Source organism: Pseudomonas sp. MF09150 (assembly GCF_059862355.1).
Genome location: NZ_JCBCUS010000003.1, coordinates 228,132 through 283,882 on the forward strand (window position 1 = coordinate 228,132; position 55,751 = coordinate 283,882).

The following is a 55,751-nucleotide window of genomic DNA, read 5'->3' on the forward strand; positions in this document are numbered from 1 at the left end:
GCACAACGACCGCCTGGTGGCCTACCTGCGCCTGCTCGACCCGACGTCCCAGGGCGGCGATGTGGTGATCGGCCGCGTGGTCATCGCGCCCGAGGCCCGCAGCCAGGGCCTGGGCCACACGCTGATGGAGCACGCCCTGATGCAGGCCGAGAAGTACTGGCCCGACACGCCGATCTACCTCTCGGCCCAGGCACATTTGCAGGGCTACTACGGCCGCTACGGCTTCAGCGTGGCGGGCGAGGAGTACGTCGAGGACGGCATCCCCCACATCGGCATGCGCAAGGCTTGAGCCGACGCGGCTTCGGCGGTGTTCAGGGGTAGCCCAGCACCGCCTTGATCTGCGGCAGGTGGCTGGCGATCCAGCCCTTGTCGATCGCGCCCCAGTCCTGGACCTGGTAGCGCCCGGCGTGGTTGCGCGCGCCATCCTGCTGCTCGAACTCGCAGACGATGTCCAGGTCCGCCAGGGCGGCGATGGTGTCCTGGGCGGTGCGCCGGGGCATGCCCGTGGCCTCGGTCAGCGCCGGTACACTGCTGGCCAGCCCGCTGTCGATCAGGTACGCCACGTACAAGCGCCGGTAAAAGCTGCTTTTGGTCTTGCTCACATCCATCGCCTACTCCTTGTTGCTTGGGTTATCCCACCACGTCCGCCTTGCCCTGCAGATCACGCCAGGTGAGGTAGACCCGCAGGTCGAATTCCAGCTGGTGATAGCCCGGCAGCATGTGCTCGCAGAGCTTGTAGAACGCTTTGTTATGGTCCGATTCCTTGAAGTGCGCCAGTTCGTGGACCACGATCATGCGCAGAAACTCCGGGGCGGCCTCCTTGAACAGCGAAGCAATGCGGATTTCCTTCTTGGCCTTGAGCTTGCCGCCCTGTACCCGGGAAATCGCCGTGTGCAGGCCCAGGGCGCGGTGGGTCAGGTCCAGGCGATTATCGAACAGCACCTTGTCCACGGCCGGCGCGTTGCGCAGGTATTCCTGCTTGAGTTCCAGCACATAGCCGTACAGCGCCTTGTCGCTCTGCACCCCATGCTTTTGCGGATAACGCTGGCTCAGGTAGTCGCCCAAGCGCCCCTGGGCGATCAATTGGCGGATTTGTTCCTGAAGAGCGGCCGGGTAGGCCTGGAGGTATTTCAAGGCGGTCATGGGGCGGCAACAGAGTCACGAAAGGTCGCCAGTGTAGCGAATTCAGCCCGGTAACGCGCTCCAGTCGAAGGGCTGGGCAAAGCGCCGGGCGTCACTGGCCATCAGCGGCCGCGCCACCAGGAAGCCCTGCACGTACTGGCAGCCATTGGCTTGCAGCCATTGATATTGCTCGAGGGTTTCCACGCCCTCGGCAATCACCAGCAGCCCGAATTGCTTGCACAAATCGATGGTGCTGCGGGCTATCGCCGCGTCGCGCGGCGAATCCGGCAAGCGCGCGATCAGGTGCCGGTCGAGCTTGAGGGTATCGAGTTCCAGGTCGCGCAGATGGGCCAGGGAACAGACGCCCGAGCCAAAGTCATCCAGCGCCACCCGCACCCCAAGGTGACGCAGCAGACGCAACTGTTTGCGCGTCTCGTCAGGGTTTTGGAGCAGGGCCTCCTCGGTGACTTCGACCTCCAGCTGCCGGGGCTGCAGGCCGTGACGCTCAAGGACCCGGCGCAATTCGGTGACCAGGTTGGGCAAGCCGAACTGCGTGTTGCTCAAGCTGATGGCCAGCACCATGTCCTCGCTGAACAGGCCCTGCCAGCGCCGGCGCTGAGCGGCGCCGCGGTGGTAGATCCAGCTGCCCAGGCGACTGATCAGCCGCGCCTCTTCCAGCAACGGCAGAAACAGCCCCGGCGGGACGTCGCCGACACTCGGGTGCTGCCAGCGCAACAACGCCTCGAACCCACGCAGGCGGCCATCGGCAATCGCCACCTGGGGTTGATACACCAGGTTGAATTCCTTGTGCTTGATGGCGTTGCGCACGCTGTCCTCAAGCATCAGCCGCGAGCGCGCCCGGCCGTTCATTTCATGATCGTAGTAGCGATACTGCTGGCGTCCGGCGCGCTTGGCTTCGTACATGGCGATGTCGGAGGCACGCAGCAGGCCATCGAGATCGGCACCGCAATCGGGGTACGTAGCAATGCCGATGCTGACGCCGAGGACGATATCCAGGCCATCGATCTGCTGACAGATCGACACCCGTTCGATGAGTTTTTCCGCGATCTTTGCTGCCTGCTCTGGCTGCTCCAGGTCCAGCAACGCGGTGAATTCATCCCCCCCCATGCGCGCCAGGATATCGAAAGAGCGCAAGCAGGCTCGCAACTGCTCCGAGACCCAGCGCAGGACCCGGTCACCGGCATCGTGCCCCAGGGAATCGTTGACTCGCTTGAAGCCGTCCAGGTCCAGGTACAGCAGCACCAGGGACTTTTCCGGGCGCTCCTGGCGCAGCAGCAGGTTCTCCACCGTCTGGTAAAACCCCCGGCGGTTGAGCAGGCCAGTCAAGGGATCGGTCACGGCCTGGTATTCCAGTTGCTGGTGCAGATGGCGCACCTCGGACATGTCCAGCACCGTGACCACCATGGCCTTCTGCTCAGTGGACAGCGGCGCGCAGGACAGGGCCACCGAGACCTGCTGCCCCGTGCGGGTACAGAGCGTGGCGTCATGCAGGCGGTAGGTTTCGCCCCGGGCATAGCTGGCGTAGAACTCGGAGTCGCGCCAGACCGGCATCTGCGGCTTTTGCACAAAACTGAGCAGCGCATTGCCTTCCAGGCTGTTGTCCTGGAACTCGAGCAAACGCGAAATCGCCGGGTTGGCAAACTCGATAAGCCCGCCCTCGCCCACCACCAGGATGCCTTCGGCGGCATTGGCCAGCACCGAGGCGTTGAACGCCCGGGCGGCTTCCAGCTCGTGGCTCAGGCGCTGCAAGGCACGGCGATTGCGCTGCTGTTCCAGCAGAGTCTGCACCTTGGGCTTGAGGATTTGCGGATCGAAAGGCTTGAACAGGTAATCCACGGCGCCGCTGGCGTAGCCCTTGATCACCGCGTCCTGGGATTGTTCGTTGGCGGTCAGGAAGATGATCGGAGTCAGACGTGTCCGCTGGCTGCCACGCATCAGTCGCGCAACTTCGAAGCCGTCCATCCCGGGCATCTGCACATCCAGCAGCACCAGGTCGACTTCGTGTTCAAGCAGCAGGTTGAGGGCCTCGATACCGGATGCGGCCGTCATGACCTGCCAGTCCTGGCGCTGCAGCAGCGCCCGCATGCTGATCAGATTCTCGGGGTAGTCATCAACGATCAAAAGGACTGAGCTGCCGTCACCTGGCTTGGGTTGCGCGCATTCCATGCTGCTTCTCTTGTGTGCGTAAGGCCGGAAACCGAAGAAAACCGGACAAAAACTGAGTCTTCACTCTAGACCCGGATCCGGCAAAGCAGAAGCTGTCAAAAGGACATCACCGTGCCAAAGCAGCGGGCACCCGACTAACGGTCACCCGCGAAAGCCCCGTATCAAGGGAAAAAACGCCCCAGGACAAAGGCTTGACGTCAAGCATCCGCCAGACGGGCGTTAACCGCGATGCCTTCTACGCTATAAAGACCACCCCTGAAAAACCGCAGGCTAAAGCCTTGCGTGCCTGCCCCTGCCTCAACCGTGGAAACCCCCGACCATGATCGACCTGGCAACCTGGAACCTCAGCGTTCCCGTCGGCAACCCGCCGGCCACCATCGACACACCACGACTGGTGAGTGGTTTCAAGGATCAGTACTTCCACTCCAACACCGGCACCCTGTTCTTCTGGTCCCCCGTGACCGGCTCCAAGACCGAGAACGCCATCTACCCGCGCACCGAACTGCGCGAGACCTACTCCAACGGCACCCTGCGTAACTGGACCTACCCCGACGCCGACAACCTGCTGTACGCGACCCTGGCGGTGAACCAGGTGCCTTCCTCGGGCAAGATCGTCATCGGCCAGATCCACGCCTACAACAGCACCAAGCCGCTGGTGAAGGTCGAGTACCAGTACAAGACCAGCAAGCTGAGCGGCAATATCGTGGCCAAGGTGCGCATGCGTCCGGACGACAAGGAAGGCCGGGTCATCACCATCGCCGAGAACGTCAAGCTGGACCGCGAGTTCTCCTACCTGATCCACCTCAGTCGCAGCGGCACGCTGAGCATCAGCGCCGCCGGCTACCAGTGGGACAACAAGATCAGCGCCACCTGGCGCGACAAGCCGCTGTACTTCAAGGCCGGGGTCTATGTGCAGGACAACACCGGCTACACCAGCGAAGGCGGCAAGGTGACCTTCTACAAGCTGGACATCGACCACAACAAAGGCTGAAACCGACCCACAAAAAAGCCCGCATCGCTGCGGGCTTTTTCAGTACAACGCCGGGGCTTAGTTGACCTTGGCGTTCAGCTCACCCTTGAGGTAACGCTGGAACATGGCTTCCAGGGAAACCGGCTTGATCTTCGAAGCATTGCCGGCGGTGCCGAAGGCTTCGTAACGGGCGATGCACACGTCGCGCATGGCGGTCACGGTAGCGCCGAAGAATTTGCGCGGGTCGAACTCGCTCGGGTTGGTGGCCATCAGGCGACGCATCGCACCGGTGGACGCCAGGCGCAGGTCGGTGTCGATGTTGACCTTGCGCACGCCGTGCTTGATGCCTTCAACGATTTCTTCAACCGGCACGCCGTAGGTTTCTTTGATGTCGCCGCCGTACTGGTTGATGATTGCCAGCCACTCTTGCGGTACCGAAGACGAACCGTGCATCACCAGGTGAGTGTTGGGAATGCGCTTGTGGATCTCTTTGATGCGGTCGATGGCCAGCACGTCGCCGGTAGGCGGCTTGGTGAACTTGTAGGCGCCGTGGCTGGTGCCGATGGCGATGGCCAGGGCATCGACCTGGGTGCGCTTGACGAAGTCGGCGGCTTCTTCCGGGTCGGTCAGCATCTGGCTGTGATCCAGCACGCCTTCAGCGCCGATACCGTCTTCTTCACCGGCCATGCCGGTTTCCAGGGAACCCAGGCAGCCCAGCTCGCCTTCTACCGACACGCCGCAGGCGTGAGCCATGGCCACGGTTTGCTGGGTCACGCGCACGTTGTAGTCGTAGTCGGTCGGGGTCTTGCCGTCTTCGCCCAGGGAGCCGTCCATCATGACCGAGCTGAAGCCCAGCTGGATGGAGCGCTGGCAGACGTCAGGGCTGGTGCCGTGGTCCTGGTGCATGCACACCGGGATGTGCGGGAATTCTTCGATCGCGGCGAGGATCAGGTGGCGCAGGAAAGGCGCACCGGCGTATTTGCGGGCACCGGCCGAAGCCTGGACGATCACCGGGGAGTCAGTCTTGTCAGCGGCTTCCATGATGGCGCGCATCTGCTCAAGGTTGTTGACGTTGAAAGCTGGAACGCCGTAGCCGAATTCGGCTGCGTGGTCCAGCATCTGGCGCATGCTGATGAGTGCCATTGTGTGTGTCTCTCCCGATCGAGGGTCGTTAATCGTGCAAGCCTGCCGTAGCGGCGGCTGCTATTCAAGTTATTGCAGATCGGGGGTCAGCCCGCCCTGCCTGATTCAAGTAAAACGCTGTTTCGTGTCCTGCCAACCCCTGTAGCGAGCGAGCCTGTCGGCTCGGCCGTCGCCACCGGGGCCGGTTTTATTGAGCCTTGCAGCCGCGGCCGATCAGATCGTTGGTGGCGACCCAGTAAACCAGGCCTTCCTCACCTTTTTCGTGAAACGCCAGCATCTCATTGCTGTACAGCGCGCCCGAGGCGCCCGGTTCCAGCTTCAGGCGGTAGACCTGATCGGCCCCGCCCAGGCGCACATCGACTTCCTTGCGGCTGCTGTCGGTGTAGCGCCAGACCACTTGTGCCTGGCTGTCGCAGACCCAGGTGGTCCAGGTGTCGGCGGGTGGCGACTTGAACAGATCCAGGTTGGCGCAACCTGCCAGCAATGCCAGCGCCGCCACGGCGATAAAGCCTTTCATCGGTGTTCCTCGGCAGGCGGCAGCAGGCCGCCAGCACAGCGCGTAATCAATGAGACCCGTCAAGGACAACCATGTTCCTTGGTCCGGGACGGGGTTTCGTATTTGTCCAGGCCATCAGGGCCCAGACGCTTGTTAATCACCGGCGCCGTCTCGGCCTGCCAATCGGCCTGGTAGCAGCCGTTGTCCGGCGCCCCTGGCTCGACCGCAGGTTTGGCCTCGGGGGTGCTGGAACACCCCACCAGCAACCCGACGCCGATCAACAGCATTAACGTCTTGACCATGTGAACACTCCTTTGCCTGGCCAATGGGGCTTCAGCCCTTGGCCCGTGCTTCCAGGACTTCCACGGCTGGCAGCACCTTGCCTTCGACGAACTCGAGGAACGCGCCGCCGCCGGTAGAAATGTAGGAGATTTGTTCGGCCACACCATATTTATCGATGGCCGCCAGGGTGTCGCCACCACCGGCAATGGAGAATGCCGAGCTGTCGGCGATGGCCTGGGCCAGCACCTTGGTGCCGTTACCGAACTGGTCGAACTCGAACACGCCGACCGGACCGTTCCAGAGGATGGTCTTGGACGACTTCAGCAGCTCGGCGAAATGCGCGGCGGTTTGCGGGCCAATGTCGAGGATCATGTCGTCGGCCGCCACATCGGCGATCAGCTTGACCGTGGCTTCGGCGCTTTCGGCGAATTCCTTGGCCACCACCACGTCGACCGGCAGCGGGACGCTGACCTTGGCCGCGATGTCACGGGCGGTGTCCAACAGGTCCGGCTCGTACAGCGACTTGCCGACCGGGTGACCGGCAGCCGCGAGGAAAGTGTTGGCAATACCGCCGCCGACGATCAGTTGATTGCAGATCTGGCTCAGGCTGTTGAGCACGTCAAGCTTGGTCGACACCTTGGAACCGGCAACGATGGCCGCCATCGGTTGTGCCGGGGCGCCCAGGGCCTTGCCCAGTGCATCCAGCTCAGCGGCCAGCAACGGACCGGCCGCAGCGACCTTGGCGAACTTGGCCACGCCATGGGTCGAGCCCTCGGCACGGTGGGCAGTGCCGAAAGCGTCCATCACGAACACGTCGCACAGCGCAGCGTATTGCTGGGCCAGTTCGTCGGCGTTCTTTTTCTCGCCCTTGTTGAAGCGCACGTTTTCGAACAACACGATGTCACCGGCCTTGACCTCGACACCGTTCAGGTAATCGGCCACCAGCGGCACCTCACGGCCCAGGGCCTTGCTCAGGTAGTCGGCGACGGGCTTGAGGCTGTTCTCGGCCGAGAACTCGCCTTCGGTCGGACGGCCCAGGTGCGAGCAGACCATCACTGCCGCGCCTTTTTCCAGGGCCAGCTTGATGGTCGGCAGCGAGGCCAGGATTCGCGCATCGCTGGTGACAACACCGTCCTTGACTGGGACGTTGAGGTCTTCACGGATCAGTACGCGCTTACCTTGCAGATCGAGGTCGGTCATCTTCAACACGGTCATGGGTCGCAATTCCTGGGTTACTGCTGTTGAGAAGCAGGGAGTAGAGGGGCAGAAAGTGGAGCAGCTGTTTGCAGATAATGTCCTGCAACGTCCAGCATTCGGTTGGCAAACCCCCATTCGTTGTCGAACCAGGCCAGGATGTTCACCAGCCGGGGGCCGGAAACACGGGTCTGACTGGCGTCGACGATCGCCGAATGCGGGTCGTGGTTGAAATCACAGCTGGCGTGCGGCAGCTCGGTGTAGGCCAGCAAACCCTTGAGCGGGCCGCTGGTGGCGGCCTCGCGCAGGATCCGGTTGACCTCGCCGGCATCGGTATCACTCACGGTTTGCAGGGTGATATCGAGGCACGACACGTTCACCGTCGGCACGCGCACTGCTTTGGCCTGAATTCGCCCGGCAAGTTCCGGCAGCAGCCGCTCGATGCCTCGGGCCAGACCGGTGGACACCGGGATCACCGACTGGAACGCCGAACGGGTACGGCGCAGGTCTTCGTGGTGATAGGCGTCGATCACCGGCTGATCGTTCATCGCCGAGTGAATGGTGGTGATCGATACGTACTCCAGGCCGATCGCCTGATCCAGCAGGCGCAACAGCGGAACGCCGCAGTTGGTGGTGCAGGAGGCGTTGGATACCAGCAGCTCGCGGCCGGTCAGGCAATCCTGGTTGACGCCGTAGACGATGGTGGCGTCGACATCCGACTCACTGGCCATCGGCTGGGAAAACAGCACCCGCGGCGCACCGGCATCGAGGAAGCGCTGGCCATCGGCCCGGGTGTGGTAAGCGCCGGAGCACTCCAGCACCAGATCGACGCCCAGGGACGCCCAATCGATGCCTTCGGGGGTAGCACTGCGCAAGACTTTCACGCAGTTGCCATTAATATGCAGACAATCGCCATCGATCTTCACCTCGCCGGGGAACCGGCCATGGGTGGAGTCGAAGCGTGTCAGGTATTCGATGCTGGCCATGTCGGCCAGGTCGTTGATTGCAACAATTTCGAACCCGGCCGCGGCCCCTCGCTCGAACAGAGCACGCAAGACGCAACGACCAATCCGGCCGTAGCCGTTGAGTGCAACTTTGTAGGGACGCGGTTGAGGCATGGGGTTCTCAATCAGGTACAGGTAGACACACGGGTTATGCGCAACCCCTTGTAGGAGCACGCTTGCGTGGCGAGGGAGCTTGCTCCCGCTGGAGCGCGCAGCGCTCCCAGACCGGTTGCCGAGGTGTATCTGATACCTCTCGACAGGTCGGTTTGGGGCCGCTTCGTAGCTCAGCGGGAGCAAGCTCCCTCGCCACTACAAGCTCGCTCCTACACAGAGGAGCGGTGCGTTTTAGTCTTCCAGCAGTTCTTCAGCCTGACCCAGGATGTTTTCCAGGGTGAAGCCGAACTCTTCGAACAAGGCTGGCGCAGGCGCCGACTCGCCGTAGGTGGTCATGCCGATCACGCGGCCTTCCAGGCCCACGTACTTGTACCAGTAGTCCGCGTGAGCGGCCTCGATGGCGATACGGGCACTGACCTGCAACGGCAGGACCGATTGCTTGTAGCCGGCGTCCTGGGCATCGAACACGCTGGTGCATGGCATGGAAACCACACGCACCTTGCGGCCCTGCTCGGTCAGCTTGTCGAACGCCTGAACCGCCAGGCCCACTTCCGAACCGGTGGAGATCAGGATCAGCTCAGGCTCGCCTGCGCAGTCCTTCAACACGTAGCCGCCACGGGCGATATCAGCGATCTGGCCGGCATCGCGGGTTTGGTGCTGCAGGTTCTGACGGGAGAAGATCAGCGCCGAAGGGCCGTCCTTGCGCTCGATGGCCAGCTTCCAGCAGACGGCCGATTCCACGGCATCGGCTGGACGCCAGGTGTCGAGGTTCGGGGTGCTGCGCAGGCTGGTCAGTTGCTCGACCGGCTGGTGAGTCGGGCCGTCTTCGCCCAGGCCGATGGAGTCGTGGGTGTAGACGAACACCACGCGCTTCTTCATCAAGGACGCCATGCGCACCGCGTTGCGGGCGTATTCCATGAACATCAGGAAGGTCGCGCCGTAAGGCACCAGGCCGCCGTGCAGGGACACGCCGTTCATGATCGCGCTCATGCCGAACTCGCGAACGCCGTAGTACATGTAGTTGCCGCTGGCATCTTCCGCCGACACGCCTTTGCAGCCTTTCCACAGGGTCAGGTTGGAACCGGCCAGGTCAGCGGAGCCGCCCAGCAGTTCAGGCAGCAGTGGGCCGTAGGCATTCAGGGCGTTCTGGCTGGCCTTGCGGCTGGCAATGGTTTCGCCCTTGGCCGCGACTTCGGCGATATAGGCCGAGGCCTTTTCGGCGAAATCGGCAGGCAATTCACCGGCCAGGCGACGGACCAGCTCGTTGGCCAGCTCAGGGAAGGCGGCGGAGTAGGCCGCGAAGCGCTGATCCCACTCGGCTTCCACCGCGCGGCCGGCTTCCTTGGCGTCCCACTCGGCGTAGATATCGGCCGGGATTTCGAACGGAGCGTAGTTCCAGTTCAGCGCCTTGCGGGTCAGGGCGATTTCCGCGTCACCCAATGGGGCGCCGTGGCAGTCTTCCTTGCCTTGCTTGTTCGGCGAGCCGAAACCGATGGTGGTCTTGCAGCAGATCAGGGTCGGCTGCTCGCTTTTGCGCGCGGTCTCGATGGCGATCTTCAGTTCTTCAGGATCATGACCGTCGACGTTGCGGATCACCTGCCAGTTGTAGGCTTCGAAACGCTTCGGGGTGTCATCGGTAAACCAGCCTTCGACTTCGCCGTCGATGGAGATGCCGTTGTCATCGTAGAAGGCAATCAGCTTGCCCAGGCCCAAGGTACCGGCCAGGGAGCCCACTTCGTGGGAAATGCCTTCCATCATGCAGCCATCACCCAGGAACACGTAGGTGTGGTGATCAACAACGTTGTGCCCCGGACGGTTGAACTGCGCCGCCAGGACTTTCTCTGCGAGGGCGAAACCCACGGCGTTGGCCAGGCCCTGGCCCAACGGACCGGTGGTTGTTTCAACACCCGGGGTGTAGCCGAATTCCGGGTGACCCGGGGTGCGGCTGTGCAGTTGGCGGAAGTTTTTCAGATCTTCGATCGACAGGTCATAGCCGGTCAGGTGCAGCAGCGAGTAGATCAACATCGAGCCGTGGCCGTTGGACAGCACGAAGCGGTCACGGTCGGCGAAAGCCGGATTACTCGGGTTGTGCTTCAGGTAGTCACGCCAGAGTACCTCGGCGATATCCGCCATACCCATCGGGGCACCGGGATGGCCGCTGTTGGCTTTTTGCACGGCATCCATGCTGAGGGCACGAATGGCGTTGGCACGCTCACGACGGCTGGGCATCGCTGATCTCCTAGGGTTTGAATAAAACGAAACGGAAAAAAGACGCGCATTTTCCCTCAGCCCGTAGGCGGGGGCAATGACAGATAGTCGTTCTGGCACGTTTTTCCTGTGGATAAAGCGCTTATCGCCTGATGAAACCTTTCTGCATTTCGTCTTTAGAGAGCAAAGGCTGCTTCAAGTGCCATTTATCTACCAATATCAAAACTTTTTGATATTGGTCTTGCGGGGTTTTATGGGCGTCACTAGACTGCGCCACTATGAATTTACGTGTGCCTTCCATTCGCCATGACGACTGCGATGAACTGGCGGCCTTGTGCAAGGCCGGCGGCGATCCGCTGCGATTGAATGTATTGCGCGCGCTGACCAACGACTCGTTCGGTGTACTGGAGCTGGCGCAGATCTTTGCCATCGGCCAGTCCGGCATGAGCCACCACCTCAAGGTTCTGGCCCAGGCCGACCTGGTGGCGACCCGCCGCGAGGGCAATGCGATTTTCTATCGCCGTGCCCTGCCCAACACCGAGCAACTGGGTGGCAGATTGCATGCAGCCCTGCTCGATGAAGTCGACCAACTGGCCCTGCCCTTTGACGTACAGGCGCGGATCGGCCTGGTGCATCGACAACGGGCGACGGCTAGCCAGGACTTTTTTTCCCGGGTCGCGGAGAAGTTTCGCGCCCAGCAGGACCTGATCGCAGGACTGCCCCAGTACCGCGAGAGCTTGCTTTCGTTGCTGGATCAGCTGAATTTCGGCAGCACCGCCACGGCCATAGAAGTCGGCCCGGGCGACGGTGGCTTTCTGCCGGATCTGGCCCGCCGTTTTCATCAGGTCACCGCGCTGGACAACAGCCCGGCGATGCTGGATCTGGCGCGTCAGCTGTGTGAACGCGAAGCGCTGGCTAACGTCAGCCTGCAGTTGGCCGATGCACTGAATGGCGTAGGCCTGAGCGCCAACTGCGTCGTGTTGAACATGGTCTTGCACCATTTCGCAGCGCCCGCCGAAGCCATGAAACACATGGCCGGCCTGCTGCAACCAGGCGGTAGCCTGTTAGTGACAGAGTTGTGCAGCCACAACCAGAGTTGGGCCAGGGAGGCCTGCGGTGATCTCTGGCTGGGCTTTGAACAGGAAGATCTGGCCCGTTGGGCCACCGCTGCGGGACTGGTTCCCGGGGAAAGCCTGTATGTAGGCTTACGTAATGGTTTCCAGATTCAGGTCCGCCATTTTCAGCGACCGGCTGGCGACACTCACCATCGGTAAATTTAGGAAACCGTCGAGATGAGCGAATACTCCCTTTTCACCTCCGAGTCCGTGTCTGAAGGGCATCCGGACAAAATCGCCGACCAGATTTCTGACGCGGTGCTGGACGCCATCATTACCCAAGACAAGTTCGCCCGCGTGGCTTGCGAGACTCTGGTGAAAACCGGCGTGGCGATCATCGCCGGCGAAGTCACCACATCGGCCTGGGTCGATCTGGAAGAAATCGTCCGTAACGTCATCCTGGACATCGGCTACAACAGCTCCGACGTCGGCTTCGACGGCGCGACCTGCGGCGTGATGAACATCATCGGCAAGCAGTCCCCCGACATCAACCAGGGTGTCGACCGTGCCAAGCCTGAAGATCAGGGCGCCGGCGACCAGGGCCTGATGTTCGGCTACGCCAGCAACGAAACCGACGTGCTGATGCCGGCACCGATCACCTTCTCGCACCAACTGGTGCAGCGCCAGGCCGAGGCCCGCAAATCCGGCCTGCTGCCTTGGTTGCGTCCCGACGCCAAGTCGCAAGTGACCTGCCGTTACGAAGGCGGCAAGGTGGTGGCGATCGACGCCGTCGTATTGTCGACCCAGCACAACCCTGACGTGTCGTACAAAGACCTGCGCGAAGGCGTGATGGAGCTGATCGTCAAGCACGTGCTGCCGGCCGACCTGCTGACCAAGGACACCCAGTTCCACATCAACCCGACTGGCCAGTTCATCATTGGCGGCCCGGTGGGCGACTGCGGCCTGACCGGTCGCAAGATCATCGTCGACAGCTACGGCGGCATGGCCCGTCACGGCGGCGGCGCGTTCTCCGGCAAGGATCCATCCAAGGTTGACCGTTCGGCCGCCTACGCCGGTCGCTATGTGGCCAAGAACATCGTCGCTGCCGGCCTGGCCGAGCGCTGCGAGATTCAGGTTTCCTACGCTATCGGCGTCGCTCAACCGACTTCGATCTCGTTGAACACCTTCGGCACCGGCAAGATCAGCGACGACAAGATCGTCAAGCTGGTACGTGACGTGTTCGACCTGCGTCCATACGCCATCACCACCATGCTCGACCTGCTGCACCCGATGTACCAGGAAACCGCTGCTTACGGCCACTTCGGTCGTACCCCGCAAACCAAGACCGTGGGCGAAGACACCTTCACCACCTTCACCTGGGAAAAAACCGACCGCGCCGAGGCCCTGCGCGCCGCTGCCGGTCTGTAAGCTTCACCTGGCAACATCCAAAGCCCCGCACGGTTCGCCCTGCGGGGCTTTTTTGTAGCCGAAGGTTTCCCTGCCGGCCTCTGGCCCGGGGCTTACCGGCTGCCCCCCGTGCCCCGAAACAACCGGCAACCAGCCGAGTGCCCCGCGCCTCGCGGAGCGGCCTAACCTTGGTCGACATCACGCCCGAGCAAGGACGCTCCCCATGTTGCCCAGACTGCAATGGTTGATCAGTTTCGCCCTGGCACTTCTCGTCCTGCCGGCCATGGCCGCCTGCCCGGATTGGCCCACCGCCCGTGCCACTGAAGAAATCAGCGCCCTGCATCGGCAACTGCAGGCCTGGGACGAGGGCTATCACCGTCAGGGCCAGTCCGCAGTGGCCGACGAGCTGTATGACCAGGCACGGCAACGCCTGAATACCTGGCGCCAGTGCTTCGGCGTCGCGTCCACTGCTGACCAGCCGCTGCGCAGCGCTGCCGGCGACGTGGCCCACCCGATCCCCCATACCGGCCTCGAGAAACTCGCCGACGACCAGGCCGTACAGTCCTGGCTGCAAGGCCGCCGCCAGGTCTGGGTGCAGCCGAAGGTCGACGGCGTGGCGGTGACCCTGATCTACCGTCGCGGCCTGTTCCAGCAGGCCATCAGCCGTGGCGACGGCCTGCGTGGCCAGGACTGGAGCGCCGCTGCGCAGTTGATCGAGGCCATTCCAAAGCGATTGCCCCAGCCGGTGGACCTGCTGCTGCAAGGCGAGCTGTACTGGCGCCTGGAAGCCCACGTTCAGGCCGAAGCCGGCAGCCGCAATGCCCGCAGCCAGATCGCCGGGCTGATGGCACGCAAACAACTGGGGGCGCAAGAGGCACGGCAGATCGGCCTGTTTGTCTGGGACTGGCCACAGGGCCCGAACACCCTGCCCGAGCGCCTGGCGCAGTTGAGCAGCCTGGGGTTCCCTGAAAGCCGCGAGTACAGCCACCCCGTCACCGACCTCGACGGCGCACGGCGCTGGCGCGACCACTGGTATCGCGCGCCCCTGCCCTTTGCCAGCGACGGCATTGTGTTGCGCCAAAGCCTGCGCCCGCCCGCACAGCGCTGGCAGGTCAAGGCGCCGTACTGGCTGGTGGCCTGGAAGTACCCCTACCGGCAGGCCCTGGCCACGGTACGCAAGGTGCAATTCAAGATCGGCCGCACCGGGCGCATCACCCCACTGCTGGAACTGGAGCCGGTGCGCCTGGATGACCGACAGATCCGCCGGGTCAGCAGCGGCTCGCTACAGCGCTGGCAAGCGCTGGATATCCGCCCAGGCGACCAGGTGGCCATCAGCCTGGCCGGGCTGACGGTGCCACGCCTGGACAGCGTGGTGCTGCGTGCGGCGCAACGGGCACCAATCACGGTGCCCGACCCCGGGGCCTTTGATTACCTGAGCTGCTGGCAGCCGCTGCCCGGTTGCGAAAGCCAGTTCCTGGCACGCCTGACCTGGCTCAGCGGCAAGCAGGGGCTGGACCTGCCCCATGTCGCTAGCGGCACCTGGGAGAAACTGATTGAAACAGGTCGCATCACAGGCTTGGTCGATTGGTTGACCCTCGACCACGCAGAGCTTGCTAACATTGCCGGCTTTGGCGAACGCAGCAGCGCACGCCTGCTCGACAGCCTGCAAGGCGCCCGGCAACGACCTTTCGCACGCTGGCTGAAGGCCCTGGGCTTGCCGCCCAGTGGCACGGCCAGCCTGCAAGGCCCGTGGCAGGTCCTGGCGAGCAAAAGTACCGAACAATGGCAGGCCGAGGGCAACATCGGCCCCAAGCGCGCCGCACAGTTGAGCGCGTTTTTGCAGAGCCCGCAGATGCGGGCTGTCACAGAGGAATTGAGAGCCGCCGGGGTCGAAGGGTTTTGAAGACTGATCGATCCGTGGTGTTGAACCCCAAGGGCACGACTACGCTCCAAGAGCCCAACCGTCTGCCCACCTGATAGCGACCTTACGGAGCCTTTATGAAACTGTTTTCACCGCTCGCGCTTTTGACCCTTTGCAGCCTGGTGGCCGCCCCGGTGCTGGCCACAGAGCAGGCCCCGGAACTCACCGGCTGCGCCGCCAAGCGCCAGGCCATCAGCGTCCAGATCGAGCAAGCCAAGGCTCACGGCAACAGCGAACAGCAGGCTGGCCTGGAAAAAGCCCTGAGCGAAGTCACTGCCAACTGCACCGACGCCTCGCTGAAGAAGGAACGGGAAAACAAGGTGCTGGATGCCAAGCACGAAGTCAGCCGCCGTCAGGCCGACCTGGATAAAGCCATGAAAAAAGGCGATTCAGAGAAGATCAACAAGCGCAAGGACAAGCTCGCCGAATCCCGCAAGGAACTGCAGCAAGCCCTGGACGAGCTGGATAAATAAGCCGCTGATGGGCTTTCACGCCAAACCTTGACTCAGGACTGTCTGTGGCGAGGGAGCTTGCTCCCGCTTGCCTGCGCAGCAGGCACCGCCTCAAGCCCCGGGTCTGGCCGCTGCCGTCGCGACAGATGCCCCGGTCCTGCCCAGGTCGCCCGATTTAAAGCAGGATCAGTGATCACGAAACTCTTTATGGCAAGCACTGCACGCATCTTCGACCTTCTGCACCGCCGGGCCGAGATTGGCGGCCTTGTAGGGCTGGACCTGACTCGCGATCACCAATTCACCGGTGGCCGCCTCAAGGTTGCGCGCCAGCTCCTGGAAGCGCGCCTGCTTGCGCCAGACATCGTCGGTGGCGCTGGTATGTTCCTCTTCCTTGACCTGGGGAAAGTGCTTCCACGGCTCATGGGACAGGCTGTCGAGTTTGACCGCGCCCTCGGCGAAACGCGCACCGTCGAAGGCGATCCGCCCGCGAAGCATGCCGCCCAGGTCTTCACCGGTCTTGAGCATCTGTTTGAAGATCGCCTTGCGCTGCCCCAGGGGCGAGTTCGGATCGACTCCACCGCAGGCAGAAAGCGTCAGGCAGGCCAGCAATACAACAGCAAGTCTTTTAAGAATCATGGTGGCTCAAGGTTCGGGAAAACGGCGGCCAGTATCCTCGCCTGCCCGGCAAAGACCAATAGCCCTATTAAAAACAAGGGTTGCCCGAGCGCCTGCACGGCTCGCGCAATCGTCAAAGGAAGTACCGCATGAATCTCAGTTTCAGCGCCTGGCGCCGTCACCTGGCCTGGACCCTGCCGACCCTGGCCCTGCTGGCCGGGTGCAATGGCAGCGACACCGAAACGCCCCAGACCCACGCCATCGCCACCTACGTCAGCGCACCCTGGGAAGCCCTGCCGCAGGTCGCCGACAATGACCTGCTGGCAGGCTTCGGCTCCTGGCGCAGTGCCTGCACCCGACTCAAGGCCGATACGATCTGGGGACCAACCTGCGCCGCGGCGGCCACTGTGCCGCAGACGCCCGCCGCCATTCGCGGCTTTCTTGAAGAACACCTTCAGGTCTTCGGCCTGCGCTCGGCCAATGGCAGCAGCAATGGCCTGATCACCGGTTACTACGAACCGGTCTACCCCGGCAGCCTGACCGCGACCAAGGCCGCCAATGTGCCGGTGTACGGCGTGCCGGATGACATGATCATCGTCGCCCTGGACAGCCTCTACCCCGAACTCAAGGGCAAGCGCCTGCGCGGCCGGCTTGAAGGCCGGGTGCTCAAGCCCTACGACGACGCTGCCAGCATCGAGACCAAGGGCGTCAAGGCGCCGGTGATTGCCTGGCTGACCGACCCGATGGACCTGCAATTCCTGCAGATCCAGGGCTCGGGACGGATCCAGCTGGCCGATGGTCGCCAACTGCGCATCGGTTATGCCGACCAGAACGGCCATCCTTATCGGCCGATTGGGCGCTGGCTGGTGGATCAGGGCGAGCTGAAAAAGGAAGAAGTCACCATGGGTGCCATCGCGGCATGGGCCAAGGCCCACCCGGCACGTATTCCCGAGCTGCTGGGGAGCAACCCCAGTTATGTGTTCTTCAACCGCAACCCGGACAGTAACGAAGGTCCGCGTGGGTCGCTGAATGTGCCCCTGACCTCAGGCTACAGCGTGGCGGTGGATCGCAAAGTGATTCCCCTGGGCAGCCTGTTGTGGCTGTCCACCACCCGCCCGGATGGCAGCAGTCTGGTGCGCCCGGTGGCTGCCCAGGACACCGGCGGCGCCATTACCGGCGAGGTCCGTGCGGATCTGTTCTGGGGTACGGGGGATGCAGCCGGGCAACTGGCCGGCGACATGAAACAGCAAGGACAGATCTGGATGCTCTGGCCCAAGGGCGCGGCGCTGCCGGCCGTTCCGGAAGTGGCCGACAGCAAATAACCTCGCCACTCAGCTCCACGCCGCCCGCAACTTCGCAGGCGGCGACCCTCGGGGAAAGCAGCCCAGGGTCGCGGAACAGCGATCAGATCGAAACGAAAAAGAAGCTGGCAATCAGTGCCATGCCCACGAACCACACCACCGAGCGCAGCATGGCCCAGTCCGCCAGGTAGCAGATGATGTACAGCAGGCGACTGGTGATAAACAGCACCGCCAGCACGTCGATGGTCACCAGCTGCGCCACATTGGCGACATGGGCAATGATCACCGCCGCCGCAAAGGCCGGGGTCACTTCGAAGCTGTTGAGCTGGGCGGAATGGGCACGCTTGGCGAAGCCTTCAAGGGTCGCCAGGAACGCACGCGGGTCGTGGTTCTGCCGTGGCCCGAACTTGCCACCACTGAACTTGGCGATACCGGTGCACAGGTACGGCAGGAGGATGGCGATAAATACACACCAGAAGGCAACGGTCATGGCAGGGTCCTTTTTTAAAGTTAGGGGGGACGGATCAGAACTTCATCACCAGCATGCCGATCAGGACCAGCCCACAGGCTAAGAGCCGTGGCCGCCCGAAAGGTTCTTTCAAGTAGCGCATGCCGAACAACACCACCAGGATCACGCTGATCTCGCGCAACGCCGCGGCTTCGGCAATCGAGCCAAGCTGCATGGCCCAAAGCACCAAAGCGTAGCTGAACAATACGCAAAATCCGACGCACAGCCCCAACCGCCACTGTTCACGCCAGAACAGGGCGAATGCCGGGCGCCTGCGGACCAGCGCCAGCAAGGGAAAGGGCCAGGCACTGAGCAGCGTGACCCAGACCAGGTAATCCAGAGGGTGCGACCAGCGCCGCAGGGCCTGGCCATCGATAAAGGTGTAGCAGCCGATGCACAGGCCAATCAGTGCCACCACCGGCAGCATCGACCACGGCAGGCGCTCGCCACCACCGCCCTGCCACAACAGACAAAGCATGCCGAAGGGGATCAGCAGAATGCCGAGGATCTGCTGGGTGCTGAGCACTTCTCCGGCAAACACCAGGGTCAGGGCCAGCACCACCAGGGGTGACAGCCCGCGCATCAAGGGGTAAACCAGCCCCAGGTCGCCCACCCGGTAGGCCTGGATCAACAGGTAGCGATACAGCAGTTCAAAGGCGGCGGAGGCCAGGATCCATGGCCAGATCGCGGCAGGCGGCAGCTCGACGAAGCCCAGCATCAAGGCCACGAACAGCAGCGCCACACTGTCCATGCACGCCACCACCAACAACCGCTCGGCACTGAATTTGATCAGGGTGTTCCAGGCCGCGTGCAGCAGTGCCGCCACCAGAACCAGACTTGTCGCCAGCACTTCAGACTCCCTGTTTGATAGAGGAGAAACGTTTCACCTAGCCCTTTCGGCTGTTTATACTGGCGCCGACCACGCCGCACTCAGTTGCGCAGATACCTATTCCAATAATTCCTGCCGCCGCTCGACCCTCCGAGGACGGGAACCGGCATGCGCATGCCTGATCAGCGCGTCAAGACTACAGACTAATAGCAGCTGCAAGTGGCAAGCGGTGAGCCTCAAGCTTGAAACTTGCAGCTTGAGGCCCGAAGCTTGCTGCCGCCCCCTGTCACCCTCGCTGTTCATCCAAAGGAGTCCGGATGCTTGAACTTGTCGCTGCATTTATTTGCCTGACCACCCTGCTCACCTACGTTAATTTCCGCTTTATCGGCCTGCCGCCGACCATCGGCGTGATGGTGACCGCACTGCTGTTTTCCCTGCTGCTGCAAGGCCTGAGCTTTCTTGGCTACCCCGGGCTCGAAGAGCACGTGCAGCAACTGATCGGCCAGATCGACTTCGGCGACCTGCTGATGAACTGGATGCTGTCGTTCCTGCTGTTCGCCGGCGCCCTGCACGTCAACCTCGGCGACCTGCGCAGTTACCGCTGGCCCATCGGCCTGCTGGCCACGGTCGGCGTTCTGGTCGCCACAGTGGTGATCGGCAGCCTGGCCTACTGGATCTTCGGCCTGTTCGGCTGGCATGTGAGCTTCCTCTACTGCCTGCTGTTCGGCGCGCTGATTTCACCCACCGACCCGATTGCCGTGCTCGGCGTGCTGCGTACCGCCAACGCGTCCAAACCGCTGAAGACCACCATCGTCGGCGAGTCGCTGTTCAACGACGGCACCGCCGTGGTGGTGTTCACCGTGCTGCTCGGCATCGCCCAGCTGGGTGAAACCCCGACGATTGGCGCGACGGCCATGCTGTTCGCCCACGAGGCCATTGGCGGCGTGGTGTTCGGCGGGCTGATCGGCTACCTGGTGTACCTGATGATCAAGAGCATCGAGCAGCACCAGATCGAAGTCATGCTGACCCTGGCTCTGGTCATCGGTGGCTCGGCGATGGCCGCCGAACTGCACGTATCGGCACCGATCGCGATGGTGGTGGCGGGGCTGATCATCGGCAACCTGGGGCGCAACCTGGCGATGAACGACATGACCCGGCGCTACCTCGACGGTTTCTGGGAATTGCTCGATGACATGCTCAACGCCCTGCTGTTCGCCCTGATCGGCATGGAGCTGCTGCTGTTGCCGTTCTCCTGGCTGCACCTGCTGGCGGCGAGCCTGCTGGCGCTGGCGATCCTGCTCTCGCGCCTGCTTACCGTGGCCCCGGCCATCCTCCTGCTGCGCCGCTGGCGCACAGTACCGCGCGGCACCATCCGGGTCCTGACCTGGGGCGGCCTGCGCGGCGGGGTTTCGGTGGCACTGGCGCTGGCCCTGCCCCTGGGCCCGGAACGCGACCTGTTGCTGAGCATCACCTACATCGTGGTGCTGTCGTCGATCCTGTTGCAGGGCCTGAGCATCGGCAAACTGGTACGCCACGTGACCAACGATGCACCGGCGCCCGCCAGCAAGGCTGACGTTCACTGATCATTTTTTGATCTCTCGCGGATCGGGCGCTGGCGCCTGGTCCGCGGTTTTATTGGGCTTGCCACTCTCGCTGCGCACCTGGGCATGGCTGATCAGGGCAAAGATGCAACTGCCGCCGATGATATTGCCCGCCAGGGTCGGCCCGGCGAACACCAGCCAGAAATCCTTCCACGGCAACTCGCCGGCAAACACCAGGTACGAGACCTCGGCCGAACCGACCACGATATGGGTGAAGTCACCCAGGGCCATCAGGTAGGTGATCAGGACGATGATCCAGATCTTGGCGCTCTCCATGGACGGGATCATCCAGACCATGGTGGCAATCATCCAGCCGGAAATAATGCCTTTGGCGAACATCTGGCTGCTGTCGTTTTCCATGACCTTGCGCCCGATATCGAGGAAGGCCATATCGGTCTTGCTGTCAAAAATCGGCAGGTGCAGCATCACGTAGGCCACCAGCAGGGTGCCGCACAGGTTACCCACCAGCACCACACTCCACAGCCGCAGCAGGCGCCCGAAGTTGTTCAGGGTCGGCTTGCTCATCACCGGCAGCACCGCGGTCAGGGTGTTTTCGGTAAACAGTTGCTGGCGCGCCAGGATCACCGCAAGAAAGCCCGCGCAGTAACCGAAGCTGGCGATCACCTTGAAGCCCTCGGTGTCGGGCAGGCGCGAATTGAGCAGGCCCATGCCCATCAATGACAGGCCCATGGTCAAGCCGGCAGCCAGGGCCGACCACCAAAGCGCAGCGACGCTGCGCTCCAGTTCCTGGTCGCCCTGGGTGCGGATGATTTCATGCAGGACCGCCGCGCGAGGCGGTTGGTTGCGGTCGACGTCGTGCTGCTCTTCGGCCGACAGGCCGGGGGTCTTGCCGTCTTTTTGGGTGTCCATAAGGCTCCTGAACCAGGCGGGTCATTTAGCTACGACCTGCGCGGTTCAGGGCTGTTCAGTGGCACAAGGTGTTTTGTCGCAAAGGCTTCACTCGACGGCGGCGTCGTCCTGGAACTGGTCTTTCACGTACTTGATTTCGGTGCGCCCGTGGGGGGCCGGCAAGCCGTCTTCGCCGAGGTTGACGAACACCATCTTCTCGACCGTGAGAATGCTCTTGCGGGTGATCTTGTTGCGCACTTCGCAGGTCAGGGTAATCGAGGTGCGACCGAACTCGGTGGCGGTAATCCCCAGCTCGATGATGTCGCCCTGGCGCGAGGCGCTGACAAAGTTGATTTCCGAGATGTACTTGGTGACCACGCGCTGATTGCCCAGCTGGACGATGGCGTAGATGGCCGCCTCTTCGTCGATCCAGCGCAACAGGCTGCCGCCGAACAGCGTGCCGTTGGGGTTGAGGTCTTCAGGCTTTACCCATTTGCGGGTGTGGAAGTTCATGGGGGGGCTCCGGGGTTGGGAGGGGGGGGGTTAGTGATGACTGTGGATGGGCCCCAGCTTCTAGCTTCAAGCTCAAAGCTGCAAGTTAAAAGCCGGTCCGCGCTGACTTGCAGCTTGCCACTTGGCGCTCAAACCCAGCTATAATCGCCACCGTTTCAAAACGGTCATCTGTATCGGATACCGTTTTCCCGCCACCTGTCCGAGGGGCGCTGCAGCAGGTTTACCTGTCAGGCTCGGATGGGGCGTTGCTGGCCACAGTCGGCCAGATACCAAACGCACAACGGCGCCCATTCGCATAACTACGAATGGAGGCTCTTCATGAGCGCTGTTATCACGCCTGCAGATTTTAACGATTACAAAGTCGCCGACATGTCCCTGGCTGCCTGGGGCCGTCGCGAAACCATCATCGCCGAATCGGAAATGCCGGCCCTGATGGGTCTGCGCCGCAAGTACTCCGCCGAGCAGCCGCTCAAGGGCGCGAAGATTCTTGGCTGCATCCACATGACCATTCAGACCGCCGTGCTGATCGAAACCCTGGTTGCCCTGGGTGCCGAAGTGCGTTGGTCGTCCTGCAACATTTTCTCGACTCAGGACCAGGCCGCTGCTGCCATCGCCGCTGCCGGCATCCCGGTTTTCGCCTGGAAAGGCGAGACTGAAGAAGAGTACGAGTGGTGCCTGGAGCAGACCATCCTCAAGGATGGCGCGCCGTGGGATGCCAACATGATCCTCGACGACGGCGGCGACCTGACCGAGCTGCTGCACAAGAAATACCCGGCGATCCTGGACCGCGTCCACGGCGTCACCGAAGAAACCACCACCGGCGTGCACCGCCTGCTGGACATGCTGGCCAAGGGCGAGCTGAAAATCCCGGCCATCAACGTCAACGACTCGGTGACCAAGAGCAAGAACGACAACAAGTACGGCTGCCGTCACAGCCTGAACGATGCGATCAAGCGCGGTACCGACCACCTGCTGTCCGGCAAGCAAGCGCTGGTCATCGGCTACGGTGACGTGGGCAAGGGCTCGGCCCAGTCCCTGCGTCAGGAAGGCATGATCGTCAAGGTTTCCGAAGTTGACCCGATCTGCGCCATGCAAGCCTGCATGGACGGTTTCGAACTGGTTTCGCCGTTCATCGACGGTATCAACACCGGCACCTCCGCCTGCATCGACGCAGCACTGCTGGGCAAGATCGACCTGATCGTGACCACCACCGGCAACGTCAATGTTTGCGACTCGAACATGCTCAAAGCCCTGAAGAAGCGCGCTGTTGTCTGCAACATCGGCCACTTCGACAACGAAATCGACACCGCTTTCATGCGCAAGAACTGGGCATGGGAAGAAGTGAAGCCTCAGGTACACAAGATCCACCGTACCGGCCCTGGCGCGTTCGACGCCCAGAACGACGACTACCTGATCCTGCTGGCCGAAGGCCGCCTGGTGAACCTGGGTAACGCTACCGGTCACCCAAGCCGCATCATGGATGGCTCGTTCGCCAACCAGGTTCTGGCGCAGATCTTCCTGTTCGGCCAGAAGTACGCCGACCTGTCGCCAGCCCAGAAAGCCGAGCGCCTGACCGTTGAAGTACTGCCGAAGAAACTCGACGAAGAAGTGGCCCTGGAAATGGTTCGCGGCTTCGGCGGCGTCGTGACTCAACTGACCAAGACCCAGGCCGACTACATCGGCGTGACCGTCGAAGGTCCGTTCAAGCCGCACGCTTACCGGTACTAAGCAGCGCCGAGCTTCGAGCTGCAAGCAGCAAGTTAGAGCGGTTGGCTGACTTGCGGCTTGTGGTGAGGGGCTTGCTCCTTCATTGCTCTCTTTAAGCAGTTGTGAGCTTCAAGCTGCAAGCTACAAGAACAGGCACACCGCCTGCTTGCAGTTTGCAGCTTGAGGCTTGCGGCTGGAGGCCCCCTCCATGTCCCAAGACCGTCGCTACAGCTTCGAGTTCTTCCCGACCAAGACCGATGCTGGGCATGAAAAACTGCTCGCCACTGCCCGTCAGCTGGCCACGTACAACCCCGATTTCTTCTCCTGCACCTACGGTGCCGGTGGCTCGACTCGCGATCGCACGATCAACACCGTGCTGCAGCTTGAGAGCGAAGTAAAAGTCCCCGCTGCACCGCACCTGTCCTGCGTCGGCGACAGCAAGGACGATCTGCGCGGCCTGCTCAACCAGTACCAGGCTGCCGGGATCAAGCGCATCGTCGCCCTGCGCGGCGACCTGCCTTCCGGCATGGGCATGGCCAGCGGTGAGCTGCGCCACGCCAACGACCTGGTGGAGTTCATTCGCCAGGAAACCGGTGACCACTTCCATATCGAAGTCGCTGCCTACCCGGAAATGCACCCGCAAGCGCGCAATTTCGAAGACGATCTCAACAACTTCGTGCGCAAGGCCAACGCCGGTGCCGACAGTGCGATCACCCAATACTTCTTCAACGCCGACAGCTACTTCTACTTCGTTGAGCGCGTGCGCAAGCTGGGTGTGAACATTCCGATCGTGCCGGGCATCATGCCGATCACCAACTACAGCAAGCTGGCGCGCTTCTCCGACGCCTGCGGCGCCGAGATCCCACGCTGGATCCGCAAGCAGCTGGAAGCGTACGGCGACGACACCCAGAGCATTCAGGGTTTCGGCGAGCAGGTGATCAGCGAAATGTGCGAACGCCTGCTGCAAGGCGACGCGCCAGGGTTGCACTTCTATACCCTGAACCAGGCCGAGCCGAGCCTGGCAGTGTGGAACAACCTGAAGCTACCACGCTGATCGACGCAGGTTGAACACCCAAGGGCCCTGGCGAAACCAGGGCCCTTTTTCATGCCGGGTCCTTGAGCTAGAGCGGTCTGCACTGCCTCTAGCTATTTCAGCGGGTCACGGCGTAATCTCGCGCCATGTTCGTCATCTTCCGGTTGCTGACCGCCCTTCTCTGTACTTGCCTGAGCCTTGCGGCCCATGGCGAGAAGCTGCGCATTGTCACTGATCCCTGGCCGCCCTACGCCTACGAGGAAAACGGCAAGGCCATGGGGCTGGACTACGAGGCCACGGCCATTGTCTTCCAGCGCCTGGGGATCGAAGTGCAATGGCAGTTCCTGCCGTGGAAACGCTGCCTGGCCATGCTGGAGCAGGGCCAGGCCGACGCGGTGCTGGATATCTTTCATCGCGAAGAACGGGAAAAAAGCCTGCTCTACCCCAGCGAACCGCTGTCGGAAGTGGAGTTCGTGATGTTCTACGCCAACCAGCGCCCGCACCCGTTCAGCCGCCTGGAGACCTTGAGCGGCCTGACCATCGGCACCTCCCCCGGGTACCTGTACACCGACGAATTCAACGACTCGCCGCTGTTCACGCGCGAGCCCGCGCCCACCCAGGAAGCCAACTTCGGCAAGCTGCTGCTGGGACGGATCGACCTGGTGATCACCGATCGCCGGGTCGGCCAGTACCTGCTCGACACCTTGAAGGTGCGCGACCAGATCACCGAAAACCCCTTGGTGCTGGTGCGCCAGGGGCAGTTCCTGGCCGTGCGCCGCAACGCCGGCATGGACTTGCTGGTGCAGCGCTTCGCCGCCGAACTCAAACGCTTCAAGCAGGAACCGGCCTACGCCGAGCTCAATGCCCGCTACGGCGGCGCTCGCGCCCCGGGACCTTCGAAGGCGACCCTGCACTCCACCTCCGATAAAACCGTTGAGCAGCAGGAAAGCAGCGCACAGTGATTGCTCTGTTATACTCCGGCCTTTCCGCCAGGCTCACGCCCGGACGCTCGTTCCTGTTCAAGGCATCTCGATACCGCTACAGCGCAGCCAATACGGCCCGCGCGGGCTTTTTCGGGCACGTCTTCAGGACTGAAGCTGGACCGGACGGGATTGCGTCCTCTTAAACGCCATTCGCGCCAGGCAAGACTATCCCTCTGGGCCAAGCCCTAACTAAAACAGGATTACTCATGTCCTTTGCTTCCCTCGGTCTCTCCGAGGCTTTAGTCGGCGCGATCGAAGCCGCCGGCTATACCCAGCCTACTCCGGTGCAACAGCGGGCCATTCCCGCCGTGTTGCAAGGTCGCGACTTGATGGTTGCGGCGCAGACAGGTACTGGTAAAACCGGCGGTTTCGCCCTTCCGATCCTGGAACGGTTGTTTCCCAACGGTCACCCGGACAAATCCCAGCGTCACGGCCCGCGCCAACCGCGCGTCCTGGTCCTGACCCCAACCCGCGAACTGGCCGCCCAGGTGCATGAGAGCTTCAAGCTCTACGCCCGCGACCTGAAGTTCGTCAGCGCCTGCATCTTCGGCGGCGTCGGCATGAATCCACAGGTGCAAGCCATGGCCCGTGGGGTTGATGTGCTGGTTGCCTGCCCGGGCCGCCTGCTCGACCTGTGCGGTCAAGGCAGCGTCGACTTGTCCCACGTGGAAATCCTCGTGCTGGACGAAGCCGACCGCATGCTCGACATGGGCTTTGTGCACGACGTGAAGAAAGTCCTCGCGCGCCTGCCAGCCAAACGCCAGAACCTGCTGTTCTCCGCGACCTTCTCCAAGGACATCACGGACCTCGCCGGCAAGCTGCTGCACAACCCCGAGCGCATCGAAGTCACGCCGCCGAACACCACGGTCGAGCGCATCGAGCAACGGGTATTCCGCCTCGCCGCCAGCCACAAGCGTGCCCTGCTGGCGCACCTGATTACCGCCGGTGCCTGGGAACAGGTCCTGGTCTTCACCCGTACCAAGCATGGCGCCAACCGCCTGGCCGAGTACCTGGACAAACACGGCCTGAGCGCTGTCGCGATCCACGGTAACAAGAGCCAGAACGCCCGCACCAAAGCCCTGGCCGACTTCAAGGCCGGCGAAGTGCGGATCCTGGTTGCCACCGATATCGCCGCGCGCGGCCTGGATATCGACCAACTGCCACACGTGGTCAACTTCGAGCTGCCGAACGTCGACGAAGACTACGTGCACCGCATCGGCCGTACTGGCCGTGCCGGTCGTTCGGGCGAAGCGATTTCCCTGGTCGCCCCGGACGAAGAGAAACTGCTGAAAAGCATCGAGCGCATGACCAAGCAGAAAATCGCCGACGGCGACCTGATGGGTTTTGACGCCAGTGCCGTTGAAGCCGAAAAGCCTGAAGTGCGTGAACGTCCGGACGTGCGCAACCCGCGCAATGCCCGTGGCCCGCGTGGCGATGGCCCGAACGGCGGTGGCGGCGGCGGTGGCCGTAAAGACAAGGGCAAGGACAAGGGCGGCAAGGACAAACCTGCCGCTCGTGGCGACCGCCCGGCTCGCGAGCAGAAACCTCGCGAAGGCACCCCGGCCCGCGAACAGCGCCAGCCAACCCCACGTGCAGCCGCTGACCGCGCACCGGACGAGTTCCTGGACGACGATATCGATAACTTCGGTAACCGCGTCGACTACGTCCCGCAGCAGAAGCCGGCTCAAGGTCGCGGCCGCCGTCCAGGCGCCCCGGCACAAGGTGCAGGCGCCGGTGCAGCACCGCGCGGCGGCCAGCCGCAAGGTCGCCAGAACGGTCCGCGCAGCAGCAACGGCGCGACCACCGGCACCCCACCGGCCAAGCGCAACGGCCCACGCAACGGCGCTCCTCGTGATGGCCAGGCCCGTCGCGAAGAGTCGTCGCGCAATCGCCGCCCGGCTCGCTCCGATGACCAGCCGCGTCAGGAACCGGCCGTGCAGAACCCACGTGGCACTCAGCCGAAGATCATGCACAAGGAGTCGAAAAGCGATCGCTTCCCGACACCTGAGCAGCTCGATCAACTGCCGAGCCGCCCACGGGGTGAAAAACCGGCCCTGCTGACGCGTAATCGCTAAGCCGAGCCTGTAAAAAAAACGCCCCCGATCGCAAGATCGGGGGCGTTTTGCATGGGGCGCCGGTTACCGGCCAGGACCGCTAGGGTCACGGCCGACAATCGAAGATCGCCACACAGCAAAACGCCGACTCAAGGTCGGCGTTTTGTGGCACGCGGCGAAAATTACTTCGCTTTCACACCTTCAAAGGTGATGTACAGCTCGACGTTGTTCGACGCCGGGCCCAGGTCCATCATCTTGCCGAAGTCCTGGCGGTTGAAGCTGGTGGTGCCTTCAAAGCCAGCACGGTAGCCGCCCCATGGATCCTTGCCTTCGCCCAGGAAAGTGGCCTTGACCACGACTGGCTTGGTCACGCCGTGCAGGGTCAGGTCGCCCGCGACGTCTGCGGTCAGCTTGCCGTCGGCGTTCTTGCCGGTTGGCTTGACGCTGGTGGAGACGAACTTGGCGTCGGCAAACTTGCCCACGTCCAGGAAGTCTTTGCTGGCGATGTGCTTGTCGCGCTCGGCGTGGTTGGTGAACACGCTGGCGGTACGCACATTGACTTCAATCTTGGCGTCTTCCGGCTTGGCGGCATCGAAGCTGAACTTGCCGTCCAGGTCCTTGAAGGTACCGGTGATGTAGCTGTAGCCCAGGTGGCTGATCTTGAAGTCGATGAAAGCGTGCTGGCCTTCCTTGTCGATCACGTAGTCAGCAGCCATCACCTGACCGGCCGACAGCAGGGCGGAACCGATGGCCAGAGCGGCGAGAGTCTTTTTCAACATGCTTCTATTCCTTTTGAGTCGAGGTTGAACATCAGGCTTTGCGCCCCAGCATACGAACCAGGGTCGCATCACGATCGATAAAGTGGTGTTTCAGAGCGGCCAGGCCATGCAGCCCGGCGAAAATCACGACCATCCAGGCCAGGTACAGATGCACCTCGCCTGCCACATCTGCCTGGTCCGGTAGCCCGGAAAGCAGTGCGGGTACTTCAAACAGGCCGAATACCGGGATCCCGACACCGTCTGCGGTGGAAATCAGGTAACCGGCAATCATCACAGCGAACAGACTGAGATAAAGGAATGCATGACCGAACTTGGCCCCCAGGCGAGTCAGGCGCCCGTGGTTGGCCGGCGCCGGCGGCGGTGGGCTGATAAAGCGCCAGAGCACCCGCAGCAGCATGATGGCGAAGAGGCTCAGGCCAATGCTTTTGTGCAGGTCCGGTGCGTCTTTGCGCCAGGTGCTGTAGTAGTCGAGGCCGACCATCCACAGGCCCAGGGCGAACAAGCCGAACACCACCAGGGCCACGCCCCAGTGCAGAACAATGCTTACCCAACCGTAGCGCGAAGAGGAATTACGTAGCTGCATGACTTGAATCCTGTAAGAACTGCTGCCCAAGACTATCGATTTACCTATCGAATTAAAGCGGAAAATTTCGCTTTGAAATATCGAGAAATATGATCTGAAGGGTATGCACAGTACGTTAACGATGGATTAAGGACTATCCCCAAAAAACGTGACAGACCGTCCTGCGTTTACTGCCAATTTGCCCTTCAGAACCTCAATGGGTTGTGACACAGCCCGGCATTGCATAGGCTTGCGCGACTGTTTTGCCTGCGCCCGCCGCAGGACCGCTTCGAGGAGATAAACGATGGGCCTGAACAACCAGTGGATGCAACGCGACCTCGCGGTCCTGTGGCACCCCTGCACCCAGATGAAAGACCACGAGCAGCTGCCGTTGATTCCCATCAAGCGCGGCGAAGGCGTCTGGCTCGAAGACTTCGAAGGCAAGCGTTACCTGGACGCGGTCAGTTCCTGGTGGGTCAACGTGTTCGGCCACGCCAACCCGCGCATCAACCAGCGCATCAAGGATCAGGTCGATCAACTGGAACACGTGATTCTCGCCGGGTTCAGCCATCAGCCGGTGATCGAGCTGTCCGAGCGCCTGATCAAGCTCACCCCCGAAGGCCTGACCCGCTGTTTCTATGCCGACAACGGTTCGTCGTGCATCGAAGTGGCGCTGAAGATGAGCTTTCACTACTGGCTCAACCGCGGCGCACCGGCCAAGAAGCGCTTCGTCACCCTGACCAACAGCTACCACGGCGAAACCATGGCCGCGATGTCGGTGGGCGATGTGCCGCTGTTCACCGAAACCTACAAGGCCCTGCTGCTGGACACCCTCAAGGTGCCGAGCCCCGATTGCTACCTGCGCCCCGAAGGCGTGAGCTGGGAGGAGCACTCGCGCACGATGTTCGCCGCCATGGAGCAAACCCTGGCCGAGCATCACGCCAGCGTTGCCGCGGTGATCGTCGAGCCGCTGATCCAGGGCGCCGGCGGCATGCGCATGTACCACCCGGTGTACCTGAGCCTGTTGCGCGAGGCCTGCGACCGCTACGGGGTGCACCTGATCCTCGATGAAATCGCCGTCGGCTTCGGCCGCACCGGGACCATGTTCGCCTGCGAACAAGCCGGGATCCGCCCGGACTTCCTGTGCCTGTCCAAGGCCCTGACTGGCGGCTACCTGCCACTGGCGGCCTGCGTGACCACCGACGAGGTCTACAGCGCTTTCTACGACGACTACCCGACCCTGCGCGCCTTCCTGCATTCCCACAGTTACACCGGCAACCCGCTGGCGTGCGCGGCGGCCCTGGCGACCCTGGATATCTTCGAAGAAGACAACGTCATCGAAAACAACCAGGCCCTGGCCCAGCGCATGGCCAGTGCCACCGCGCACCTGGTGGATCACCCCCATGTGGCGGAGGTGCGCCAGACCGGCATGGTGCTGGCTATCGAGATGGTCCAGGACAAGGCCAGCAAGACCGCCTACCCGTGGCAGGAACGCCGTGGCCTGAAGGTGTTCCAGCACGCCCTGGAGCGCGGCGCGCTGCTGCGGCCCCTGGGCAGCGTGGTGTATTTCCTGCCGCCCTATGTGATCACCCCCGAGCAGATCGACTTCCTCGCCGAAGTGGCCAGCGAAGGCATCGATATCGCCACCCGCGACACCTTGAGCGTCGCGGTGCCGGAAAACTTCCATCCGGGCTTTCGCGATCCGGGCTAGCAGGTCACTCAGCGAAACGCCGTTCACCGATTCATCTTCAACAGAGACCCCCCATGAGATTGTCCCGCTTCTTTATCGACGCCCCCCTGAGCCTCGGCGAACACCCACTGCCCGAGGCCCAGGCCCATTACATCGGGCGCGTGCTGCGCATGGCCGAGGGCGATGCGCTGCAAGTGTTCGACGGTTCGGGGATGGAGTTTCGTGGCACCTTGCTGGAAGTCGGCAAGAAGCGCGTGACAGTGCGTCTCGATGAAAGCTTCGCCGGGCAGGTTGAATCACCGTTGCAGATCCACCTCGGCCAGGGCCTGTCCCGGGGCGAGCGCATGGACTGGGCGATCCAGAAAGCCACCGAGCTTGGGGTCAGTGAAATCACCCCGATCTTCAGTGAGCGCTGCGAAGTGCGGCTCAAGGACGAACGCGCCGATAAACGCCTGATGCATTGGCGCCAGGTGGCAATCAGCGCCTGCGAGCAATGCGGCCGTTCCCGGGTGCCGGTGATTCACCCGCCGCTGCTGCTGGCGGACTGGATCAAGCAGACCCAGGCCGAGCTGAAGCTGGTGCTGCACCCGGTGGCCGAGCCGCTGGTAAGCCATGCCAAGCCGGCCAGCCTGGCATTCCTGATCGGCCCTGAAGGCGGCCTGTCCGACGCCGAGGTCGAGCAGGCCCACGGCGCGGGCTTTCTGCCGGCACGCCTGGGGCCACGGGTCCTGCGCACCGAAACCGCACCGGTGGTGGCCCTGGCCGTGGCCCAGCAGCTGTGGGGCGATTTCTAGAACCCTGGCCGGCCCGTCCTGGCGCTACTCCACTGGATCGCTGATCGGCTTGGCGATGATCGCCTTGAGTTCGCTGGTCATGGGGAACTCCAGGTTCAGGCCCTTGGGCGGAATCGGCTGCTGGAACCAGCGCTGGTAGATGCCGTTGATTTCCCCCGAGCGGTACAGGTCGCCCAGGGCGGCATTGACCAGCGCCAGGAACTGCGGATCGTCCTTGCGCACCATGCAGCTGTAGATCTCCCGCGACTGCTCCTCGCCCACCACCACCCATTTGTGCGGATCGTGGGCCTTGGCCCGTTCCCCGTAGAGCAAGGCGTCATCCATGTAGAAAGCGGCGGCGCGGCCGGTCTGCAACATCTGGAAGGCCTCGCCGTGGTCCTTGGCGCTGATCACGAACATGTCGATCTTGTGCTCGACGTTATAGCTCTTGAGAAAGCGCTCATTGGTGGTACCGGCGGTGGTCACCACGTTCTTGCCCCGCAGGTCGGCGAAGCGCTGGATGCCGCTGTCCCGGGCCGTCAGCAACTGGCCTTTGACGTAGATGAACCCATAGGAAAACGCCACCTGCTTCTGCCTCTCGGCGGTGACCCCGGTGGAACCGCACTCCAGGTCCACAGTGCCGTTCTGCACCAGGGGGATGCGCGTCTGCGACGTCACCAGGTTGTACTTGACCGCCAGGTTCGGCAGGGCCAATTGCTGCTGGATGCGCTCGACGATCTTGCTCGCCAGGTCCACCGAATAGCCCATCGGCTTGCCGCTGTTATCCCCCACATAGGAGAACGGCACCGACGCATCGCGATAGCCCAGGGTGATGCTGGCGCTGTTGGCGATCTTGCCCAGGGTCCCGCCGGGCGGCGCTTCGCCGGCCTGGAGCTGGGTGCTGAGGAGCAGGCCCAGGGTGCAGCCGAGCAACGTGATTTTTTGCATTGTTATTCTCCGTTGTGGGTCATGGGGTCAGCGCCGGGCGGCGATGACGGTGATTTCCACCCGCACCTGGGGCCGTGCCAGTTCGGCCTGGACGGTGGTGCGGGTCGGCGCCTGGCCCGGCGTCAGCCAGGCCGACCAGGCCTCGTTCATGGCGGCAAAATCCTCGCCGATGTCCTTGAGGTAGATGGTCGCGCTGAGCAGGTGATCCTTGTCGCTACTCGCCTCGGCCAGCAAGACGTCGATCTTCTCCAGCACTTCGCGGGTCTGAGCGCCGACCTCGGTCGCCGCGCCCGGCACCTGGCCGGACAGAAACACCAGGTCGGCGAAGGTCACGGCGCCGCTGAGGCGCGGGTTGCTGCTGATGCGGTTGATGCTCATGGGGCATTCCTTGTGCGGGGTCTTCGGTCAGGGGTCAAGCAGCGCGGGGCGCAAGGCCCTGCATATCGATAGCGGTAGGTCGCTGGCCCAGCAGCTCGCCCAACAGGCGCCCGCTGCCACAGGCCAGGGTAAAACCAAGCGCGCCATGGCCGAGGTTGAGCCACAGGTTGCGGTAGGCCGTGGCCCCAATCAGCGGCACCCCGCTGGGGGTGGCCGGGCGCATGCCCGCCCATTCAATGGCCGCGGCGTAATCGCCGGCGTCGGCAAAGGTTTCCCCTGCCTGGCGGCGCATCAGGGCCAAGCGCTTGGGGTCGAGCGCCGGGTCGAAGCCGACAATGTCGACCATCGCCGCCACCCGCAACTGCTGGCCGATCCGTGCATAGACGATCTTGCGGTTGTAATCGGTGATGCTGATCTGCGGCGCCTGGTGCTGCTCGCCAATCGGCACGCTGAGGCTGTAGCCCTTGAGCGGGTACAGCGGCAGTTTCAGGCCCGGCAGCGCCAGCTCGGCACTGCGGTGGCCGGCGGCGAGCACCAGTTGCTCGACCGCCAGGGTCTCGTGCCCCAGCTCGATGGCCTGCACCGTGCCGGCACTGTGACGGATCCCGGTCACGCTGCGCCCCAGCAGGAACTCGCAGCGCCCCGAGGCCTGGAGCCGCGCCACCAGTTGCTGGCAGAAGGCGTGGCAGTCAGCCACTTCTTCATTCGGGGTGAAGATACCGCCGACAAAGGGTGCGTCCTGCAGCGTCGGCTCAAGCTGTGCGCACTCGGCGTGGGACAACACCTGCTGTTGGCGGCTGTCTGCCAGATGGCGCCGGGCGTGCTCGAAGCTGCCCGGCTGGCGAAAGGTCACCAACTTGCCATTGCGCCGCCAGTCGAAGCCGTCCAGCCCATCCTCGTCGCGCCAGGCCTGCAAGGTGGCCTGGCTGAGCAATGCCAGGCGCAGCAGGTGGCCGGCGTTGCGCTGGTTGACCGAGCTGCGGCAAGCGCCGAGGAACCCCAGCAACCAGCGCCATTGCGCCGGGTCCAGGCGTGGACGCAGCTTCAATGGCGAGTCGCCGCGCAGCATCCAGCCCAGGGCTTGCCAGGGCACCCCGGCATCGGCCAGCGGCGCCACATAGCGGTAGGACAACTGGCCGCCATTGGCGAAGCTGGTCTGACTGGCGAACAACTGCTGCGCCTCCACCAGGGTCACTTCAAAGCCCTCGCGGACCAGGGCATAGGCACTGGCCAGGCCGATCACGCCACCGCCGACGATGCAAACCCGCTGCGTCATATCAGTCCTTACCTGTGTATTGAACGGCCTTCAGGTTAGGAGCAGGTGACAGGCGCCGAACAATGAATAAAGATCGACCACCCATAAACAAAGGTTATGGACTTGCCATGCGACTGCGACACATCGAAATCTTCCAGGCCATCCGCCAGACCGGCTCGGTCAGCGGCGCCGCGCAACTGCTCCACGTCTCGCAACCTGCGGTGACCAAGGTCCTGCAACACGCCGAGTTGCAACTGGGTTTCCCACTGTTTCTGCGGGTACGCGGCAAGCTCCAGGCCACGCCGGAGGCCCTGGAACTGGAGCGTGAAGTGGACAAGGTCAGCGAGAGCCTGCAAGGTGTGCGGCGCCTGGCCCAGAGCCTGCGCCGCAAGCCGGGCCATAGCCTGCGGATCGGCGCGACCCCGGCCCTGGCCCTGTCGTTGCTGCCGCCGGCGATCAGCGAATGGACCCGGCGCTACCCGGAGTTGGTCTGCGAGCTGTCCAGCGCCCACAGCCGCGAGTTGGTGCAGAACCTGTTGATGCGCGAGATCGACGTCGCCCTGACCCTGCAACGCCCGGATCACCCGGGGCTGGCGGCCCAGGCCCTGGCCCAGGGGGTGCTGGTGGCCCTGGCGCCGCGGGACTATTGGCCGGCTGCCGCCAGGGGTACGCCATTGGCGCTGATGGAACTGGCGGGGGCGCCGTTGATTGGCCTGTCCAGCGCCGACCCGTTGTCGGCCCGGCTCGACAGCTACCTGGAGGCGGTGCAGCCGGCGCCACGGGTGAGCATTGCGGTGCAGACCTATTCCCTGGCCCGGGCCATGGTCGAATCCGGCGCCGGGCTGGCGGTGATCGACCCCTTCACCGCCCTCGGCGCCTCGACCGCCAGCACCGAGATCCGCCCCCTGACGCCCCCGCTGCCGATCACCCTGTATGCCGTGACCCGCACCAGCGAACCGCAACCTCATACCCTGGGCAGCCTGCTGGACATTTTCAGCCACCGCGCCCAGGAGCAATTGAACCGGCTGTTGCAGCACGCCTAGGCGCGTTAACGGCCAATGAAGCCCTAGAGCACGTAGAACAGAATCGCCACGAAATGCAGCAGGCTGCCGCCGATCACGAACAGGTGCCAGATGCCATGGGCGTGGCGCAGGCGGCTGTCGAGGGCGAAGAAGATGATGCCCACGGTGTACAGCACCCCGCCCGAGGCCAGCCAGGCGAAGCCGGTCGAGCCTAGGGCCGCCAGCAACGGCTTCACCGCCACCAGCACGATCCAGCCCATCACGGCGTAGATCACGATCGACAGGATCCGCGCCTCGGAGCGCGGCTTGATCTCTTGCAGGATGCCGATCAGCGCCAGCCCCCAGACAATCCCGAACAGGGTCCAGCCCCAGGGCCCGCGCAGGGTCACCAGGCAGAACGGCGTGTAGCTGCCGGCGATCAGCAGGTAGATCGAAAAGTGATCGAGCTTCTGCATGATGCTTTTCTTCGGCCCGCGCACGCTGTGGTACACGGTGGAGACGCTGTACAGCACCAGCAAGGTGAACCCGTAGATCGCCACGCTGACGATCTTCCAGGGGTTGCCGTCGAGGCTGGCCAGCACCACCAGCCACACGCCCCCGATACACGCCGCGACCGCACCCAGCAAATGGGTCCAGGCGTTGAATTTTTCCCCGTGATACATGTGTCACTTTCCCTCAAGCGGTTACAACAGGATGCAAGGCTCAGGCCTGGAGCCTGAAAGCGCAACATTACCCACACTAGATGGGGCAAAAAAAGCTCCAGCCAAGGCCCTGTTCGTCGGGCACAATCCTGCCCATCGAACAAGAGTGGCCGCCATGCTGATCGACGAAGAGTTGACCCTGAAAAAGCTCGAAGTGTTTCTCGCCTTCATGCGCACCGGCAACCTGACCCGGGCTGCGGCCGAGTTGCACACCAGCAATGTCAGCGTGCATCGGGCCATCCATTCCCTGGAAAGTGCCCTGCGCTGCCCGCTGTTCAAGCACGAGGGGCGTAACCTGACGCCGCTGGAAAGCGCCTATGTCCTCGAGGAACGGGCGCAAAAGCTGATTGGCGACGTGGTCGAAAGCGTGCGCCTGACCCGTGAAGCCGCCGGGTTCTCCGCCGAACGCTTCAAGCTCGGCTCGCTGTATTCGCTGACGGTGAAGACCGTGCCGCAGTTGATCATGGGCCTGAAGATCCGCCGCAGCGAACTCAATATCGACCTGATCCTGGGGTCCAATATCGACCTGCTGTACAAGCTCAAGAACATGGAAGTCGACGCGATCCTGGTGTCCCTGGATGACAGCATCAGCGACCCGGACTGCGAGCAGATCCCGCTGTTTTCCGACGATATCTTTCTCGCCACCCCCGCCGATTCGCCCTTCGCGCAGCAGGCGGAAGTCGACCTCAGCGATGTGCGCGACGCTACCTTCATTACCCTGACCCAGGGCTTCGCCACGCACCAGGACGGGGTCCGGGTGTTCAAGCAGGCGGGGTTCGAACCGAAGGTGGCGATGCAGGTCAACGACATCTTCACCCTGCTGAGCATGGTCAGTTCAGGGGTGGGTTATGCCTTGCTGCCGGGAAGAATTGCCGCGGTGTATGAGAACCGGGTCAAGCTGATCCCGCTGCAAGCGCGTTATCGCCTGCAACAGCATATCGGCGTGGTGTTTCTCAAGGCCAAGGAGCGTGATCCGAACCTGCTGGCGCTGCTGGCCGAGTGCCGGATGTACGCCAATCGCCAGGCCGCGTCCTGACGCCCGTGGCCGGCCGCCCCTCGCGGGAGTCGGCCGGCCATGGCCGCAAGCGTCAGTCGGGAGTTAACCCACCAGGCCGCGCACGATGAAGTACAGCAGCGACGGTCCCAGCAGGCAGCCGAGCCCGGTGTGGAAGGTTGCGGTCAGGGCACCGTAGGGCACCAGCCGCCGATCGGTCGCCGCCAGCCCGGCCGTCACGCCGCTGACGGTGCCGGCCAGGCCACCGAAAACCATTGCCGAGCGCGGGTTGTCCAGGCCCATCCAGCGTGCGGCCATCGGCGTGCCGACCATCACCAGGATGGCCTTGATCAGGCCGGTGGCAATCGACAGCGCCATCACATCGGAGGTTGCGCCGATCGCCGCCCCGGTCACCGGGCCGACAATGTAGGTCACCGCCCCGGCACCGATGGTGGTCATGCTCACCGCATCGCGATAACCGAAGACCCAGGCCATGCCCGCGCCGACGATAAACGGCAGGACCGTGCCCAGCAGCAGGGCGATGACCCCAATCAAGCCGGCTTTGCGCGCCTCGGTGGCCTGGACCTCGAAGGCCGTGGCGACAATGGCGAAATCCCGCAGCATGGCGCCGCCCATCAGGCCGATGCCGGAGAACAGCGCCAGGTCCGCCAGGCCCTTCTGCCCACCGGTGATAGTGCCGCCGACCCAGGCCAGTACCAGGCCGATGACAATCGCAATCGCCGAACCGTGGATGCGGCCGAACGTCAGACGCTTGGACAGCAGCACCGACAGCCACATGATCACGCCGACAAAGGCGAAGGCTGTGATCAGCCCGTTGTGTTCCAGGCCCTTTTCAATGAGATCCCACATATCAGCGCCCCCCTGCCGCAGCGGCACCGGGCGCCAGCTCGACCGGTTCATCCGGCAGCGGCTCGCCCTTGTTGGTGCGACTGATCAAGGCAATGGTGCACCCGCAGAGCACCACCGAACCGATGGCCGCCAGCACTGCCACCGGACCGCCGTGCAAGGCGGTCACCACGTTTTGCTGGGCCGCCATGGCCACCACCACCGGAATGTACATGGCGCCCCAGAAGCCGACGCCCATCTCGCAGTCCTTGGTCATGCCGCCGCGCTTGTGCATCCACAAACGCGCGCAGATCAGCAGGATCATGGCAATCCCGACCCCGCCCACATTGGACTTCACACCCAACAGCACACCGAGCATGTCACCGATAATCACCCCGGCCAGGATACAGATCGCCAACAGCGCCACACCGTAAATAATCATTGTTGTAGTCCTCAAAGTGCATCGTCGAAGTTGTTGTTTTTGTGCTTCGCCAGCTTGAGTCGGGACTCTATCGGTCGCGGCGTACCTCCTCATGCAACAGCGCCTGCAGGGTGTCCAGGCGCGCACCGTCGTAGGCGATCACGCTGCCCTGTTCGAACACCCGGCGCGCCAGCCCGGTCAACACCGCACCAGGCGGCAGTTCGATCTGTAGCCGCACGCCGCGCTCATACGCGCCTTGCACGGTGCCGCGCCAATCCACCACCCGGCACATGTTGAACGCCAGGTCGTCGCGCAGTTGTTCCACCTGGCGCAGCGGCCGCGCCCGGCTGCTGCTCAGGTAACCCAGGCGTGGCGCCTGCATCGGCACCTGGGCAAAGGCCTCGGCCAGCGCCTGGGCCGGTTGCGCCAGCAACGGGCAGTGGGACGGCACGCTGACCGCCAGGCGCTTGGCCACGCCCACCCCGCAACCGCGGGCCAGCTCGGCCACCCGCAGCATCGCGGCGTCGCTGCCGGCGATCACCAGTTGACTGTCGGCGTTGATATTGGCCAGGTACACCGGTGCCTGCTCGCTGTGGACCTGGGCCAGCAAGGCCTCCACCGTGGCCAGTTGCAGACCGATGATCGCCGTCATCCCATAACCCTCGGGGTAGGCACGCTGCATCAGCTCGCCCCGCAGGCTCACCAGGCGCAACGCATCGGCAAATTCCAGGGCCCCGGCCACCACCGCCGCCGGATAGGCGCCGATGGACAGCCCAGCCACGTACTCCGGCGCCGGTGCCTGCTCCAGCAGCAGTCGGGCACTGGCAACGCCGGCGATCAGCAAACACAGTTGCACGGCCCGGGTATTGGCCAGGGCGGCGGGGGAGTCCAGGGTCAGCGGATCCTCGCCCAGCACCTGCGCCGCCTCTTGCAGGCAGGCCTGCACCAGCGGGTTGGGCGGCAGGCGCTGCAACATGCCCGGCTGCTGCGCGCCCTGGCCCGGAAACACCAGCAGGCTGCTCACGCCACCTGCTCCAGGGCCTGCCACGGGTTCTCGACCAGCCGTGCACCCGCCGCGCATTTGAGCAATACACGCCGGGCGCCGGCAGCCCATTCGCGCAGGGCCAGTGCGCCGTTGGGGGTCTGTAATTGCAGGTCCACCGGGCATGGCGCGCTGTCCAGCAACGCCAGCAGGTGCCGGGCCTGGGCCCGGGGCAGAGGTTCGACGCTGCGCGCAATCAGGTCCAGGTCACTGCCCTGGTGCAGCGCTGCCACACCGCTGGCCAGTTCAAACCCGGCGCTGCCGCTGACGCCCCACACCAGGCCGCACGCGTTCAACTGCGGGCGCAACAGGGCCAGGGCCCGCAACGCCGGCCAGGGCTGATCCGACTCCACTGTGCACAGGGCTTCGGGCGTGACGCAACGGCTGATGGAGGCCAGCGCCATCAGGGTCGGATAACGCTGCTCGCGCAGGCGCCCGCGCACGCCCACCGCCACCTGCCCCGGCGCGGTCAACGCCCGGCGCACCACCACCGGCTGGGCGTCGGCCATGGCCGCCACCACCCAGGCTGGCGCATCGCCCGGCAATTGCTCAGGCGTCAGGCCCCAGAGCAGGTCATGGGGCTGGGGTGGCAAGCGGCTCACCACTGTTCTCGCAACAGCTGGCGCACCCGGCTCGACGCTGCCCGATTGCTCGCGCCCAACCGCCCGCTCAGGTCATGCCCGGTGGCGCGCACATCGGCTATCGCCTGCACCAGGCACTCGTTGACCCGCGCCAGGTCATGGGCCGTGGGTTGTTCGATCTGAGTCACCGACAGGGTTTCCCAGAGCAGGCCCAGGCTGGCAAAGCTGTCGATGTCATAGGCCATCGGCGGCACGCTGGCGGCCAGGGCTTCCAGTTCCTCGACGCTGCGCAGGGTCACCCGCGCCGCCGAAGCCTTGCCCATGGCATGCACCATCACCCCCGGGTCACGCAGGGCGATCAGGCGGTTGGCCTGGTAGCCGTGGGCCAGAAACGCCCCGGACATGGCCTTGCCCACCAGCAGGGCAATCACCGGGTGCCCGGCCAGCCGCGCCCGGGCATAACTGTCGGCCGCCCCGGCCAGCGCCTGGTGAATACCCAGTGCTTCTTCACGCCGACCGTAGGCCTGGCTCGGCACATCGACGATGGCGATCAGGGGGCGTTTTTCGGTGTGCGCGGCATCGGCCGCGATCACGTCATCCACCACCCGAGCCAGGCCCCAACCTTCCAGCAACCCGACTTCGCCGTTGCGGGCCCGGGGGAAACGGTTGTCCGGGTCGGCCACCACGGCGATAAAACGCACCGCTTGCCCGGCCAGGTGGCCGTCCGCGACATTCAGCGATGCCGGCACATCAGTGACGGGCGTGGCGCCGGCACTCAGGGCCTGAAACCAGTGCCAGCCGCGCAGGGAATAAGCACTCATGAGCGGTCTCCTTGATACAGGTCGCGAACCGTTGCCGGTTCGATTTGCGGCGCGGTATCCAGCCGCGCCAGGCAGCCCAGGTAGTGTTCGGCCTGGCGGCTGCGCTGCTGCGCCGGCAACCCCAGGGCCAACAGTTCACCGACCTGCTGCTGGATCTGCGCCACATCGTCGGCCACATACCGATCCACCAGGCCACTGGCAAAGCGCTGTTCGCCGCCGGTCAGGCTCCAGATAAACGGCCGGTCGCGGGAGTCGTACTCCTCAAGGCCGGCTTCCTGCTCGATCACTTGCGGGCCATTGAGCCCGAGCCGCGCTTCCTGGGTCACCAGCAGGTAACTGCACAGGCCGGCGGCAATCGACATCCCGCCAAAACAGCCAACGCTGCCGGCCACCACGCCGATCACCGGCTGGTACTGACGCAGATCGACAATCGCCGCGTGGATATCGGCAATCGCCGCCAGCCCCAGGTTGGCTTCCTGCAGGCGCACGCCGCCGGTTTCCAGGAGCAAGACGGCGCGAGTGGCGATGCCGTTGCGGTTGTCCTCGGCGGCCAGTTCCAGGGCGCCGGCGATCTTCGCCCCGCCCACTTCACCCAGGCTGCCGCCCTGGAATGCGCCTTCGATGGCGGCAATCACCACCGGCAGGCCATTGATCTTGCCCTTGGCGATCACCACCCCGTCGTCGGCCTGGGGCACCACGCCCTGGCGGACGAGCCAGGGCGACATGACCCGCTGGAAAGGGTCGAGCAACTCGCGAAAGCTGCCGGCATCGAGCAAGGCCCTGGCCCGCTGGCGAGCGCCGAGTTCGACGAAGCTGTGCTTGTGCAACAGGCGGTCGCTGTCAGTCATGGCCGATCTCCTCGAAGCCCTGTTCCAGGCGCAGGCGCACCACGCCCGGCGTGGCGCCGAAATCATGAATATCGATGGCCAGCGCCGGCGGCACCTGGCCGTCGAAGAGGCGCTCGAACAGATGCTGCCAGCGCGCCCCGCTGCCATTCACCGAGGTCTGCACCTGGATCGTCAGCTTGCCGGCCGGGCCGGGTTCGAGCAGCACTTCCAGGTCGCCCGAGCCGACACAGCCCACCAGCGCCCGACCGCGAGCCGGTGGCCCGGCGGGAAATTCAAAAGACAAGGTTTCCATCACACTGCTCCCTGGATAAAGGCGTCGCCGGACTCGATCCGGTCGAGCAACAGGCAGGCTGCGAGGAGGTCCGCAGCGCCGCCGGGCGAGGCATTCAAGGCCAATAACTGTTGGTCCAGCTCATGCAGGCGGCGACGCCCGGCCAGGCTCGCACTGCCACCGGCCTCGAGCACCGCCCGCGCGCCCCGCTGCATGGCCTGCAAGCCCTGCTCGCCGGCGCGGTACAGCACGCAGGTGTCGACCAGGGTGGTCATGATGGCGAGCAAGGCATCGAGCCGGGCGTTCTGCTCGCCATGGCCCTGGGCGCGACTGCGCTGAAGCTGCGGCAAGCCATGTTGCAGCACCGCTGGGAACCCCAACTGCGCCTGTTCGCGGGCACCGAGTGCACCGTAGCGCTGCGCCACCTGGGCGCCATGGCTGAGGGCACGCGGGGCATGGCGATCATCGAGCAACGCCAGGCGTGCGGCGCGAACGGCCAGGCTGCCGGCGCGGTTGGCCTGAGGCTCCAGCGCCGCAGCCGCCACCAGCAGGCCCAGAGCCCAGATCGCCCCACGATGGGTATTGACCCCGCCGGTGGTGACCAGCATCGCCGCTTCGCCTTCACGGCCGATGCGGCCCAGGGCTTCGCGCAATGGCAAACCGATCGCGCCGAGTTCAATGGCGGCGTCGGCCATGGCCTTGAACGCCGGCCACAGGGACAGGGCCGAGGCGTGCATCAGCCCCAGGTGCAGGTCGCTGTGGGCACCGTTGCCACGACGATCCACCAGCGCCGGCTTGGGCGACAGGTCGGCCTCGTCGATCAGTGCGTCGACCGCCAGGTCCGCCAGGCGCTCGGCCAGGCTCAAGGGTTTCGCGTGCAGATTGAATGCGTGCATTACCAGCTCCTGAACTTGGCGGGCGGGTGGTACAGGCCACCCGACCACTCCACCAGATCGGCGACGCTTTTCGCCGCGAGCAACTCGCGACTGGCATCGGTACGGCGAATGCCGAGGTCTTCGGGCAAGGCGATCAAGCCTTCACGGCGCATGCGCGCGGTGTCTTTGGGGTTGTGTCGCAGGCCGATGACGGTGACCCCGGCCACGGCGGCGATCATGGCCTGGCGCTCTTCCAGAGAGCGGGCCTTGTACAGGTAGGCGATGCCTTCCTCGGTCAGCAGGTGGGTGACGTCGTCGCCGTAGATCATGATCGGCGCCAGGGGCATGCCGCTCTTGCGCGCCACTTCCACCGCGTCCAAGGTCTCGACGAAGGTCGGTTTGCCGCCTTCCTGGAAGGTCTCGACCATCTGCACCACCAGCTTCTTGCCGCGTTCGAGCATGGCCTGGGGCGCGTCGCTCTGATCGACGCGCATATCCAGCCAGGCCGGGGTGCCGTGGCGTCGGCCGCGGGGGTCGTGGCCCATGTTCGGGGCCCCGCCGAAACCGGCCAGGCGCCCGCGGGTCACGGTGGAAGAATGGCCGTCGCCGTCCACCTGCAAGGTGGCACCGATAAACAGGTCCACCGCGTATTGCCCGGCCAGTTGGCAGAACATCCGGTTGGAGCGCAGGGAACCGTCGCGGCCGGTGAAGAACACGTCCGGGCGCGCGGCGATGTAGTGCTCCATGCCCAATTCGGTGCCGAAGCAGTGCACGCTTTCCACCCAGCCGCTTTCAATGGCCGGGATCAGGGTCGGATGGGGGTTGAGGGTCCAGTTGCGGCAGATCTTGCCCTTGAGCCCCAGGGATTCACCGTAGGTGGGCAGGATCAGCTCGATGGCCGCGGTGTTGAAACCGATACCGTGGTTCAGCGACTGCACATTGTGTTTTTCGTAGATGCCGCGGATCGCCATCATCGCCATCAGCACGTGCACCGGCTTGATATGCCGTGGGTCGCGGGTAAACAGCGGCTCGATGTAGAACGGCTTGTCGGCCACCACCACGAAATCCACCCAGGACGCCGGGATGTCCACTCGCGGCAACTCGCTGACGTCATCCACCAACTGGTTGACCTGGACGATCACGATGCCGTCGCTGAAGGCTGCCGGCTCGATCAGCGCCGGGGTGTCCTCGGTGCTCGGGCCGGTGTAGATATTGCCCGCGCGGTCGGCCATGAAGCCGGCCGAGAGCACCACGTTGGGAATCAGGTCCACCACCAGCCGTGCATAAAGCTCGATGTAGGTATGGATCGCGCCGACTTCCAGCAGCCCGTCTTCGAGCAACTGGCTGATGCGCAGGCTCTGGGTACCGGCAAAGGAAAAGTCCAGCTTGCGCGCGATGCCGCGCTCGAACAGGTCCAGGTGCTCGGAACGGCCGACGCTGGGCATGATCATGTGCAAGTCGTGGAGCTTGGCCGGGTCGGCCTTGGCCAGTGAGCGCGACAGGAAGTCCGCCTGCTTCTGGTTGTTGCCCTCCAGCACCACCCGGTCCCCGGGCAGGATCAACGCCTCCAGGGCCGCCACGATCTTGTCGGTGGGCAACACCACACCATCGGCCAGGGCCCGCACCTGTTCGAGGCGCCGCTGCTTTTCGCTGCGCCGCCGCGTCCAGCGCGAGTCGGGGGATATTATTGTTGTCATGCTCACTCCACGGGTTCGCTGTCGTGGAGCCACCTTAGGAGGCAATGCCCGAGGCATCAATCAAGCCCAGCGGCGGATCGTTACGCTCAGGGTAATGATTCAAGCCGCAGCCATGAAGGCAGTGCCTGCACCGCCGATGTTGGAGTACCCTGCCACCCCACCACAGGTGCATCCCGAATCACCCGGCCGATGAATGGCCGGCATCGACGTGACGAGAACTCTCATGGCAAAAACCGCATTCCCTCCTGTGCGCTCGGTCGAGCAGTTGCTGGGGCAACTCCAGCAGGGCTTCAAGCCCGAGTACCTGATGTTCTGGGGCCACCAGCCGGCGCGGGATGGCCGTGTCACCCACAGCTGCTTCAGCCAGTGGTTCCCCACGCCGTTCGAGGTCGACGGGGTGAGTTACGCCAGCGCCGAGCATTACATGATGGCGGGCAAGGCCCGTCTGTTCGATGACGCCCAGACCCTGGAGCGGATCCTCGTCGCGGCAACCCCGGCCGATGCCAAGCAATTGGGGCGTCAGGTGCACGGGTTTGACGGGGCGCAGTGGGACGCGGCGTGCTTCGATATCGTGGTGCGCGGCAACCTGGCCAAGTTCAGCCAGCACCCGGCACTGGCTGAGTTCCTGCTGGCCACTGGCGAGCAGGTGCTGGTGGAAGCCAGCCCGGTGGACCGCATCTGGGGCATCGGCCTGGCCGCCGAGGACAAGAAAGCCTCGCAGCCGGAGAAATGGCGCGGGCTCAATCTGCTGGGGTTTGCCCTGATGGAAGTGCGCAGCGCCCTGCTTGCCGGCTAAGCAGGCTCAGCCCTCGCCCGGCACCAGCCCCGACGCCACCAGCAAGGCTTCGAGCCCCAGCAGGTCGGGGACCTTGGCCACTTGTTCGGCCACTTGTACCGCGGCTTTTTCCAGGGCGCACAAGGGCACATCGACGTAGCTCAATTGGCTGTCGAGTTTGTGCGAGCGCGGGATGCCCTGGACCAGCAAGGCGATGAACGCCAGGTTCGGCCGCCCGCCCAGGGCGTTGAGCACGACGATCCGCGCCCGGTCGCCAATCACGGTCTTGCCGCCACAGGCCGATTCGAAGCTGAGCAGCGGGATCTGCCGGTCGCGCCAGCTCACCAGGCCCAGGTACCAGGGCGGCGAATCCAGGTCGAACGAGCCGGGCTGGTAATCGATCAGTTCGGCGATCGCGACATTGGGCAGGACCAGGGTCCGGTCGGCCAGGGGCAACAGCAGCCCGGTCAGGTTGCTGGCGCGGTGATCAAGCATGGGGTTTGCTCCACAGGGCGATGCTTTCGAGCAATACCGACTCTTGGTAGGGCTTGCCCAGGTAGTCGTTGACGCCGATGGCCATGGCCCGGTCGCGGTGCTTCTGCCCGGTGCGCGAAGTGATCATGATGATCGGCAGGTGCTGCAGGCGCGGATCGCTGCGCACCTGCATCGCCACTTCAAAGCCGTCCATGCGCGGCATTTCGATGTCCAGCAGCATCAGGTCCGGCAGGTGCTCGTCGAGCAGGAGCATGGCGTCCACCCCATCCTTGGCGGTCAGCACGTTCATGCCGTGACGCTCCAGCAGGCGGCTGGTGACCTTGCGCACCGTGACCGAATCGTCCACTACCATGACCAGCATCGGCCGTTGCGGCTCGGCCTCTACCGGCCCTTCCTCGTTGCCCACCACCTGCTGGCGCGGCAACCAGCTCTGCTGGACGCGGATATGGGCCAGCAAATCGAGAATCAGCACCACCCGGCCATCGCCGAGGATGGTCGCGCCCGACAGCCCCTGTACCGCCGAGAACTGCGGGCCAAGGCTCTTGACCACGATCTCCCGGCTACCGGCCATGGCATCGACCTGCACCGCGATCCGGTGCTCGTTGTAATGCACCAGCAGCACCGGCAGCGGCAGGCTCTGGCCCAGCAGTTTCGGGCGGCCGACGGTGTGCAGCAGTTCGCCGAGGTAGCACAGGTCGTAGCGCTGACCGGCGTATTCATAACGCGGCGGATCGAGCTGGTAATAGCTGTCGAGCTCCACCGGCAGTACGCGGACGATGCCTTCGATGGTGTTCAGCGGGATCGCGTATTGCTCGTCGGCACACTGCACCATCAGTGCCCGATTGACCGACACGGTAAACGGCAGGCGAATCCGAAAGTGCACGCCCTGCCCCGGGATCGAGTCGATGCTCATGGTGCCGCCCAACTGCCGCACCTCTTCATGCACCACGTCCATGCCCACGCCGCGCCCGGAAATCTGGGTGATTTTTTCCGCCGTGGAGAACCCCGGCTGCATGATGAATTGCAGCACGTCGCGGTCGCTGATTTCGAGGTTCGGGTCCAGCAGCCCGCGCTTGATCGCCTTGCTGCGCACCGCCTCCAGCGGCACCCCGGCACCGTCGTCACGCATGTCGAAAACGATGTCGCCACCTTCGTGTGCCAGGTCCAGGGTGATCCGGCCCTGGGCCGGCTTGCCCACCGCCAACCGCGCCTCGGCCGATTCCAGGCCATGGTCGACGGCGTTGCGCAGCATGTGTTCCAGGGGCGCCACCATGCGCTCCAGCACGTTGCGGTCCATCTCGCCCTCGGCATTGCCGACGACGAACTCGACCTCCTTGCCCAGTTCGCTGGCGACCTGGCGCACGATGCGCTTGAGCCGCGGCACCATGCGTTCGAACGGCACCATGCGCGTGCGCATCAAGCCTTCCTGCAATTCGGTGTTGATTCGCCCCTGCTGCTGCAGCAGGTTGTGTGCGTCGTGATTGCGGCGGTCGAGGGTTTCCTTGAGGTCGAGCAGGTCGGAGGCCGACTCGAACAGGGCCCGCGACAGCTGCTGCAACTGGGAATGGCGGTCCATTTCCAGCGGGTCGAATTCTTCATAGCCCAGGCGCTCGGCCTCCACCTGCTGGCGGCTGAGGATGCGGCCCTGGGTTTCGGTGTCGAGCCGGCGCAGTTGGTCGCGCATGCGCTCGATGGTGGTTTCCATCTCGCTCAGGGCCACCCGCGCATCGTTGACCTGCTGTTCGATACGCCCGCGAAAGATCGAGGTTTCCCCGGCCAGGTTGACCAGGTCATCCAGCAGTTCAGCCGACACCTTGACCATGTCCCCGGCCGGAGCCTCGACCACCGGCACAGGCGTCTCAGGCTTGCTCGGCGGCGGCAGGCTGAGCAGCGCTGGCGGCGGGCTGGGCTCGACAGAAGGATGGGTAAACGCCCGGATCGCTTCGATCAGGCTGTCGGCGGGCTTGATCGGCTGCCCCGCGCGGGCCGCATCGAGCATCTGCGCCAGCCGGTCGTGGCTGCTTTGCAGCAGGCTGAACAACGCGGGGGTGGCGTGCAGCAGCCCGGAGGACAGGCCTTCGAAGAGAAACTCCAACTCGTGGGCCAGGTCGCCGATCGGGACGATTTCCACCATCCGCGCCCCACCCTTGAGGGTGTGCAGGTCACGCAGCAGGGTTTCCACCTCCTGCCGCCCCTGGGGCTCGGCCTGCCAGCGGACCAGCGCCGCAGCGGAGCTGTCGATGATGTCGAAACCTTCCTCGAGGAAGATCTCCAGCAGCTCCGGGTCATGGGCGGCCGAATCACTGTCGGCCAATGGCTCCACGACCTCGGGGGCGACACTCGCCCGCTGGCGGAAACGGCTGATGGCCTCGATCAGCTCCTGCGGCTCGTCCAACGGCTGTTGCCGCTGCAACTGCTCCAGCAGTACTGCCAGTTGATCGTGGCTGTGCTGCAGCAGCTGCGCCAGTTCCGAGCTGTGCTGGTAACGCCGGTCCACCAGGCCCTGGTACAGGTTTTCCAGCTCATGGGCCAGGTCGCCCACCGGCCCGACGGCGGCCATGCGTGCGCCACCCTTGAGGGTGTGCAGGTCGCGCTGCAAGGACAACAGCGGCGCGCCGTTGTCCGGGTCGGACAGCCAGCGTTGCAGGGCCTGGCCCGCACTTTCCAGGATATCGACTGCCTCTTCGAGGAAGATCGCGACAATTTCATCGTCCTGCTCCGGCAAGTCCGCAGCCAGCCCCAGCTCGGCGGTGGCAGCCCCCAGTTCACTGATGCTCAGGGTGCGGCTGCCGTCGCTGCGGATCAGCCCGGTGGCCGTCGGGTCCAGGCCTTCCTCGAGCAACTCGCGCAAGGCCCTGACCCGCGCCGGTTGCGGGCTGACCACCTGCCCGGCGGCCAGCTCGTCGAGCATATTGATCAGCGCTTCATGGGCGCTTTCGGCCTCGTGGAAGAAGCGCTCGCTGACCGCCAGGCTGCTTTCCTCCACCGCCCCATACAGGTCGAGCAAGGCTTCGCACAACTCATCCATCGGTTGCAGGTCGGCCAGGTGCGCGCCCTCGCCCAGGGTCGTCAGCTCATCCAGCAGCGCGCTCAGTTCCTGGCGCGCGCCGGGGTGCTGCTGCCAGCGGCGCAACAGGTTTTCGGCGTCCAGCAGGATGTCCATGCCCTGGGCCAGGAAGTTGTTGATCAGTTGCGGGTCGCGCTTGATGCGCAGCCCGCTGGTAGGGGAATTGAGGAGTTTTTCCAGGCGCTCGCCCAGCAGGGCCTGGGTGCGGTCGATCAATGACCGTGCCCCGTTGATGGGCGCCTGGGGATCGTTGCCCAACTGCTTCAGGCCACGGCGAAACAGGCCCTCGGCCTCCAGCAGCAGCTCGACTTCATCCAGGTCGAGGGCGATCAGGTGCGCGCGATACTCCCGGGCCAACTGGTCAAGAGGCGCCGCCAGCTCGGCAATCGGCAAGACCCCGGCCATCGAGGCACTGCCCTTCAGGGTGTGCAGGGCCCGTTGCAACTCGTCGCTGGCCTGCAACGGCAGGTGCTCGGCGGCGTGGTCGAGAAAGCGATTGATGCTGTCGAGGTGGGTTTGCGCTTCATTGCGGAAAATCTCCAGCAACTGCGGATCGAGAGCACCGCTCGCCGTGTGCTCCACCGGCTCGGCGTCATCGCCCTTGGCCAGGGCATGGGCACGGGCCGCCAGTTGGTCGACATCGTCACGCTGACGCTGGGCCTGGGCGGCGAATTCGGCGATCAGCTCCGGCAGCAGCTGCACCACCTCGCCCAGCAGTTGCCAGACCTGGGGCCCGGGCTCGACGCTGCGCTCCAGCACCCGGTTGAGCAGGTTCTCGACGGCCCAGGCCAGCTCCCCCAGGACCAGCGCGCGCACCATGCGCCCACTGCCCTTGAGGGTATGGAAGGCGCGGCGCAGCTCACTCAGCGCGGCCTTGCTCGCGGGATCGGCCGACCAGCGCGGCAGGTACTCGCGCAGCACCTCCAGCACCTCGTCGGTTTCCTCGAGGAACACTTCCCGCAGCTCATCGTCCACCGGTGCTTCGTCCCGCGGCGGCGGCAGCAGGCTGCCCGGGGTGTTGAGTGCCGGCGGGTTGAGGGCCGACACCGGGCTGGCCAGCACATCAGCCAGGGACTGCACCACCTGCGGGTCGTCGAGTTCCTGCAGGTCCTGCATCACCAGGGCTTCGCCGGGGCTGAGCACATCGTCGAGCAGCGGCACCTGTTCGACCGGCACATAACCCAGCGCGGCCAAGCCCTGCTCGGCCACATCGAGGATTTTCTCTCCGGGGGCCTCGGGGTCTTCGCTCAGGCGCTCCAGGTAATACTCGATGCTGGTGATCACGTCGGCCAGACTGTCCAGTTGCTGCCACTCGGGGCGGACCGGGTCGGGCAGCAGGTGTTCACGGATAAAGCTGTTGCAGGCTTCGAGCAGGCTCGCGGCGCGGCTCAGGGGAATCATCGCCAGCGCCCCGCGCACCTGGGTCAGCAGCTCGGGCAAGGGCAACAGGTGCTCGCGGTCCCAATCGGCGTCGATGTATTCGACGATCAGGTCCTTGGCCTGTTGCAGGCACAGCCGCGCTTCCTTGATCACCAATTGGTGGATCTGAGTCAGGTCGGTGGTGGGCAGGCGGCTTTCTTCGCGGCTTTCAGGCTCCACGGTGCCGACCATGCCGGCCAGGGTCGCCTCGACATACAGCAAGGCGCCGGCCACATCCATCAGCACCGCGTCATTGGGTTCGCGCTGGCCCTGGGCCAGGCTCTGGACCACCGCCAACTGGTCGATGATCACCTTGCGCGGCTGGCCAAAACCCAGCACCGCGAGGGTGTCGGCGATCTGCCGCAACGGCGCCAGCAGGCTGTCCAGATCATCGGCGTGCTGCCGGTCGCTGCGCACGAACAGATCCAGGCGCTCCTTGACCCGTACCAGCTCCTCGCACAGCGCGGCCAGGACCGAGCGCATGGCGTCGCGGTCGGGGCCCGCCATGCGTGCGCGCTCCTCATCGACCAGGGCGCTGTCGGGCAGCGCGTCGTCCAGGGCGTAGCGTTCTTTCATAATCTGCATCTGCGGGGTGGGATGACGGGCCTTGGCGATGTAAAACAGCAGGCTCTTGAGCAATTCGTCCGGCGCCGGCTGGTTGACCCCGGCGATGCCTTCCTCGAACAGGCGCTTGAGCTGGCGGTCGACATCCTTGAGCAGGCTGCGCACCGCCGGGCTGTTGGCCACTACCTCATGGCGCATGCCGTCCACCAGGGCCAGGGAAATCTGCCACAACGGCCCCAGCGGCGCGTTCTGGCACAAGGCTTCAAGGCGCTCGAACACGCGGGTCATATAGGACAGGCTGTTTTCCACATCCTGTTCCCGCAGCAGGTCCACCAGCGCGGTTTGCAACATATGCCGCAGTTTGCGCAACAAGACCTGCCATTGCCCCGGATCCAGCTCGGCCAGGGCCGCCGCGTCGAGCGGCGCGAGGCTGGGCAGCAGGGGGCTGAACAGGCTGGTTTCCGAGAGCAGACTCTCGCCACGGGCACTGCGCAGGTCGTTGAGCAGCGGCAACACCACCAGCGGCAGGTCGCGCCGCGCACTTTGCACCCGGTCCAGGTATTGCGGCAGTTGAGTGATGGCCTGCAACAACAGGCGGATGGCTTCGTCACGCTGGGACACGCGGTGCTGCTGCAAGGCCAGGGCCAGTTGCTCCATCTCTTCGGCCAGCAGCGCCGCGCCATAGAACTCGACCATCTGCAGGCTGCCATGGACCTGATGGATGCCCTCCAGGCACTGGCCGATGGCGTCGGCCGCCAACGGCTCATCGAGCAGATGCTCCAGCGCCTGATAGGCCTGCTTCAGGGTCTCGGCAATTTCGCCCTTGACCCATTCGAGGGCCACATAGTCGTGCCGATCAACCATAACCACTCCAGTCAAAGTCTTCGTCTGCCTTAGCGTTTGTCACCCGGGGCGAGTTCCCGAGAGGCCGGCAAGGTGAAGCCGGACACCGAACGCCGCAGTTGGCTGGCCATTTTCGCCAGGTTGCCAATGCTTTCAGCCGTCGCGGTGGAACCGGACGAAGTTTGTGAGGTGATCTGCTGAATCACGTTCATGGTCAGGGAAATCTGCCCGGCCGATGAGGTCTGCTGCTGCGCCGCATTGGAAATGCTCTGGATCAGCGCCGCCAGGGTCTTGGACACGCCTTCGATTTCCTCCAGGGCCACCCCGGCGTCCTGGGCCAGGCGCGCACCGCGCACCACTTCGGAGGTGGTCTGCTCCATGGAGATCACCGCTTCGTTGGTGTCGGTCTGGATCGCCCGCACCAGGGTCTCGATCTGCCGCGTGGCCGCCGAAGAGCGCTCGGCCAGACGCTGCACCTCATCGGCCACCACTGCAAAACCGCGCCCGGCGTCCCCGGCCATGGAGGCCTGGATCGCCGCGTTCAGGGCGAGGATGTTGGTCTGGTCGGCGATGTCGTCGATCAGACTGACAATGTCGCCGATCTCCTGGGAAGACTCACCCAGACGCTTGATGCGCTTGGCGGTGTCCTGGATCTGCTCGCGGATATTGTCCATGCCGTGGATGGTGTTGTGCACCACCTCATTGCCCTTGTTGGCGATCTCCACCGAACGCTCGGCCACCGCCGACGACTCGGCGGCGTTGGCCGAGACCTGGTCGATGGACTGGGCCATGTCGTTGATCGCGGTGGAGGCTTCGGAAATCTGCTGCGCCTGATGCTCCGAGGCTTCGGCCAGTTGCATGGCGGTGGCCTGGGTTTCCTGCACGGCACCGGCCACCTGGCCGGCGGTGAGGTTGATGGTGGCCACCAGGTCGCGCAGTTGGTCGACGGAATAGTTGATCGAGTCGGCGATGGTTCCGGTGAAGTCTTCGGTGACCGAGGCCGTCACCGTCAGGTCGCCGTCGGCCAGGTCTTCGATTTCATCCAGCAGGCGCATGATCGCGTTCTGGTTGCGCTCGTTCTTTTCAGCGGTCTCGCGCAGTTGGCGATTGGTCTCGCGCACCATCACCAGGCCGATCAGGATGATCGACATCAGCGCCAGCAACCCCAGGACATAACCACCAATGGTGTCCAGGGAGCGGCCACCGGCCAGGTTCTCGAAACCGTTGGCCAGGCGCGAGGCTTCATCGAGCAGGGTTTGCGAGAGGCTGAAGATATTGCTCGCGGACTCGCGAACCTGGAACAGCTCGGGAGAGGTTTCGAGGATTTCATCCACCGAGCCCGAGACGAACTCGAACAGCTCGGAGATCTCGGCCAGCCGGGCGCGGGCATCACGGTCTTCGACCTGGCTGATCTTCAGCGCCGGATTGCCCTGCAACATGCCGTTCAGCACCTGGCCAAAGCGTGCCGCATCGCGCCCGAAGGCATCGGCGGCCTGGACCGCATTCTCATCCCCGGCGAGCACGGTGTTCACCGCGCCCAGGATCCGTTCCGCCAGCAGCGACTGACGCTGGGCCACGGCCACCTGGGCCGCCGGCGCGCCACGCTGGAGGAGGATTTCGACCACCTTCTCGTACTCCACCTGCAGTTGCGGCACGGTTTCGGCGAGGGTCGCGGCCACTTGATGCAAGGACAGCACGGTCTGTTCGCTGGCAAGAATGGCGTCGGTGTTCTTCAGCAGTTTTTCCCAGTCCTGCTGCACGGCGTGCATTTCATCGCGCACGGCCAGCGGCGCGCCGGGCAGGCCGGTGGCCGGGTCGCCTTTTTTCAGGTAACCCCAGCGCTGGGCAAAATCGTTGCGCGCATCACTCAGCAGCTTGAACGCGGCAGCCTTGCCGGCGGCGGCTTCGGTGGCGTTCTTGGCAATGCGCTGGGACAGCACCCGCAGCTCGCCGGCGTGGCCGATGTACTGCTTGTCGTAGGTGGCCTGGGTGTTGAGGTAAGCGAAGTTGGCGAACAGCAGCATGATGAAAATGATCAGCGCGATAAACAGCACAATGATCTGCGAGCGGCTGCGCGAACCTTCCACGGGCTTGGCGGTTTTGGCTTTTATCATCGATCAGGCCTGTGGCGAGCGAGCATGCCCGCGTTGTAAGTGCACAGCGCTCATGACGGGCCCCGCGGCGGCGATGCCTGGCGGTTCACAGCGCTACATCCATAAATCCCGAGGAACCGGCCAGGGCAAAGGGGCTGAACACCTGCCACACCTGGTCGCGTTCGAAACGGCCTTGCAGGTAGGGCGCGATCGCCCCCTGGGCCGGCTCGGTCACGCTGGCTTGCAGGCTGTCCTGGGCAAAATGCTGCATGCCGACGACTTCATCCACCATCAGCCCGGCAAACACCTCTTTGTGCTCGACCACCAGCACCCGGCGTTGCTTGCGAAGTGCCGAGAGCTCATGGCCGAGGAAACCGCACAGGTCCATGACCGGCAGCAGCCGCCCCCGCAGATTGGCCACGCCCTTGACCCAGGATTTCACCCCGGGCAGGACGGTGTAGCGCGGTTCATGCAGGACTTCGCTGACTTCGCCCATGGGCGCGACGTACCACTGCTCACCGATGCGAAAGCCGATCCCGCTCCAGCTGTGCTGGCGGGTTTCCTGGGACGGCAAGTCCGCCGCCAGCAGGCGGCAGCGCCGATCGATATCGAGCAGCAGCTCGAACGCGGTTTGCGACTCGGCCATGGCGCTGGCCGTCAGCCGGCCAGAACGTTGTTCAGGGTCTTGATCAGGGTTTCTTCATCCACCGGCTTGGTCAGGTAGTCCTTGGCGCCCTGGCGGGTGCCCCAGACCTTGTCGGTCTCTTGATCCTTGGTGGTGATGATGATCACCGGGATATGGCTGGTTTCGGCGTCCTTGGTCAGCTGGCGGGTCGCCTGGAAGCCATTGAGGCCTGGCATGACGATATCCATCAGCACCGCGTCGGGTTTTTCCTGACGGGCCAGGGCGACGCCGTCCGCGCCGTTTTCGGCCTTGAGGACTTCATGACCGTGCTTTTCCAGCATGCCGGTCAGTTTGTACATTTCAGTCGGCGAATCATCGACGATCAGAATACGTGCCATGGTCTTCCCCATACGAATAGGCGTTCGGCCCCTTGGCTGAACGTCAATGTGCTTGTTCTACTGCGGCGAAGCCCGGGACATGGGCCTTGATCGCGTTCAGCAGTTCTTCCTTGCTAAAGGGCTTGGTCAAAAACTGGTCGGAACCGACAATGCGGCCCTTGGCCTTGTCGAACAGACCGTCCTTGGAGGACAGCATAATCACCGGCGTGGACTTGAAGGCACTGTTGTTCTTGATCAGGGCGCAGGTCTGATAGCCATCGAGGCGCGGCATCATGATGTCGACAAAAATGATCCCGGGGTGATGATCGGCAATCTTGGCCAGGGCCTCGAAACCGTCAACCGCAGTGATGACTTCACAGCCCACGTTCTTGAGCAGCGTTTCAGCCGTGCGGCGAATCGTCTTCGAGTCATCGATCACCATCACCTTCAAGGCGCTGGAATGCTGTTCCATATTCTGCTCTACCATCGCCACAGCGAATCGATTTAATGCCGGTACCGCCTGGTAAAGCCCCAAACCCTTGATGTTCAAGGCCTGGGCGCGGCATGCGAGCCTTTTTAGCATACTCTCAGAATGCAATCTATCGGCCGACCGGCAAGGCGGTTTTTCCTTGACCGGGAACCGCCCGAGCGCCACTCTGACGCCACTTTTTCAAGCCATTGCGCCCACTAAATTTTCGAGGAAACAGCCCATGAGCGTTCGCGTCGGGATTGTCATGGACCCTATCGCCAGCATCTCCTATAAAAAGGACAGCTCGCTGGCCATGCTGCTGGCCGCCCAGGCCCGCGGCTGGACCCTGTTCTACATGGAACAGCGCGACCTCTACCAGGGCGCGGGCGAGGCACGGGCACGCATGCGTCCGCTGCAAGTCTTTGCCAACCCGGAAAAATGGTTCGAGCTGCAAGACGAAATCGACAGCCCGCTGAGCGATCTGGACGTCATCCTGATGCGCAAGGACCCGCCGTTCGACATGGAGTTCGTCTACTCCACCTACCTGCTGGAGCAGGCCGAGCGCGCCGGAGTGCTGGTGGTCAACAAGCCGCAGAGCCTGCGCGACTGCAACGAGAAGCTGTTCGCCACGCTGTTCCCGCAGTGCACGCCGCCGACCGTGGTCAGCCGCCGCGCGGACGTGTTGCGTGAATTTGCCGCACAACATGGCGACGTGATCCTCAAGCCTCTGGACGGCATGGGCGGCACCTCGATCTTCCGCCACCGCGCCGGCGACCCGAACCTGTCGGTGATCCTGGAAACCCTGACCGCCCTGGGCGCCCAGCAGATCATGGGCCAGGCCTACCTGCCGGCGATCAAGGATGGCGACAAGCGCATCCTGATGATCGACGGCGAGCCGGTGCCTTATTGCCTGGCGCGAATCCCGGCCGCCGGTGAAACCCGGGGCAACCTTGCCGCCGGCGGACGTGGCGA

The 55,751-nt window shown here is 63.9% G+C and carries 53 protein-coding genes and 1 riboswitch (2 of these 54 cut by a window edge); of the genes, 18 read left to right on the forward strand and 35 right to left on the reverse strand.

Annotated features, from left to right (window positions below; translation table 11 throughout):
- On the forward strand, positions 1-289 hold the 3' portion of the coding sequence (locus AC19YX_RS13880; protein WP_500606470.1) for a GNAT family N-acetyltransferase. It extends 164 nt beyond the left edge of the window; the window shows 289 of its 453 coding nt (coding positions 165-453); its start codon lies beyond the left edge, outside the window; its stop codon occupies positions 287-289.
- Between the two features lie 22 nt (positions 290-311).
- Here the strand turns inward: AC19YX_RS13880 and AC19YX_RS13885 are convergent, their stop codons facing one another.
- Genes AC19YX_RS13885 through AC19YX_RS13895 form a run of 3 tightly spaced genes read right to left on the reverse strand, consistent with a single transcriptional unit; the run spans position 312 to position 3,309 of the window.
- Entirely contained in the window at positions 312-608 is a 297-nt protein-coding gene (locus AC19YX_RS13885; protein WP_020295336.1) for a winged helix-turn-helix domain-containing protein, read from the reverse strand.
- 22 nt (positions 609-630) lie between these two features.
- Entirely contained in the window at positions 631-1,143 is a 513-nt protein-coding gene (locus AC19YX_RS13890) for a M48 metallopeptidase family protein (protein ID WP_020295335.1), read from the reverse strand.
- Between the two features lie 42 nt (positions 1,144-1,185).
- The gene (locus AC19YX_RS13895; protein WP_078472758.1) at positions 1,186-3,309 is read right to left on the reverse strand and encodes a putative bifunctional diguanylate cyclase/phosphodiesterase; all 2,124 of its coding nucleotides are present in this window, start codon (positions 3,307-3,309) and stop codon (positions 1,186-1,188) included.
- A gap of 319 nt (positions 3,310-3,628) precedes the next feature.
- Between AC19YX_RS13895 and AC19YX_RS13900 the strand changes: the two genes are divergently transcribed.
- A complete protein-coding gene (locus AC19YX_RS13900) occupies positions 3,629-4,300 on the forward strand; it encodes a polysaccharide lyase family 7 protein (protein ID WP_020295333.1) in 672 nt (223 codons plus the stop codon).
- A 57-nt stretch (positions 4,301-4,357) separates the two neighbouring features.
- Here AC19YX_RS13900 and fba read toward each other — a convergent pair whose 3' ends face one another.
- The 6 genes from fba to tkt form a co-directional block, all read right to left on the reverse strand.
- Positions 4,358-5,422 (reverse strand): class II fructose-bisphosphate aldolase, encoded by a 1,065-nt coding sequence (fba, locus tag AC19YX_RS13905; RefSeq protein ID WP_020295332.1) that lies wholly within the window; start codon positions 5,420-5,422, stop codon positions 4,358-4,360.
- Between the two features lie 187 nt (positions 5,423-5,609).
- Complete coding sequence (locus AC19YX_RS13910) at positions 5,610-5,939, reverse strand: MliC family protein (RefSeq protein ID WP_020295331.1); 330 nt, start codon at positions 5,937-5,939, stop codon at positions 5,610-5,612.
- 59 nt (positions 5,940-5,998) lie between these two features.
- The gene (locus AC19YX_RS13915) at positions 5,999-6,220 is read right to left on the reverse strand and encodes a hypothetical protein (RefSeq protein WP_078472756.1); all 222 of its coding nucleotides are present in this window, start codon (positions 6,218-6,220) and stop codon (positions 5,999-6,001) included.
- Between the two features lie 31 nt (positions 6,221-6,251).
- Complete coding sequence (locus AC19YX_RS13920; RefSeq protein WP_078472755.1) at positions 6,252-7,415, reverse strand: phosphoglycerate kinase; 1,164 nt, start codon at positions 7,413-7,415, stop codon at positions 6,252-6,254.
- Between the two features lie 17 nt (positions 7,416-7,432).
- Positions 7,433-8,512, reverse strand: a complete 1,080-nt coding sequence (gene epd, locus AC19YX_RS13925; protein ID WP_201128380.1) for an erythrose-4-phosphate dehydrogenase — start codon at positions 8,510-8,512, stop codon at positions 7,433-7,435.
- 231 nt (positions 8,513-8,743) lie between these two features.
- Positions 8,744-10,741, reverse strand: coding sequence for a transketolase (tkt, locus tag AC19YX_RS13930; protein WP_078472753.1), 1,998 nt, complete (start codon positions 10,739-10,741; stop codon positions 8,744-8,746).
- Between the two features lie 257 nt (positions 10,742-10,998).
- Here tkt and AC19YX_RS13935 point away from each other — a divergent pair, with 257 nt between their 5' ends.
- From AC19YX_RS13935 to AC19YX_RS13950, 4 genes are all read left to right on the forward strand, one after another.
- Positions 10,999-11,994, forward strand: a complete 996-nt coding sequence (locus tag AC19YX_RS13935) for an ArsR/SmtB family transcription factor (RefSeq protein ID WP_020295326.1) — start codon at positions 10,999-11,001, stop codon at positions 11,992-11,994.
- Positions 11,995-12,012: 18 nt separating this feature from the next.
- On the forward strand, positions 12,013-13,203 hold the full coding sequence (metK, locus tag AC19YX_RS13940) for a methionine adenosyltransferase (RefSeq protein ID WP_078472752.1): 1,191 nt from the start codon (positions 12,013-12,015) through the stop codon (positions 13,201-13,203).
- Between the two features lie 202 nt (positions 13,204-13,405).
- Entirely contained in the window at positions 13,406-15,085 is a 1,680-nt protein-coding gene (ligB, locus tag AC19YX_RS13945; protein WP_500606471.1) for an NAD-dependent DNA ligase LigB, read from the forward strand.
- A gap of 95 nt (positions 15,086-15,180) precedes the next feature.
- Complete coding sequence (locus AC19YX_RS13950) at positions 15,181-15,576, forward strand: DUF1090 domain-containing protein (protein ID WP_078472750.1); 396 nt, start codon at positions 15,181-15,183, stop codon at positions 15,574-15,576.
- Between the two features lie 165 nt (positions 15,577-15,741).
- Here AC19YX_RS13950 and AC19YX_RS13955 read toward each other — a convergent pair whose 3' ends face one another.
- The gene (locus tag AC19YX_RS13955) at positions 15,742-16,191 is read right to left on the reverse strand and encodes a c-type cytochrome (protein ID WP_201128383.1); all 450 of its coding nucleotides are present in this window, start codon (positions 16,189-16,191) and stop codon (positions 15,742-15,744) included.
- Between the two features lie 128 nt (positions 16,192-16,319).
- Between AC19YX_RS13955 and mltA the strand changes: the two genes are divergently transcribed.
- A complete protein-coding gene (gene mltA, locus AC19YX_RS13960) occupies positions 16,320-17,492 on the forward strand; it encodes a murein transglycosylase A (RefSeq protein WP_500606472.1) in 1,173 nt (390 codons plus the stop codon).
- Positions 17,493-17,574: 82 nt separating this feature from the next.
- Here mltA and AC19YX_RS13965 read toward each other — a convergent pair whose 3' ends face one another.
- Positions 17,575-17,961, reverse strand: coding sequence for an MAPEG family protein (locus AC19YX_RS13965; protein ID WP_078472747.1), 387 nt, complete (start codon positions 17,959-17,961; stop codon positions 17,575-17,577).
- Positions 17,962-17,995: 34 nt separating this feature from the next.
- Positions 17,996-18,829, reverse strand: coding sequence for an EamA family transporter (locus tag AC19YX_RS13970; protein ID WP_078472746.1), 834 nt, complete (start codon positions 18,827-18,829; stop codon positions 17,996-17,998).
- A gap of 296 nt (positions 18,830-19,125) precedes the next feature.
- Between AC19YX_RS13970 and AC19YX_RS13975 the strand changes: the two genes are divergently transcribed.
- A complete protein-coding gene (locus tag AC19YX_RS13975) occupies positions 19,126-20,391 on the forward strand; it encodes a cation:proton antiporter (RefSeq protein WP_500606473.1) in 1,266 nt (421 codons plus the stop codon).
- Here the strand turns inward: AC19YX_RS13975 and AC19YX_RS13980 are convergent, their stop codons facing one another.
- Together AC19YX_RS13980 and AC19YX_RS13985 are read right to left on the reverse strand one after the other, a co-directional pair.
- The gene (locus AC19YX_RS13980; protein ID WP_078472744.1) at positions 20,392-21,279 is read right to left on the reverse strand and encodes a formate/nitrite transporter family protein; all 888 of its coding nucleotides are present in this window, start codon (positions 21,277-21,279) and stop codon (positions 20,392-20,394) included.
- Between the two features lie 87 nt (positions 21,280-21,366).
- Positions 21,367-21,771 (reverse strand): acyl-CoA thioesterase, encoded by a 405-nt coding sequence (locus AC19YX_RS13985; protein WP_020295316.1) that lies wholly within the window; start codon positions 21,769-21,771, stop codon positions 21,367-21,369.
- A 195-nt stretch (positions 21,772-21,966) separates the two neighbouring features.
- Positions 21,967-22,067, forward strand: a riboswitch (S-adenosyl-L-homocysteine riboswitch).
- Between the two features lie 22 nt (positions 22,068-22,089).
- On the opposite strand from AC19YX_RS13985, the gene ahcY reads away from it, so the two are divergent.
- From ahcY to rhlE2, 4 genes are all read left to right on the forward strand, one after another.
- Complete coding sequence (gene ahcY / locus AC19YX_RS13990; RefSeq protein ID WP_078473564.1) at positions 22,090-23,499, forward strand: adenosylhomocysteinase; 1,410 nt, start codon at positions 22,090-22,092, stop codon at positions 23,497-23,499.
- Positions 23,500-23,686: 187 nt separating this feature from the next.
- On the forward strand, positions 23,687-24,532 hold the full coding sequence (gene metF / locus AC19YX_RS13995; protein ID WP_020295314.1) for a methylenetetrahydrofolate reductase [NAD(P)H]: 846 nt from the start codon (positions 23,687-23,689) through the stop codon (positions 24,530-24,532).
- Between the two features lie 125 nt (positions 24,533-24,657).
- Positions 24,658-25,473: a substrate-binding periplasmic protein gene (locus AC19YX_RS14000; RefSeq protein ID WP_078473563.1), complete on the forward strand. Its 816-nt coding sequence runs from the start codon at positions 24,658-24,660 to the stop codon at positions 25,471-25,473.
- Between the two features lie 227 nt (positions 25,474-25,700).
- A complete protein-coding gene (rhlE2, locus tag AC19YX_RS14005; protein ID WP_421548304.1) occupies positions 25,701-27,569 on the forward strand; it encodes an RNA helicase RhlE2 in 1,869 nt (622 codons plus the stop codon).
- 161 nt (positions 27,570-27,730) lie between these two features.
- Here the strand turns inward: rhlE2 and AC19YX_RS14010 are convergent, their stop codons facing one another.
- Both AC19YX_RS14010 and AC19YX_RS14015 read right to left on the reverse strand, forming a co-directional pair.
- Positions 27,731-28,327 carry a YceI family protein gene (locus tag AC19YX_RS14010; RefSeq protein ID WP_020296208.1) on the reverse strand — a complete coding sequence of 199 codons (597 nt, stop codon included), beginning with the start codon at positions 28,325-28,327 and terminating at the stop codon, positions 27,731-27,733.
- Between the two features lie 31 nt (positions 28,328-28,358).
- A complete protein-coding gene (locus AC19YX_RS14015; protein WP_078473561.1) occupies positions 28,359-28,910 on the reverse strand; it encodes a cytochrome b in 552 nt (183 codons plus the stop codon).
- Between the two features lie 283 nt (positions 28,911-29,193).
- Here AC19YX_RS14015 and AC19YX_RS14020 point away from each other — a divergent pair, with 283 nt between their 5' ends.
- Together AC19YX_RS14020 and AC19YX_RS14025 are read left to right on the forward strand one after the other, a co-directional pair.
- On the forward strand, positions 29,194-30,600 hold the full coding sequence (locus tag AC19YX_RS14020; protein ID WP_500606474.1) for an adenosylmethionine--8-amino-7-oxononanoate transaminase: 1,407 nt from the start codon (positions 29,194-29,196) through the stop codon (positions 30,598-30,600).
- Between the two features lie 53 nt (positions 30,601-30,653).
- Positions 30,654-31,373 (forward strand): 16S rRNA (uracil(1498)-N(3))-methyltransferase, encoded by a 720-nt coding sequence (locus AC19YX_RS14025; protein ID WP_078473559.1) that lies wholly within the window; start codon positions 30,654-30,656, stop codon positions 31,371-31,373.
- 24 nt (positions 31,374-31,397) lie between these two features.
- Here AC19YX_RS14025 and AC19YX_RS14030 read toward each other — a convergent pair whose 3' ends face one another.
- From AC19YX_RS14030 to AC19YX_RS14040, 3 genes are read right to left on the reverse strand one after another with little or no spacing between them, the layout of a single operon-like run.
- Positions 31,398-32,300 carry a transporter substrate-binding domain-containing protein gene (locus tag AC19YX_RS14030; RefSeq protein ID WP_500606475.1) on the reverse strand — a complete coding sequence of 301 codons (903 nt, stop codon included), beginning with the start codon at positions 32,298-32,300 and terminating at the stop codon, positions 31,398-31,400.
- 27 nt (positions 32,301-32,327) lie between these two features.
- Entirely contained in the window at positions 32,328-32,678 is a 351-nt protein-coding gene (locus AC19YX_RS14035; RefSeq protein ID WP_500606476.1) for a RidA family protein, read from the reverse strand.
- 34 nt (positions 32,679-32,712) lie between these two features.
- A complete protein-coding gene (locus tag AC19YX_RS14040) occupies positions 32,713-33,954 on the reverse strand; it encodes a D-amino acid dehydrogenase (RefSeq protein WP_500606477.1) in 1,242 nt (413 codons plus the stop codon).
- A gap of 107 nt (positions 33,955-34,061) precedes the next feature.
- On the opposite strand from AC19YX_RS14040, the gene AC19YX_RS14045 reads away from it, so the two are divergent.
- Entirely contained in the window at positions 34,062-34,976 is a 915-nt protein-coding gene (locus tag AC19YX_RS14045; protein WP_078473555.1) for a LysR family transcriptional regulator, read from the forward strand.
- Positions 34,977-34,999: 23 nt separating this feature from the next.
- Here AC19YX_RS14045 and trhA read toward each other — a convergent pair whose 3' ends face one another.
- Complete coding sequence (gene trhA / locus AC19YX_RS14050) at positions 35,000-35,617, reverse strand: PAQR family membrane homeostasis protein TrhA (protein ID WP_020296200.1); 618 nt, start codon at positions 35,615-35,617, stop codon at positions 35,000-35,002.
- Positions 35,618-35,771: 154 nt separating this feature from the next.
- Between trhA and AC19YX_RS14055 the strand changes: the two genes are divergently transcribed.
- Positions 35,772-36,692, forward strand: a complete 921-nt coding sequence (locus tag AC19YX_RS14055; RefSeq protein ID WP_078473554.1) for a LysR family transcriptional regulator — start codon at positions 35,772-35,774, stop codon at positions 36,690-36,692.
- 63 nt (positions 36,693-36,755) lie between these two features.
- Here AC19YX_RS14055 and madM read toward each other — a convergent pair whose 3' ends face one another.
- The 9 genes from madM to mdcA all read right to left on the reverse strand — a co-directional run bounded on the left by madM (position 36,756) and on the right by mdcA (position 44,052).
- A complete protein-coding gene (madM, locus tag AC19YX_RS14060; RefSeq protein ID WP_201128390.1) occupies positions 36,756-37,520 on the reverse strand; it encodes a malonate transporter subunit MadM in 765 nt (254 codons plus the stop codon).
- Position 37,521: 1 nt separating this feature from the next.
- On the reverse strand, positions 37,522-37,938 hold the full coding sequence (gene madL, locus AC19YX_RS14065) for a malonate transporter subunit MadL (protein ID WP_500606478.1): 417 nt from the start codon (positions 37,936-37,938) through the stop codon (positions 37,522-37,524).
- A 67-nt stretch (positions 37,939-38,005) separates the two neighbouring features.
- On the reverse strand, positions 38,006-38,941 hold the full coding sequence (gene mdcH / locus AC19YX_RS14070; protein ID WP_500606479.1) for a malonate decarboxylase subunit epsilon: 936 nt from the start codon (positions 38,939-38,941) through the stop codon (positions 38,006-38,008).
- On the reverse strand, positions 38,938-39,561 hold the full coding sequence (locus AC19YX_RS14075) for a malonate decarboxylase holo-ACP synthase (RefSeq protein WP_500606480.1): 624 nt from the start codon (positions 39,559-39,561) through the stop codon (positions 38,938-38,940). Before AC19YX_RS14075 ends, mdcH begins: the two co-directional genes overlap by 4 nt.
- Positions 39,558-40,361, reverse strand: coding sequence for a biotin-independent malonate decarboxylase subunit gamma (gene mdcE, locus AC19YX_RS14080; RefSeq protein ID WP_500606481.1), 804 nt, complete (start codon positions 40,359-40,361; stop codon positions 39,558-39,560). Before mdcE ends, AC19YX_RS14075 begins: the two co-directional genes overlap by 4 nt.
- Positions 40,358-41,209: a biotin-independent malonate decarboxylase subunit beta gene (locus AC19YX_RS14085; protein WP_078473549.1), complete on the reverse strand. Its 852-nt coding sequence runs from the start codon at positions 41,207-41,209 to the stop codon at positions 40,358-40,360. Before AC19YX_RS14085 ends, mdcE begins: the two co-directional genes overlap by 4 nt.
- Positions 41,202-41,501: a malonate decarboxylase subunit delta gene (locus tag AC19YX_RS14090; protein WP_078473548.1), complete on the reverse strand. Its 300-nt coding sequence runs from the start codon at positions 41,499-41,501 to the stop codon at positions 41,202-41,204. The genes AC19YX_RS14085 and AC19YX_RS14090 overlap by 8 nt, the downstream gene beginning before the upstream one ends.
- Positions 41,501-42,376: a triphosphoribosyl-dephospho-CoA synthase gene (locus AC19YX_RS14095; protein WP_078473547.1), complete on the reverse strand. Its 876-nt coding sequence runs from the start codon at positions 42,374-42,376 to the stop codon at positions 41,501-41,503. The genes AC19YX_RS14090 and AC19YX_RS14095 overlap by 1 nt, the downstream gene beginning before the upstream one ends.
- Complete coding sequence (mdcA, locus tag AC19YX_RS14100; RefSeq protein WP_078473546.1) at positions 42,376-44,052, reverse strand: malonate decarboxylase subunit alpha; 1,677 nt, start codon at positions 44,050-44,052, stop codon at positions 42,376-42,378. Before mdcA ends, AC19YX_RS14095 begins: the two co-directional genes overlap by 1 nt.
- A 223-nt stretch (positions 44,053-44,275) precedes the next feature.
- Between mdcA and ybiA the strand changes: the two genes are divergently transcribed.
- Positions 44,276-44,848: a riboflavin biosynthesis intermediates N-glycosidase gene (gene ybiA / locus AC19YX_RS14105; RefSeq protein ID WP_500606482.1), complete on the forward strand. Its 573-nt coding sequence runs from the start codon at positions 44,276-44,278 to the stop codon at positions 44,846-44,848.
- A 6-nt stretch (positions 44,849-44,854) separates the two neighbouring features.
- Here ybiA and AC19YX_RS14110 read toward each other — a convergent pair whose 3' ends face one another.
- The 6 genes from AC19YX_RS14110 to pilG form a co-directional block, all read right to left on the reverse strand.
- On the reverse strand, positions 44,855-45,322 hold the full coding sequence (locus tag AC19YX_RS14110; protein ID WP_078473544.1) for a chemotaxis protein CheW: 468 nt from the start codon (positions 45,320-45,322) through the stop codon (positions 44,855-44,857).
- A complete protein-coding gene (locus tag AC19YX_RS14115; RefSeq protein WP_500606483.1) occupies positions 45,315-51,236 on the reverse strand; it encodes an Hpt domain-containing protein in 5,922 nt (1,973 codons plus the stop codon). Before AC19YX_RS14115 ends, AC19YX_RS14110 begins: the two co-directional genes overlap by 8 nt.
- Before the next feature lie 29 nt (positions 51,237-51,265).
- Entirely contained in the window at positions 51,266-53,329 is a 2,064-nt protein-coding gene (locus AC19YX_RS14120) for a methyl-accepting chemotaxis protein (protein ID WP_078473542.1), read from the reverse strand.
- Between the two features lie 85 nt (positions 53,330-53,414).
- Positions 53,415-53,954, reverse strand: coding sequence for a chemotaxis protein CheW (locus AC19YX_RS14125; RefSeq protein WP_201128402.1), 540 nt, complete (start codon positions 53,952-53,954; stop codon positions 53,415-53,417).
- 11 nt (positions 53,955-53,965) lie between these two features.
- On the reverse strand, positions 53,966-54,331 hold the full coding sequence (pilH, locus tag AC19YX_RS14130) for a twitching motility response regulator PilH (RefSeq protein WP_020295795.1): 366 nt from the start codon (positions 54,329-54,331) through the stop codon (positions 53,966-53,968).
- Positions 54,332-54,374: 43 nt separating this feature from the next.
- Complete coding sequence (gene pilG, locus AC19YX_RS14135) at positions 54,375-54,782, reverse strand: twitching motility response regulator PilG (protein ID WP_020295796.1); 408 nt, start codon at positions 54,780-54,782, stop codon at positions 54,375-54,377.
- Between the two features lie 238 nt (positions 54,783-55,020).
- On the opposite strand from pilG, the gene gshB reads away from it, so the two are divergent.
- Positions 55,021-55,751, forward strand: the 5' portion of a protein-coding gene (gene gshB, locus AC19YX_RS14140) for a glutathione synthase (RefSeq protein ID WP_078473540.1). Its footprint extends 241 nt past the window's final position; only the first 731 of its 972 coding nucleotides appear in the window; the start codon lies at positions 55,021-55,023; its stop codon lies beyond the right edge, outside the window.

Bases quoted from the DNA above. Each gene is read 5' to 3' on its own strand.
- AC19YX_RS14095 (WP_078473547.1), bottom strand. From the start codon at position 42,376: ATGCACGCATTCAATCTGCACGCGAAACCCTTGAGCCTGGCCGAGCGC.
- AC19YX_RS14085 (WP_078473549.1), bottom strand. From the start codon at position 41,209: ATGACTGACAGCGACCGCCTGTTGCACAAGCACAGCTTCGTCGAACTC.
- AC19YX_RS14030 (WP_500606475.1), bottom strand. From the start codon at position 32,300: ATGCAAAAAATCACGTTGCTCGGCTGCACCCTGGGCCTGCTCCTCAGC.
- AC19YX_RS13985 (WP_020295316.1), bottom strand. From the start codon at position 21,771: ATGAACTTCCACACCCGCAAATGGGTAAAGCCTGAAGACCTCAACCCC.
- metF (WP_020295314.1), top strand. From the start codon at position 23,687: ATGTCCCAAGACCGTCGCTACAGCTTCGAGTTCTTCCCGACCAAGACC.
- AC19YX_RS14045 (WP_078473555.1), top strand. From the start codon at position 34,062: ATGCGACTGCGACACATCGAAATCTTCCAGGCCATCCGCCAGACCGGC.
- AC19YX_RS13980 (WP_078472744.1), bottom strand. From the start codon at position 21,279: ATGGACACCCAAAAAGACGGCAAGACCCCCGGCCTGTCGGCCGAAGAG.
- AC19YX_RS14090 (WP_078473548.1), bottom strand. From the start codon at position 41,501: ATGGAAACCTTGTCTTTTGAATTTCCCGCCGGGCCACCGGCTCGCGGT.
- ybiA (WP_500606482.1), top strand. From the start codon at position 44,276: ATGGCAAAAACCGCATTCCCTCCTGTGCGCTCGGTCGAGCAGTTGCTG.
- madM (WP_201128390.1), bottom strand. From the start codon at position 37,520: ATGTGGGATCTCATTGAAAAGGGCCTGGAACACAACGGGCTGATCACA.
- AC19YX_RS14010 (WP_020296208.1), bottom strand. From the start codon at position 28,327: ATGTTGAAAAAGACTCTCGCCGCTCTGGCCATCGGTTCCGCCCTGCTG.
- fba (WP_020295332.1), bottom strand. From the start codon at position 5,422: ATGGCACTCATCAGCATGCGCCAGATGCTGGACCACGCAGCCGAATTC.
- AC19YX_RS13915 (WP_078472756.1), bottom strand. From the start codon at position 6,220: ATGGTCAAGACGTTAATGCTGTTGATCGGCGTCGGGTTGCTGGTGGGG.
- AC19YX_RS13910 (WP_020295331.1), bottom strand. From the start codon at position 5,939: ATGAAAGGCTTTATCGCCGTGGCGGCGCTGGCATTGCTGGCAGGTTGC.
- AC19YX_RS14055 (WP_078473554.1), top strand. From the start codon at position 35,772: ATGCTGATCGACGAAGAGTTGACCCTGAAAAAGCTCGAAGTGTTTCTC.
- AC19YX_RS14025 (WP_078473559.1), top strand. From the start codon at position 30,654: ATGAGATTGTCCCGCTTCTTTATCGACGCCCCCCTGAGCCTCGGCGAA.
- AC19YX_RS13900 (WP_020295333.1), top strand. From the start codon at position 3,629: ATGATCGACCTGGCAACCTGGAACCTCAGCGTTCCCGTCGGCAACCCG.
- epd (WP_201128380.1), bottom strand. From the start codon at position 8,512: ATGCCTCAACCGCGTCCCTACAAAGTTGCACTCAACGGCTACGGCCGG.
- ligB (WP_500606471.1), top strand. From the start codon at position 13,406: ATGTTGCCCAGACTGCAATGGTTGATCAGTTTCGCCCTGGCACTTCTC.
- tkt (WP_078472753.1), bottom strand. From the start codon at position 10,741: ATGCCCAGCCGTCGTGAGCGTGCCAACGCCATTCGTGCCCTCAGCATG.
- AC19YX_RS13895 (WP_078472758.1), bottom strand. From the start codon at position 3,309: ATGGAATGCGCGCAACCCAAGCCAGGTGACGGCAGCTCAGTCCTTTTG.
- AC19YX_RS14040 (WP_500606477.1), bottom strand. From the start codon at position 33,954: ATGACGCAGCGGGTTTGCATCGTCGGCGGTGGCGTGATCGGCCTGGCC.
- AC19YX_RS14120 (WP_078473542.1), bottom strand. From the start codon at position 53,329: ATGATAAAAGCCAAAACCGCCAAGCCCGTGGAAGGTTCGCGCAGCCGC.
- trhA (WP_020296200.1), bottom strand. From the start codon at position 35,617: ATGTATCACGGGGAAAAATTCAACGCCTGGACCCATTTGCTGGGTGCG.
- madL (WP_500606478.1), bottom strand. From the start codon at position 37,938: ATGATTATTTACGGTGTGGCGCTGTTGGCGATCTGTATCCTGGCCGGG.
- AC19YX_RS13955 (WP_201128383.1), bottom strand. From the start codon at position 16,191: ATGATTCTTAAAAGACTTGCTGTTGTATTGCTGGCCTGCCTGACGCTT.
- pilH (WP_020295795.1), bottom strand. From the start codon at position 54,331: ATGGCACGTATTCTGATCGTCGATGATTCGCCGACTGAAATGTACAAA.
- AC19YX_RS13950 (WP_078472750.1), top strand. From the start codon at position 15,181: ATGAAACTGTTTTCACCGCTCGCGCTTTTGACCCTTTGCAGCCTGGTG.
- AC19YX_RS14110 (WP_078473544.1), bottom strand. From the start codon at position 45,322: ATGCTTGATCACCGCGCCAGCAACCTGACCGGGCTGCTGTTGCCCCTG.
- AC19YX_RS14015 (WP_078473561.1), bottom strand. From the start codon at position 28,910: ATGCAGCTACGTAATTCCTCTTCGCGCTACGGTTGGGTAAGCATTGTT.
- AC19YX_RS14035 (WP_500606476.1), bottom strand. From the start codon at position 32,678: ATGAGCATCAACCGCATCAGCAGCAACCCGCGCCTCAGCGGCGCCGTG.
- AC19YX_RS13935 (WP_020295326.1), top strand. From the start codon at position 10,999: ATGAATTTACGTGTGCCTTCCATTCGCCATGACGACTGCGATGAACTG.
- AC19YX_RS13885 (WP_020295336.1), bottom strand. From the start codon at position 608: ATGGATGTGAGCAAGACCAAAAGCAGCTTTTACCGGCGCTTGTACGTG.
- AC19YX_RS13890 (WP_020295335.1), bottom strand. From the start codon at position 1,143: ATGACCGCCTTGAAATACCTCCAGGCCTACCCGGCCGCTCTTCAGGAA.
- AC19YX_RS13975 (WP_500606473.1), top strand. From the start codon at position 19,126: ATGCTTGAACTTGTCGCTGCATTTATTTGCCTGACCACCCTGCTCACC.
- metK (WP_078472752.1), top strand. From the start codon at position 12,013: ATGAGCGAATACTCCCTTTTCACCTCCGAGTCCGTGTCTGAAGGGCAT.
- pilG (WP_020295796.1), bottom strand. From the start codon at position 54,782: ATGGAACAGCATTCCAGCGCCTTGAAGGTGATGGTGATCGATGACTCG.
- AC19YX_RS14000 (WP_078473563.1), top strand. From the start codon at position 24,658: ATGTTCGTCATCTTCCGGTTGCTGACCGCCCTTCTCTGTACTTGCCTG.
- AC19YX_RS13920 (WP_078472755.1), bottom strand. From the start codon at position 7,415: ATGACCGTGTTGAAGATGACCGACCTCGATCTGCAAGGTAAGCGCGTA.
- mltA (WP_500606472.1), top strand. From the start codon at position 16,320: ATGAATCTCAGTTTCAGCGCCTGGCGCCGTCACCTGGCCTGGACCCTG.
- AC19YX_RS13965 (WP_078472747.1), bottom strand. From the start codon at position 17,961: ATGACCGTTGCCTTCTGGTGTGTATTTATCGCCATCCTCCTGCCGTAC.
- AC19YX_RS14125 (WP_201128402.1), bottom strand. From the start codon at position 53,954: ATGGCCGAGTCGCAAACCGCGTTCGAGCTGCTGCTCGATATCGATCGG.
- AC19YX_RS14115 (WP_500606483.1), bottom strand. From the start codon at position 51,236: ATGGTTGATCGGCACGACTATGTGGCCCTCGAATGGGTCAAGGGCGAA.
- rhlE2 (WP_421548304.1), top strand. From the start codon at position 25,701: ATGTCCTTTGCTTCCCTCGGTCTCTCCGAGGCTTTAGTCGGCGCGATC.
- mdcA (WP_078473546.1), bottom strand. From the start codon at position 44,052: ATGACAACAATAATATCCCCCGACTCGCGCTGGACGCGGCGGCGCAGC.
- mdcE (WP_500606481.1), bottom strand. From the start codon at position 40,361: ATGAGTGCTTATTCCCTGCGCGGCTGGCACTGGTTTCAGGCCCTGAGT.
- AC19YX_RS14020 (WP_500606474.1), top strand. From the start codon at position 29,194: ATGGGCCTGAACAACCAGTGGATGCAACGCGACCTCGCGGTCCTGTGG.
- ahcY (WP_078473564.1), top strand. From the start codon at position 22,090: ATGAGCGCTGTTATCACGCCTGCAGATTTTAACGATTACAAAGTCGCC.